General features: G+C 69.1%; 57 protein-coding genes and 1 riboswitch (2 of these 58 running past the window's edge). Of the genes, 33 read left to right on the forward strand and 24 right to left on the reverse strand.

Going from position 1 to position 54,465, the window contains the following annotated elements; translation table 11 throughout:
* The 7 genes from ACFYXF_RS07705 to ACFYXF_RS07735 form a co-directional block, all read left to right on the forward strand.
* Nucleotides 1-58: the final stretch of a roadblock/LC7 domain-containing protein gene (locus ACFYXF_RS07705; RefSeq protein WP_389348662.1), read on the forward strand. The gene continues 365 nt to the left of window position 1, outside the view; only the last 58 of its 423 coding nucleotides appear in the window; the start codon falls outside the window, past its left edge; its stop codon occupies nt 56-58.
* A gap of 180 nt (nt 59-238) precedes the next feature.
* Nucleotides 239-1,624: an HD-GYP domain-containing protein gene (locus ACFYXF_RS07710; RefSeq protein WP_389348663.1), complete on the forward strand. Its 1,386-nt coding sequence runs from the start codon at nt 239-241 to the stop codon at nt 1,622-1,624.
* Nucleotides 1,621-2,847 (forward strand): HD-GYP domain-containing protein, encoded by a 1,227-nt coding sequence (locus ACFYXF_RS07715; RefSeq protein WP_389348664.1) that lies wholly within the window; start codon nt 1,621-1,623, stop codon nt 2,845-2,847. Before ACFYXF_RS07710 ends, ACFYXF_RS07715 begins: the two co-directional genes overlap by 4 nt.
* A gap of 157 nt (nt 2,848-3,004) precedes the next feature.
* Nucleotides 3,005-3,985 (forward strand): tetratricopeptide repeat protein, encoded by a 981-nt coding sequence (locus ACFYXF_RS07720; RefSeq protein ID WP_389348665.1) that lies wholly within the window; start codon nt 3,005-3,007, stop codon nt 3,983-3,985.
* A 151-nt stretch (nt 3,986-4,136) separates the two neighbouring features.
* Nucleotides 4,137-4,787, forward strand: a complete 651-nt coding sequence (gene def / locus ACFYXF_RS07725; RefSeq protein WP_389348666.1) for a peptide deformylase — start codon at nt 4,137-4,139, stop codon at nt 4,785-4,787.
* 302 nt (nt 4,788-5,089) lie between these two features.
* Nucleotides 5,090-6,175: an epi-isozizaene synthase gene (gene cyc1, locus ACFYXF_RS07730; RefSeq protein ID WP_389349003.1), complete on the forward strand. Its 1,086-nt coding sequence runs from the start codon at nt 5,090-5,092 to the stop codon at nt 6,173-6,175.
* Nucleotides 6,172-7,533 (forward strand): cytochrome P450, encoded by a 1,362-nt coding sequence (locus tag ACFYXF_RS07735; RefSeq protein WP_389348667.1) that lies wholly within the window; start codon nt 6,172-6,174, stop codon nt 7,531-7,533. Before cyc1 ends, ACFYXF_RS07735 begins: the two co-directional genes overlap by 4 nt.
* 30 nt (nt 7,534-7,563) lie before the next feature.
* Here ACFYXF_RS07735 and ACFYXF_RS07740 read toward each other — a convergent pair whose 3' ends face one another.
* Entirely contained in the window at nt 7,564-8,526 is a 963-nt protein-coding gene (locus ACFYXF_RS07740) for a GlxA family transcriptional regulator (protein WP_389348668.1), read from the reverse strand.
* Between the two features lie 93 nt (nt 8,527-8,619).
* On the opposite strand from ACFYXF_RS07740, the gene ACFYXF_RS07745 reads away from it, so the two are divergent.
* Complete coding sequence (locus ACFYXF_RS07745) at nt 8,620-8,820, forward strand: hypothetical protein (RefSeq protein WP_389348669.1); 201 nt, start codon at nt 8,620-8,622, stop codon at nt 8,818-8,820.
* 19 nt (nt 8,821-8,839) lie between these two features.
* Here ACFYXF_RS07745 and ACFYXF_RS07750 read toward each other — a convergent pair whose 3' ends face one another.
* The 7 genes from ACFYXF_RS07750 to ACFYXF_RS07780 all read right to left on the reverse strand — a co-directional run bounded on the left by ACFYXF_RS07750 (nt 8,840) and on the right by ACFYXF_RS07780 (nt 17,870).
* Entirely contained in the window at nt 8,840-9,853 is a 1,014-nt protein-coding gene (locus ACFYXF_RS07750) for a ribonucleotide-diphosphate reductase subunit beta (protein ID WP_235474946.1), read from the reverse strand.
* Nucleotides 9,853-12,225 carry a ribonucleoside-diphosphate reductase subunit alpha gene (locus ACFYXF_RS07755; RefSeq protein ID WP_389348670.1) on the reverse strand — a complete coding sequence of 791 codons (2,373 nt, stop codon included), beginning with the start codon at nt 12,223-12,225 and terminating at the stop codon, nt 9,853-9,855. Before ACFYXF_RS07755 ends, ACFYXF_RS07750 begins: the two co-directional genes overlap by 1 nt.
* Before the next feature lie 147 nt (nt 12,226-12,372).
* Nucleotides 12,373-12,448, reverse strand: a riboswitch (cobalamin riboswitch).
* Between the two features lie 197 nt (nt 12,449-12,645).
* A complete protein-coding gene (gene mctP, locus ACFYXF_RS07760; RefSeq protein ID WP_389348671.1) occupies nt 12,646-14,274 on the reverse strand; it encodes a monocarboxylate uptake permease MctP in 1,629 nt (542 codons plus the stop codon).
* Entirely contained in the window at nt 14,271-14,522 is a 252-nt protein-coding gene (locus ACFYXF_RS07765) for a DUF3311 domain-containing protein (RefSeq protein ID WP_389348672.1), read from the reverse strand. The genes mctP and ACFYXF_RS07765 overlap by 4 nt, the downstream gene beginning before the upstream one ends.
* Before the next feature lie 118 nt (nt 14,523-14,640).
* Entirely contained in the window at nt 14,641-14,838 is a 198-nt protein-coding gene (locus ACFYXF_RS07770; protein ID WP_389348673.1) for a YbdD/YjiX family protein, read from the reverse strand.
* Nucleotides 14,813-16,948, reverse strand: coding sequence for a carbon starvation CstA family protein (locus ACFYXF_RS07775; protein WP_389348674.1), 2,136 nt, complete (start codon nt 16,946-16,948; stop codon nt 14,813-14,815). The genes ACFYXF_RS07770 and ACFYXF_RS07775 overlap by 26 nt, the downstream gene beginning before the upstream one ends.
* 157 nt (nt 16,949-17,105) lie before the next feature.
* Nucleotides 17,106-17,870 carry a GntR family transcriptional regulator gene (locus ACFYXF_RS07780; RefSeq protein WP_369035883.1) on the reverse strand — a complete coding sequence of 255 codons (765 nt, stop codon included), beginning with the start codon at nt 17,868-17,870 and terminating at the stop codon, nt 17,106-17,108.
* Between the two features lie 400 nt (nt 17,871-18,270).
* Here ACFYXF_RS07780 and ACFYXF_RS07785 point away from each other — a divergent pair, with 400 nt between their 5' ends.
* From ACFYXF_RS07785 to ACFYXF_RS07800, 4 genes are all read left to right on the forward strand, one after another.
* Nucleotides 18,271-19,554, forward strand: a complete 1,284-nt coding sequence (locus ACFYXF_RS07785; RefSeq protein ID WP_389348675.1) for an extracellular solute-binding protein — start codon at nt 18,271-18,273, stop codon at nt 19,552-19,554.
* A gap of 159 nt (nt 19,555-19,713) precedes the next feature.
* A complete protein-coding gene (locus ACFYXF_RS07790; protein WP_389348676.1) occupies nt 19,714-20,712 on the forward strand; it encodes a carbohydrate ABC transporter permease in 999 nt (332 codons plus the stop codon).
* Nucleotides 20,709-21,587, forward strand: coding sequence for a carbohydrate ABC transporter permease (locus ACFYXF_RS07795; RefSeq protein ID WP_389348677.1), 879 nt, complete (start codon nt 20,709-20,711; stop codon nt 21,585-21,587). Before ACFYXF_RS07790 ends, ACFYXF_RS07795 begins: the two co-directional genes overlap by 4 nt.
* 9 nt (nt 21,588-21,596) lie before the next feature.
* Nucleotides 21,597-23,078: a glycoside hydrolase family 3 protein gene (locus tag ACFYXF_RS07800; protein ID WP_389348678.1), complete on the forward strand. Its 1,482-nt coding sequence runs from the start codon at nt 21,597-21,599 to the stop codon at nt 23,076-23,078.
* A gap of 132 nt (nt 23,079-23,210) precedes the next feature.
* Here the strand turns inward: ACFYXF_RS07800 and nagB are convergent, their stop codons facing one another.
* Together nagB and ACFYXF_RS07810 are read right to left on the reverse strand one after the other, a co-directional pair.
* Entirely contained in the window at nt 23,211-23,996 is a 786-nt protein-coding gene (nagB, locus tag ACFYXF_RS07805; protein ID WP_389348679.1) for a glucosamine-6-phosphate deaminase, read from the reverse strand.
* 153 nt (nt 23,997-24,149) lie between these two features.
* Nucleotides 24,150-24,902 (reverse strand): SDR family oxidoreductase, encoded by a 753-nt coding sequence (locus tag ACFYXF_RS07810; protein ID WP_389348680.1) that lies wholly within the window; start codon nt 24,900-24,902, stop codon nt 24,150-24,152.
* Nucleotides 24,903-24,991: 89 nt separating this feature from the next.
* On the opposite strand from ACFYXF_RS07810, the gene ACFYXF_RS07815 reads away from it, so the two are divergent.
* The gene (locus ACFYXF_RS07815) at nt 24,992-25,684 is read left to right on the forward strand and encodes a TetR/AcrR family transcriptional regulator (protein WP_389349004.1); all 693 of its coding nucleotides are present in this window, start codon (nt 24,992-24,994) and stop codon (nt 25,682-25,684) included.
* 453 nt (nt 25,685-26,137) lie between these two features.
* On the forward strand, nt 26,138-27,613 hold the full coding sequence (locus tag ACFYXF_RS07820; protein ID WP_389348681.1) for a sensor histidine kinase: 1,476 nt from the start codon (nt 26,138-26,140) through the stop codon (nt 27,611-27,613).
* A 171-nt stretch (nt 27,614-27,784) separates the two neighbouring features.
* On the opposite strand, the gene ACFYXF_RS07825 is transcribed toward ACFYXF_RS07820, so the two are convergent.
* Both ACFYXF_RS07825 and ACFYXF_RS07830 read right to left on the reverse strand, forming a co-directional pair.
* Entirely contained in the window at nt 27,785-28,042 is a 258-nt protein-coding gene (locus tag ACFYXF_RS07825) for a WhiB family transcriptional regulator (protein WP_006380970.1), read from the reverse strand.
* 319 nt (nt 28,043-28,361) lie between these two features.
* A complete protein-coding gene (locus ACFYXF_RS07830) occupies nt 28,362-29,330 on the reverse strand; it encodes a diacylglycerol/lipid kinase family protein (RefSeq protein ID WP_389348682.1) in 969 nt (322 codons plus the stop codon).
* Between the two features lie 184 nt (nt 29,331-29,514).
* On the opposite strand from ACFYXF_RS07830, the gene ACFYXF_RS07835 reads away from it, so the two are divergent.
* Nucleotides 29,515-29,955: a hypothetical protein gene (locus ACFYXF_RS07835; protein WP_389348683.1), complete on the forward strand. Its 441-nt coding sequence runs from the start codon at nt 29,515-29,517 to the stop codon at nt 29,953-29,955.
* 10 nt (nt 29,956-29,965) lie between these two features.
* On the opposite strand, the gene ACFYXF_RS07840 is transcribed toward ACFYXF_RS07835, so the two are convergent.
* From ACFYXF_RS07840 to ACFYXF_RS07850, 3 genes are all read right to left on the reverse strand, one after another.
* The gene (locus ACFYXF_RS07840) at nt 29,966-31,069 is read right to left on the reverse strand and encodes an RNA polymerase sigma factor SigF (protein ID WP_389348684.1); all 1,104 of its coding nucleotides are present in this window, start codon (nt 31,067-31,069) and stop codon (nt 29,966-29,968) included.
* 17 nt (nt 31,070-31,086) lie between these two features.
* The gene (locus ACFYXF_RS07845) at nt 31,087-31,500 is read right to left on the reverse strand and encodes an anti-sigma regulatory factor (RefSeq protein WP_053744517.1); all 414 of its coding nucleotides are present in this window, start codon (nt 31,498-31,500) and stop codon (nt 31,087-31,089) included.
* A 337-nt stretch (nt 31,501-31,837) separates the two neighbouring features.
* Nucleotides 31,838-32,098: a UBP-type zinc finger domain-containing protein gene (locus tag ACFYXF_RS07850; protein ID WP_389348685.1), complete on the reverse strand. Its 261-nt coding sequence runs from the start codon at nt 32,096-32,098 to the stop codon at nt 31,838-31,840.
* Between the two features lie 90 nt (nt 32,099-32,188).
* On the opposite strand from ACFYXF_RS07850, the gene ACFYXF_RS07855 reads away from it, so the two are divergent.
* A complete protein-coding gene (locus ACFYXF_RS07855) occupies nt 32,189-33,784 on the forward strand; it encodes a Na+/H+ antiporter (protein WP_389348686.1) in 1,596 nt (531 codons plus the stop codon).
* A 12-nt stretch (nt 33,785-33,796) separates the two neighbouring features.
* Here ACFYXF_RS07855 and ACFYXF_RS07860 read toward each other — a convergent pair whose 3' ends face one another.
* The 3 genes from ACFYXF_RS07860 to ACFYXF_RS07870 all read right to left on the reverse strand — a co-directional run bounded on the left by ACFYXF_RS07860 (nt 33,797) and on the right by ACFYXF_RS07870 (nt 35,813).
* Complete coding sequence (locus ACFYXF_RS07860) at nt 33,797-34,705, reverse strand: 1-aminocyclopropane-1-carboxylate deaminase/D-cysteine desulfhydrase (RefSeq protein ID WP_389348687.1); 909 nt, start codon at nt 34,703-34,705, stop codon at nt 33,797-33,799.
* A 166-nt stretch (nt 34,706-34,871) separates the two neighbouring features.
* Entirely contained in the window at nt 34,872-35,462 is a 591-nt protein-coding gene (locus ACFYXF_RS07865) for an N-acetylmuramoyl-L-alanine amidase (protein WP_389348688.1), read from the reverse strand.
* A 117-nt stretch (nt 35,463-35,579) separates the two neighbouring features.
* Nucleotides 35,580-35,813: a hypothetical protein gene (locus ACFYXF_RS07870; protein ID WP_235474924.1), complete on the reverse strand. Its 234-nt coding sequence runs from the start codon at nt 35,811-35,813 to the stop codon at nt 35,580-35,582.
* A 295-nt stretch (nt 35,814-36,108) separates the two neighbouring features.
* Between ACFYXF_RS07870 and ACFYXF_RS07875 the strand changes: the two genes are divergently transcribed.
* From ACFYXF_RS07875 to ACFYXF_RS07905, 7 genes are all read left to right on the forward strand, one after another.
* Nucleotides 36,109-37,515 carry a family 2B encapsulin nanocompartment shell protein gene (locus ACFYXF_RS07875; protein WP_389348689.1) on the forward strand — a complete coding sequence of 469 codons (1,407 nt, stop codon included), beginning with the start codon at nt 36,109-36,111 and terminating at the stop codon, nt 37,513-37,515.
* A 137-nt stretch (nt 37,516-37,652) separates the two neighbouring features.
* Nucleotides 37,653-38,789: a family 2 encapsulin nanocompartment cargo protein polyprenyl transferase gene (locus ACFYXF_RS07880; protein WP_389348690.1), complete on the forward strand. Its 1,137-nt coding sequence runs from the start codon at nt 37,653-37,655 to the stop codon at nt 38,787-38,789.
* A 175-nt stretch (nt 38,790-38,964) separates the two neighbouring features.
* A complete protein-coding gene (locus ACFYXF_RS07885; RefSeq protein WP_389348691.1) occupies nt 38,965-39,585 on the forward strand; it encodes a GNAT family N-acetyltransferase in 621 nt (206 codons plus the stop codon).
* A 15-nt stretch (nt 39,586-39,600) separates the two neighbouring features.
* Nucleotides 39,601-40,185 carry a dihydrofolate reductase family protein gene (locus ACFYXF_RS07890; protein ID WP_389348692.1) on the forward strand — a complete coding sequence of 195 codons (585 nt, stop codon included), beginning with the start codon at nt 39,601-39,603 and terminating at the stop codon, nt 40,183-40,185.
* A gap of 44 nt (nt 40,186-40,229) precedes the next feature.
* Nucleotides 40,230-40,445 carry a hypothetical protein gene (locus tag ACFYXF_RS07895; RefSeq protein ID WP_389348693.1) on the forward strand — a complete coding sequence of 72 codons (216 nt, stop codon included), beginning with the start codon at nt 40,230-40,232 and terminating at the stop codon, nt 40,443-40,445.
* Entirely contained in the window at nt 40,442-40,855 is a 414-nt protein-coding gene (locus ACFYXF_RS07900) for a YciI family protein (RefSeq protein WP_389348694.1), read from the forward strand. The genes ACFYXF_RS07895 and ACFYXF_RS07900 overlap by 4 nt, the downstream gene beginning before the upstream one ends.
* Before the next feature lie 44 nt (nt 40,856-40,899).
* The gene (locus ACFYXF_RS07905; RefSeq protein ID WP_389348695.1) at nt 40,900-41,232 is read left to right on the forward strand and encodes a DUF952 domain-containing protein; all 333 of its coding nucleotides are present in this window, start codon (nt 40,900-40,902) and stop codon (nt 41,230-41,232) included.
* Here ACFYXF_RS07905 and ACFYXF_RS07910 read toward each other — a convergent pair.
* Nucleotides 41,181-41,963: a VOC family protein gene (locus ACFYXF_RS07910; RefSeq protein ID WP_389349005.1), complete on the reverse strand. Its 783-nt coding sequence runs from the start codon at nt 41,961-41,963 to the stop codon at nt 41,181-41,183. The two genes, ACFYXF_RS07905 and ACFYXF_RS07910, sit on opposite strands and share 52 nt — an antisense overlap.
* A gap of 119 nt (nt 41,964-42,082) precedes the next feature.
* On the opposite strand from ACFYXF_RS07910, the gene ACFYXF_RS07915 reads away from it, so the two are divergent.
* The 4 genes from ACFYXF_RS07915 to ACFYXF_RS07930 are packed head-to-tail and all read left to right on the forward strand — an operon-like array spanning nt 42,083 to nt 45,235.
* The gene (locus ACFYXF_RS07915) at nt 42,083-43,237 is read left to right on the forward strand and encodes an anion permease (RefSeq protein WP_389348696.1); all 1,155 of its coding nucleotides are present in this window, start codon (nt 42,083-42,085) and stop codon (nt 43,235-43,237) included.
* A 16-nt stretch (nt 43,238-43,253) separates the two neighbouring features.
* Nucleotides 43,254-43,487 (forward strand): hypothetical protein, encoded by a 234-nt coding sequence (locus ACFYXF_RS07920; RefSeq protein WP_235474915.1) that lies wholly within the window; start codon nt 43,254-43,256, stop codon nt 43,485-43,487.
* A 32-nt stretch (nt 43,488-43,519) separates the two neighbouring features.
* Nucleotides 43,520-44,404: a polyphosphate kinase 2 gene (gene ppk2 / locus ACFYXF_RS07925; protein WP_389348697.1), complete on the forward strand. Its 885-nt coding sequence runs from the start codon at nt 43,520-43,522 to the stop codon at nt 44,402-44,404.
* Nucleotides 44,405-44,431: 27 nt separating this feature from the next.
* A complete protein-coding gene (locus tag ACFYXF_RS07930) occupies nt 44,432-45,235 on the forward strand; it encodes a class I SAM-dependent methyltransferase (RefSeq protein ID WP_389348698.1) in 804 nt (267 codons plus the stop codon).
* A gap of 74 nt (nt 45,236-45,309) precedes the next feature.
* On the opposite strand, the gene sodN is transcribed toward ACFYXF_RS07930, so the two are convergent.
* Nucleotides 45,310-45,705: a superoxide dismutase, Ni gene (gene sodN, locus ACFYXF_RS07935; RefSeq protein ID WP_164409275.1), complete on the reverse strand. Its 396-nt coding sequence runs from the start codon at nt 45,703-45,705 to the stop codon at nt 45,310-45,312.
* A gap of 144 nt (nt 45,706-45,849) precedes the next feature.
* On the opposite strand from sodN, the gene sodX reads away from it, so the two are divergent.
* Complete coding sequence (sodX, locus tag ACFYXF_RS07940; RefSeq protein WP_389348699.1) at nt 45,850-46,308, forward strand: nickel-type superoxide dismutase maturation protease; 459 nt, start codon at nt 45,850-45,852, stop codon at nt 46,306-46,308.
* On the opposite strand, the gene ACFYXF_RS07945 is transcribed toward sodX, so the two are convergent.
* Entirely contained in the window at nt 46,212-46,841 is a 630-nt protein-coding gene (locus ACFYXF_RS07945; RefSeq protein ID WP_389348700.1) for a CGNR zinc finger domain-containing protein, read from the reverse strand. The two genes, sodX and ACFYXF_RS07945, sit on opposite strands and share 97 nt — an antisense overlap.
* Before the next feature lie 115 nt (nt 46,842-46,956).
* On the opposite strand from ACFYXF_RS07945, the gene ACFYXF_RS07950 reads away from it, so the two are divergent.
* Nucleotides 46,957-47,736 (forward strand): class I SAM-dependent methyltransferase, encoded by a 780-nt coding sequence (locus ACFYXF_RS07950; RefSeq protein ID WP_389348701.1) that lies wholly within the window; start codon nt 46,957-46,959, stop codon nt 47,734-47,736.
* A gap of 85 nt (nt 47,737-47,821) precedes the next feature.
* Here the strand turns inward: ACFYXF_RS07950 and ACFYXF_RS07955 are convergent, their stop codons facing one another.
* Genes ACFYXF_RS07955 through ACFYXF_RS07965 form a run of 3 tightly spaced genes read right to left on the reverse strand, consistent with a single transcriptional unit; the run spans nt 47,822 to nt 50,540 of the window.
* On the reverse strand, nt 47,822-48,613 hold the full coding sequence (locus tag ACFYXF_RS07955; protein ID WP_389348702.1) for an amino acid ABC transporter ATP-binding protein: 792 nt from the start codon (nt 48,611-48,613) through the stop codon (nt 47,822-47,824).
* Between the two features lie 2 nt (nt 48,614-48,615).
* Nucleotides 48,616-49,545 (reverse strand): amino acid ABC transporter permease, encoded by a 930-nt coding sequence (locus tag ACFYXF_RS07960; RefSeq protein ID WP_389348703.1) that lies wholly within the window; start codon nt 49,543-49,545, stop codon nt 48,616-48,618.
* 41 nt (nt 49,546-49,586) lie between these two features.
* Entirely contained in the window at nt 49,587-50,540 is a 954-nt protein-coding gene (locus ACFYXF_RS07965) for an ABC transporter substrate-binding protein (protein WP_389348704.1), read from the reverse strand.
* A 650-nt stretch (nt 50,541-51,190) separates the two neighbouring features.
* Here ACFYXF_RS07965 and ACFYXF_RS07970 point away from each other — a divergent pair.
* The 4 genes from ACFYXF_RS07970 to ACFYXF_RS07985 all read left to right on the forward strand — a co-directional run.
* Nucleotides 51,191-52,405, forward strand: a complete 1,215-nt coding sequence (locus ACFYXF_RS07970; RefSeq protein ID WP_389348705.1) for an NADP-dependent malic enzyme — start codon at nt 51,191-51,193, stop codon at nt 52,403-52,405.
* A 445-nt stretch (nt 52,406-52,850) separates the two neighbouring features.
* Nucleotides 52,851-53,816, forward strand: coding sequence for a zinc-binding dehydrogenase (locus ACFYXF_RS07975; protein ID WP_389348706.1), 966 nt, complete (start codon nt 52,851-52,853; stop codon nt 53,814-53,816).
* A 71-nt stretch (nt 53,817-53,887) separates the two neighbouring features.
* A complete protein-coding gene (locus ACFYXF_RS07980) occupies nt 53,888-54,097 on the forward strand; it encodes a helix-turn-helix domain-containing protein (RefSeq protein WP_389348707.1) in 210 nt (69 codons plus the stop codon).
* Nucleotides 54,097-54,465, forward strand: the 5' portion of a protein-coding gene (locus tag ACFYXF_RS07985; protein WP_389348708.1) for a Clp protease N-terminal domain-containing protein. Its footprint extends 201 nt past the window's final position; only the first 369 of its 570 coding nucleotides appear in the window; the start codon lies at nt 54,097-54,099; its stop codon lies beyond the right edge, outside the window. The genes ACFYXF_RS07980 and ACFYXF_RS07985 overlap by 1 nt, the downstream gene beginning before the upstream one ends.

A 54,465-nucleotide genomic window follows, 5' to 3' on the forward strand; every position in this document is an offset into this window, starting at 1 on the left:
ATCCCCGGCCACGGTCGAGGAGTTGACCAAGGTGCTGGCTGCGGATGTGGCGTACTGACACTGACGCTCACGGTTCCCTCTAACGGGCTAATCTGCGGCTCCTGAGGCCTGGGATTCGCCCAATGCCCCGGTATGGTCGCCGCCGGCCGCCCTATCCTCCATGTCCCGGAGCCTGAACAGGCTTGTGCCGAACGCCAGCCCGGCCGGCCCCGGTCCGGGACACGGGGGAGGGAGCGCCATGCGGTCGATCACACCGTGGGCGCGTGTCTACGTCGTCGCTGTCGCCCTGGGGGCCGTCCTCTGCGCGGCGCCCGTCGGGTCCACGCACGCCCCCTGGGGCGCCGTGGCGCTGTTCGCCGCGCTGTGCGCCGCGTGCGAGCAGCTCGCGGTCGGCCGGTTCGGCGGGGGCCGGGGGTACGAGGGCGCGGGCGCCGCCGGTTCCGGGGGTGCCGGTCCGCCCCGGTGGCACACGCCCGTCCTGCTCGCCGGAGCCTTCCTGCTGCCGCCCGCCGCGGCCGCGCTCGTGCCGCTGCCGGGCGCGCTGCTGGTCAGGGGCTCCGAACGCACGCCCTGGCCGCGCCGGCTCTGGCGGGCCGGACAGCTCGGGATCGGCACCTGGACGGCCTCGCGGGTGCACTGGTCGCTCGGCGGCCCTGACGCGGTCGACTCCTCCGGGTTCCCGTACGCGCTGTTCGGCGCCGGGGTGGCCGTGGTCGCGTTCTGCCTGGTCCTGGCCCTGCTCGACGGAGGCATCCTCGCGCTCGCCGAACGGGTGCCGGTGCGGCTGGCCTGGCGGGGACTGTTCGTACGGTCCCTGGTGCCGGTCGGGGTGCACGGCCTCGCCGGGCTGATGATGGCCGTCCTGTGGCGTGGCCCGTACGGACCCGTCGCCGCGCTGCTCGTGCTGCTGCCGATGTGGGTGTCGTGGTGGGTGTTCGCCCAGTACCACCGGGAGCGGGCGGCGCACCAGGCGACGATCCGGGCGCTCGTGCAGGCCGTCGACATCAAGGACGGCTACACGCGCGGGCACAGCGAGCGGGTCGGACAGGCGTCGATGATGATCGCGCGGGAACTGGGCATGGACGACGAGCGGGTGGAAGTCCTGCGGTTCGCCGGAATCCTGCACGACGTGGGCAAGCTGGGCGTTCCCACGCGGCTGCTGCGCAAGGACGGGCCGCTCACCCCGGAGGAGCGCCGGGTGATCGAACTGCACCCGGAGTACGGGCACGAGATCGTCCGGGGGATCGGCTTCCTCGGGGAGGCCAGGTCGGCGATCCTGCACCATCACGAGCGGCTGGACGGGAGCGGATACCCGTACGGGCTCGTCGGGAGCCAGATCCCGGAGTTCGCGCGGGTCGTGGCCGTCGCGGACGCGTTCGACGCGATGACGTCGACACGGTCGTACAGCCGGGCCCGGCCGGTGCCGGTGGCCCTGGCAGAGCTGGAGCGGTGTGCGGGGACGCAGTTCGACCCGGTGATGGTCCGGGCGCTGGTGCGGGCGCTCGGCCGCGGGGGTGGCTGGCATCCGGCGGTCACGGCCGACTCGGCGCACTCCGACGCCGACCGCACGCCGGCCCCCGGGATCCCGGCCCCGCTGGGGTCCACCGCGGGGACGGTGAGATGAGAACACTGGTTCATCTCACCGCCGCTCTCCTGACCCTGCTCTCCCTCGCCCACACCCTCTGGTACGGCCTTGACGAGCGTGCCGTCGCGCTCTGCTTCGGACTGCTCGTGGTCCTCGGGGAGCTGACCCGCTGGAGCGGGCCCGAGTCGCGGGAGATCGCGCCGCTCGCCGCCGCCGGGACGCTGTCGTACGCGCTGCTCGGGGAGGACGCCGGGCGGGCCACGCACCACGGCGCCCTCCAGGTCGTCGCCGTCGTCTTCGCGGCCACCCTCGTCGGCTGTGTGCCGCACGTGGCACGCGGACAGGGGCCGACCGCCGACCACCTGGCCCGGCGTGTCCTCACCGCCGGATTCGCCGCCGTCTGCTTCCAACCCCTCTACAACCAGGGCGTGTTCAAGGCCTGGGGCGGCCCCGCGTACGTCCTGCTGCTCGTCGCGCTGCTCGGGCTCACCGCGCTCTGCGACGCCGTGCTCGCCGCCGCGCTGGCCCACGCGCGCACCGGCTGGCCCTTCGGTCCGCTGCTGCGGGACGAGCTGCGGGCCACGCTGGGCATCGGGACCGCCGTGTGCGCGACCGGGGTGGTCATGGCGCTGGCCGTCGCCGTCGTCGGCCTCTGGGCGCTGCCCGTCTTCTCGCTGCCGCTGCTGCTCACCCAGCTCTCCTTCCGGCGGTACGCGGCCGTGCGGGCCACCTATCGGCAGACCATCGCCTCACTGGCCCGCGCCACCGAGATCGCCGGGTACACCCCGGCCGGGCACGCCCGGCGGGTCGCGGTGCTGAGCACGGCGGTCGGGCGGGAGCTGGGGCTGTCCGAGCCGGAGCTGACCGTGCTGGAGTACGCGGCCCTGATGCACGACATCGGGCAGCTCAGCCTCGTCGACCCGGTCCCGGCCGGCGCCACGGCCGTACTCCCCGTGGCGGAACAGCGCCGGATCGCGCTGCTCGGCGGGGCCGTCGTACGGCAGACGGGGGTGGCCGCCGCGGTCGCCGTGGTCGTGGAACGGCAGGCCGATCCGTACCGGGAGCAGCCGGTCTCCGCGCGGATCGTGCGGGCCGTCAACGCATACGAGGAGAAAGTCCGGGAAGCCGGAGCGGACGGGCCGCTGCGCGCGCTCGAAGAGCTGCGGCTGGGGACCGGCCGGGACTACCAACCCGAGGTCGTGGAATCACTCGCCCGGGTGCTCGCCAGAAATGGCGGCGCCGTCCACGAGCGCATCGGCTGAAGGTGGTGGTGGGAGAGGGGTGGACGGTCTTACGCTGCCCTCGGTTGGGTAACCCATGGGTAATGAGCGCCCCTCCAGCGGTCCGTGGTTGGATGCGAGGGAGAGGCTGTACGGGGGCAGAAGCCGGCCCACTCCACGGCACTGGCAGGCGGGAATCGTGAGGATCTTCGGCAAGGGACGGCACCGGCCCTCCGCCTCATGGCGGCAGGCCACCGACCGCGCGTTCACGCTGATCGGCGACGGGCGGTACGAGGACGCGGGGGCGCTGCTGACACGTGCCGCCGATCTTGAACCGTGGCTGTCCGAGTCCTGGTTCAACCTCGCTCTGCTGCACAAGTTCCGGCACGACTGGGAGCAGGCGCGGGCGGCCGGTCTGCGGGCCGTCGCGCTGCTCGACCGGGAGACCGGGGCCCCCGATTGGTGGAACGTGGGCATCGCCGCCACCGCCCTCCAGGACTGGCCGCTGGCCCGCCGGGCCTGGCAGGCGTACGGGCTGCGGGTGCCCGGGGGCGTCACGGCCGCCGGTGAGCCCGTCGGCATGGACCTGGGCAGCGCGGCCGTACGGCTGTCGCCCGAGGGCGAGGCCGAGGTCGTGTGGGGGCGGCGGCTGGATCCCGCCCGGATCGAGGTGCTGTCGATCCCGCTGCCGTCGTCCGGGCGGCGCTGGGGCGAGGTCGTGCTGCACGACGGGGTGCCGCACGGTGAGCGGACGACTGCCGCCGGGCATTCCTACCCCGTCTTCGACGAGATCGAGCTGTGGGCGCCCTCGCCGGTGCCGACGTGGGTGGTTCTGCTGGAGGCCGCCGCCGAGGAGGACCGGGACGCGTTGGAGAGGCTGGCGTCCGACGCGGGATTCGCCGCCGAGGACTGGTCGTCGTCCGTTCGGTTGCTGTGCCGGATGTGCTCGGAGTCGCGGATGCCGTCCGATGAGGGGGACGGGGAGCATCTCGATCCGCACGATCACAGTGAGCCCGGTCATCCTGGGCCGTTGGGGCATCGTACGGACGGGCAGTTCTGGGCGCCTGAGCGGGAATGTGGCATCGCTGCTCCGGCCTCGCTTGTTCGGGGGTTGCTGGACGGGTGGGTCGCCGACAGTCCTGAGACTCGGGACTGGCGGGATCTCGAAGAGGTTTGTTAGGGCTCGTTGCCGGGTGCTGGTCCGGTGGGGGCTGGTCGCGCAGTTCCCCGCGCCCCTAAGGGTGCCCCTGCGGGGCGGCCCTTAGGGGCGCGTCCCCGTACCCTGTATCCGCAACTCTCTCCCTGTTTGTTTGAGGAAGGCATCGTCGGTCATGGCGCAGCAGGACACCGATCAGCAGCACGCGGGCGTGCTTCCCGTGGACGACGAGGGCTTCGTCATCGACACCGAGGACGGGGAGGAGCGCGAGGCCGCCTGGCGGGAGCGTGGGACCTCGCGGCCCATCACGGTCGTCGGCAACCCGGTGCTGCACAAGGAGTGCCAGGACGTCACCGAGTTCGGCGCGGAGCTCGAGCAGCTGGTCGCGGACATGTTCGCCAGCCAGCGCACCGCCGAGGGCGTGGGCCTGGCCGCCAACCAGATCGGTGTCGATCTGAAGGTCTTCATCTACGACTGCCCCGACGACGAGGGCGCCCGGCACACCGGGGTCATCTGCAACCCCAGGCTCGTCGAGCTGCCCGCCGACCGGCGCCGGCTGGACGACAGCAACGAGGGCTGCCTCTCCGTGCCGACCGCGTACGCGCCGCTCGCCCGGCCCGACTACGCCGAGGTGACCGGACAGGACGAGAAGGGCAACCCGATCAAGGTGCGCGGCACCGGCTACTTCGCACGCTGTTTGCAGCACGAGACCGATCACCTCTACGGGTACCTGTACATCGACCGGCTCTCCAAGCGTGAGCGCAAGGACGCACTGCGTCAGATGGCCGAGAACGAGCCCCGCTACCCCGTGGTCGCGAACGACTGACAACCTCTGAGGCACACGCGCACTCACCCGCACACGAACGGCCCCTGACCAGGGGCCGTTCGTGTTTCGGTCAGGCGTCCGTCGTACATTCGATCGAGAATCGGACTCAAGTGTGCTTGTAGTGATCCAGAATCAGTCAGACCAGCGGCGAATCTCGGCAGCTTGGGGTAGTGAAGGAAGCAAATCCGTTCCCAGAACGGTCAGTTGTGGTGCTGAATGGGAAGTGCGGGGATACGCAACGGCGCACGCCCGGCACAGCGGGAGGGGTGTTGCGCCAACTGGCGGCTGAGAGGGGTTTGTTCGTGCCTGCTTTCCCACACAGCACCTCACCGGCGACAACAGCGGTAGCGATCCCACCATCACTGGCCTTACCGGTGATCGAGGCGGCGTTTCCCCGGCAACTGCATCCGTATTGGCCCCGACTTCAGGAGAACACCAGGGGCTGGCTGCTGGAAAAACGCCTCATGCCGGCGGACAAGGTCGCAGAATATGCCGACGGCCTTTGCTATACCGACCTCATGGCCGGGTACTACCTGGGCGCCCCGGACGACGTACTCCAGGCGATAGCGGACTTCAGTGCCTGGTTCTTCGTCTGGGACGACCGCCACGACCGTGACATCGTGCACGGCCGGCCCGCCGCCTGGCGGAAACTCAGGAGCCGGCTCCATGCCGCGCTGGACGCACCCGGGCTGTATCTGTACCACCGGGATCCGCTGGTCGCGGGGTTCGCGGACAGTGTGCTGCGTCTGTTCTCGTTCCTGGGCAGGAAGTGGAACGCACGCTTCGCGCGGCATTTCCACGCGGTGATCGACGCGTACGACCGTGAGTTCCGCAACCGTACAAACGGAACCGTGCCGAAAGTCGACGAATACCTCGAACTGCGGCGACTCACCTTCGCGCACTGGATCTGGACCGATCTCCTGGAACCGGGCGCGGGCTGCGAACTCCCCACGGTGGTGCGGAAACAGTCCGCATTCCATCGGGCGGCGCTGCTGAGCCAGGAATTCGCCGCCTGGTACAACGACCTCTGCTCACTTCCGAAGGAAATCGCGGGAGACGAGGTCCACAATCTCGGAATCAGTCTCATTCGGCATGAGGGGATGACTCTCGAAGAGGCCATCGTGGAAGTCAGGAGGCGGGTCGAGGACTCCATTCTGGATTTCCTCGCGGCGGAACAGGAGGCGCGTCGGTTCGCCGAGTCGCTCGACGACGGCAGCACCCGGGGAAAGGAAATGAGCAGCGCCGTGAACGCCTGTCTCGACAATATGCGGAACTGGTTCAGTTCTGTCTACTGGTTCCACCACGAGTCCGGCCGCTACATGGTCGACAACTGGGACGACCGCTCCACACCCCCGTACGTCAACAACGAAGCGGCAGGTGAGAAATGACCGTCGAATCCGTGCGGCCCGCGTCTCCCCCCATGAGCGAACCGCCCCTCGCCGGCGGCGGTGTCCCGCTCCTCGGCCACGGCTGGCAGCTGGTCCGCGACCCGCTCGGCTGGTTCGCCCGGCTCCGCGACCACGGCGACGTCGTACGGCTGAAGCTCGGCCCCAAGACGGTGTACGCGGCCACCTCGCCGGAACTCGTCGGGGAACTCGCGCTCAACCCGGCCTACATCATCGGCGGCCCGCTGTGGGAGTCCCTGGAAGGGCTGCTCGGCAAGGAGGGTGTGGCCACCGCCAACGGGCCCACCCACCGGCGCCAACGGCGCACCATCCAGCCCGCGTTCCGGCTGGACGTCCTGCCCGAGTACGGGCCGATCCTGGAGGAGGAGGCGCACGCCTTCGCCCGGCGCCTGCGGCCGGGCGGGATCGTCGACTGCACCGCGGAGTCCTTCCGGGTCGCCGTGCGCATCGCGGCCCGCTGTCTGCTGCGCGGCGACTACATGGACGAGCGGGCCGACCGGCTGTGCGCCGCGCTCGCCACGGTGTTCCTGGGGATGTACCGGCGCATGGTGATCCCCGCGGGACCGCTCTACCGGCTCCCGCTGCCGGGCAACCGCAAATTCAACCGGGCCCTGGCCGATATGCATCTCGTCGTCGACGAGATCGTGGCCGAGCGCCGGGCATCCGGTCAAAATCCGGACGATTTGCTGACGGCGTTGCTGTCGGCCAAGGACGGGAATGGCGACCCCATAGGCGAACAGGAGATCCACGATCAGGTCGTCGCGATTGTCACCCCGGGCGCCGAAACCGTCGCCTCCACGATCATGTCGTTGCTCCAGGTCCTCGCCGAACAGCCGGACCACGCCGACAAGGTGGCCGAGGAGGCCGAATCGGTCGGGGGCGACCGCGCGGTCGCATTCGCGGACGTCCGCAAGCTGACGCACACGAACAATGTCCTCGTCGAGACGATGCGTTTGCAGCCGCCCGTATGGATATTGACGCGGCGGGCGGTGGCCGAGACCGAGCTGGGCGGCTATCGGATTCCGGCCGGTGCCGATCTCGTGTACAGCCCGTACGCGATCCAGCGCGATCCGCGTTCGTACGAGCGGAACACCGAGTTCGACCCCGACCGCTGGCTTCCGGAACGCACCAGGAGTCTGCCCAAGTACGCGATGACCCCGTTCGGCGTGGGCAACCGCAAGTGTCCGAGCGACCACTTCTCGATGGCCATGCTCACCATTCTCACGGCCGAGCTGGCGAGGAAGTGGCGCTTCGAACGGGTGCCAGGATCACGCGACGCGGTCCGCGTGGGCATCACCCTGCACCCGGACCGGCTGCTGCTGCGGGCGATACCCCGCTGAAGGCGCCCGGGCGGTCGAACCGGCGTACGGTCAGGCGGCCTCCGGGCCCTTGAACGTACGCCGGTACGCCTGCGGGGTGGTCCCCAGTGACCGTACGAACTGGTGGCGCAGTGCCGCCGCGTTGCCGAAGCCGGTGCGCCAGGCGATCGCGTCCATCGTCTCGTCCGTCGCCTCCAGCAACTGCTGGGCCAGCAGGACGCGTTGCCGCAGGATCCAGCGGTAGGGCGTGGTGCCGGTCTCCTGCTGGAAGCGGCGGGCGAAGGTGCGCGGCGACATGTGGGCGCGCTCGGCGAGCTGCTCGACGGTCACCTCCTCGTCGAGATGGCGCTCCATCCAGACCAGCACCGACCCCACGGTGTCGCACCGCGACCGGGGCAGCGGCCGCTCGATGTACTGGGCCTGTCCGCCGTCCCGGTGCGGCGGTACGACCATCCGGCGGGCGATGGAGTTGGCGACCTCGGGTCCGTGCTCCTCGCGCACGATGTGCAGACAGGCATCGATCCCGGCGGCCGTTCCGGCGGAGGTGATCACCGGCCCCGCGTCGACGTACAGCACGTCCGGCTCGACCTGGATCAGCGGATAGCGCCGGGCCAGCTCGTCCGCGTGCCGCCAGTGCACCGCGCACCGCCGGCCGTCCAGCAGGCCCGCGGCGGCGAGCACGAAGACCCCGGAGCAGACGCTGAGCACCCGGGCCCCACGCTCCACGGCCCGCCGCAGCGCGTCGAGCAGCTCCGGCGGATACTCCCGGGCGGCATAGGTCTGCCCGGCCGGTACGGCGATCAGATCGGCGCTCTCCAGCCGCTCAAGGCCGTGTTCAAGCTGTACCGCGAAGCCCGCGTGGGTGCTCAGCGTCGGGCCCTCGGCCGAGGCGACCGCGAAGTCGTACACCGGCAGGCCCTCGTCGCTGCGGTCGAGGCCGAAGACCTCGCACACGACACCGAGTTCGAAGGGATGCACTCCGTCGAGCAGCACTACGGCCACGTTTTCCAGCATGCTGCCAGTGTGCCTCGGCATTGGCAGGAAATCGAGGGTGTGCGGCAGTCCTGCCACTGACGGTCAGGAGTGTTCGGCGCCAGACTGATGTACATGAACACAGCAGCGGACAACATCGTCGGAATACTCGTCGTCGTCGCGATCTTCGCGGCCCTCGCCCTCCCGTCCCTGATCGGCCTCGCGCACGACCGGCGCATCGACCGTCAGCTCCGGAAGGCCCAGCAGGACCGGCAGGCCCAGGACACCTCGGCCCGCCGGGCCATCACCGCCCAGGACGTGATCCGGGCGGCGTGACCTCAACCGGCAGTCGGTGTCAGAACTCGTCGTCGAACGACACCGAGCCCTCCACCGCCACCTGGTACGCCGACGGGCGGCGCTCGAAGAAGTTGGTCAGCTCCTGGACCCCTTGCAGCTCCATGAAGGAGAAGGGGTTCTCGGAGCCGTACACCGGGGCGAAGCCCAGCCGGGCCAGACGCTGGTCGGCGACACACTCCAGGTACTGGCGCATGGACTCGGTGTTCATGCCCGGCAGGCCCTCACCGCACAGATCGCGGCCGAACTGCAGCTCCGCCTCGACCGCCTCGCGGATCATGTCGGTGACCTGCTGCTGGAGCTGGTCGTCGAACAGCTCCGGCTCCTCCTTGCGGACCGTGTCGACGACCTCGAACGCGAAGCTCATGTGCATGGTCTCGTCACGGAACACCCAGTTGGTGCCGGTGGCCAGGCCGTGCAGCAGACCCCGGCTGCGGAACCAGTAGACGTACGCGAAGGCCCCGTAGAAGAACAGGCCTTCGATGCACGCGGCGAAGCAGATCAGGTTGAGCAGGAAGCGGCGGCGGTCGGCCTGGGTCTGCAGGCTCTCCAGCTTCTCGACCTCGTTGATCCACTTGAAGCAGAACTCGGCCTTCTCGCGGATGGACGGGATGTTCTCCACCGCGTCGAAGGCGGCGGCCCGGTCCTCCGGGTCGGGGAGATAGGTGTCGAGCAGCGTCAGATAGAACTGGACGTGCACGGCCTCCTCGAAGAGTTGCCTGGAGAGATACAGGCGCGCCTCGGGGGAGTTGATGTGCTTGTACAGCGTCAGCACGAGGTTGTTCGCCACGATCGAGTCGCCCGTCGCGAAGAACGCGACCAGCCGGCCGATCATGTGCTGCTCGCCCTCGGACAGCTTCGCCAGGTCGGCGACGTCCGAGTGGAGGTCGACCTCCTCGACGGTCCAGGTGTTCTTGATCGCGTCCCGGTAGCGCTCGTAGAAGTCCGGGTAGCGCATGGGGCGCAGGGTGAGCTCGAAGCCCGGGTCGAGAAGGTTCTTGGCTTCGGTGGTCATTACTGGCAGGCCTCGCAGGACTCGGGGTTCTCAAGGGAGCAGGCGACGGCGTCTTCGTCAGCCGTGGCCTGCACGGGGATCGGGGTCTGGGCCTGCGCGGCGCGGGCGATCCTCGTCGCCGGGCGTGAGCGCAGGTAGTACGTCGTCTTCAGGCCCGACTTCCAGGCGTACGCGTACATCGAGGAGAGCTTGCCGATGGTCGGCGTCTCCAGGAACAGGTTCAGGGACTGGGCCTGGTCCAGGAACGGGGTCCGGGCGGCGGCCATGTCGATGAGCCCGCGCTGCGGGATCTCCCACGCCGTGCGGTACAACGCCCGTACGTCGGCCGGGATCCAGGCGAACTCCTGCACAGAGCCGTTCGACTCGCGCAGCGCCTCACGGGTGCGGGCGTCCCAGACGCCGAGGTCCTTCAGCTCCTGGACCAGGTAGGAGTTGACCTGGAGGAACTCGCCGGACAGCGTCTCGCGCTTGAACAGGTTGGAGACCTGCGGCTCGATGCACTCGTACACACCGGCGATCGACGCGATGGTCGCGGTGGGCGCGATCGCGAGGAGCAGGGAGTTGCGCATCCCGGTCGTGGCGATACGTTCCCGCAGGGCCGCCCAGCGCTCGGGCCAGTTCAGCTCGACGTCGTAGTGGTCGGGGTGCAGCACACCACGGGCCGTACGGGTCTTCTCCCAGGCCGGGAGCGGGCCGTTGCGCTCGGCGAGGGCGGCGGAGGCCTCGTACGCGGCGAGCATGACGCGCTCGGCGATCCGCGTGGAGAGGGCCTTGGCCTCGGGCGAGTCGAAGGGGACGCGCAGCTTGAAGAAGACGTCCTGGAGGCCCATCGCGCCCAGGCCGACGGGGCGCCAGCGGGCGTTGGAGCGGCCCGCCTGCTCGGTCGGGTAGAAGTTGATGTCGACGACCCGGTCGAGGAAGGTGACGGCGGTACGGACCGTCTCGTCCAGCCGCTCCCAGTCGAGGTCGCCGGTCCGCTGGTCGACGAACGCGCCCAGGTTCACGGACCCCAGGTTGCAGACCGCCGTCTCCCCGTCGTCCGTAACCTCCAGGATCTCGGTGCACAGGTTCGAGGAGTGGACCACGTGGCCCGGCTCGGCGGTCTGGTTGGCGGTGCGGTTGGCCGCGTCCTTGAAGGTCATCCAGCCGTTGCCGGTCTGCGCGAGGGTACGCATCATGCGGCCGTACAGATCACGGGCCGGGATGGTCTTGCGGGCGAGCCCGTCGGCCTCCGCCTTGCGGTAGGCGGCGTCGAACTCGTCGCCCCACAGGTCGACCAGTTCGGGCACGTCGGCGGGGGAGAAGAGCGACCAGAGCGCGTCCGTGTTCACCCGGCGCATGAACTCGTCGGGGATCCAGTGCGCGAGGTTCAGGTTGTGCGTACGGCGGGCGTCCTCACCGGTGTTGTCGCGCAGCTCCAGGAACTCCTCGATGTCGGAGTGCCAGGTCTCCAGGTACACCGCGGCGGCACCCTTGCGCCGGCCGCCCTGGTTCACGGCGGCGACGGAGGCGTCCAGCGTCTTCAGGAACGGCACGATGCCGTTGGAGTGCCCGTTGGTGCCGCGGATGAGGGACCCGCGCGAGCGAATCCGGCTGTACGACAGTCCGATGCCGCCGGCGTGCTTGGAGAGGCGGGCGACCTGGTGGTAGCGGTCGTAGATGGAGTCCAGCTCGTCGATCGGGGAGTCGAGAAGGTAGCAGGACGACATCTGGGGGTGCCGGGTACCGGAGTTGAAGAGGGTGGGGGAGGAGGGGAGGTAGTCGAGGCGGCTCATCAGCCGGTAGAGCGAGGCGACTTCGTCGAAGGCGCGGACGGTGTCGTCCTCCGCCAAACCGCTCGCGACGCGCAGCATGAAGTGCTGGGGCGTCTCGATGACCCGGCGCGTGATCGGGTGGCGCAGGAGGTACCGGCTGTGGAGGGTCCGCAGCCCGAAGTACCCGAACCGGTCGTCGCCGTCGACGTCGATCAGGGTGTTGAGCCGGTCCGTGTGCACCCGTACGAACTCGGCGGTGCGGTCGGCGATCAGGCCCTCCCGGTGCCCGACCGCGACCGACTCCGAGAAGGTCGTGACGCCCTGCGAGGCGGCCTCGGCGGCGATGCTGACGGTCAGCAGCCTGGCGGCCAGGCGGGAGTAGGCGGGGTCCTCGGAGATGAGGCCGGCCGCCGCCTCGGTGGCCAGCTCGCGCAACTCCGACTCGTCGGCCCGCGAGGACCGGCCGCGCAACGCGGCGGCGGCGACCCGGCCGGGGTCGGCGTCGGGGAGGTCGGCGGTCAGCTCGGTCAGGATCCGCAGCAGCGCGGTTCCAGGACCGTCCGTCTCCACTGGGGCCGCTGCAGTCGCTGAAGCCGGTTCGGCTGGCGCGATGGTCACGGTGGGGCTCTCCCTCGCTCGGCACGGGGCCTGGCGGAGGGCAGCGGGGCACACGAACGCCTTACGGGTACGCGCGCGTCCACCGGCCCACTCCACGAGGCCCGGACGTCAGACGCCCGAGCCGGTCGGCCGGGCGCACTGTCGACAGGTCCTCGGACTCAACACGCGCAAAAATACGCGTGTACACCGTTGCGGGACAGTTCCGGATTCACACCGGATTCCCCTGCGGCGACAGCGAGCACGAGCATACATCTTGTGCCGGGCTGTGCAGTCACCCCCACATGTTGTGTCGCAGAGGAGAGTTGAGCGGGCCGCCGTAAAAGTCGGCGGCCCGCTGGAGCGCCCCTTAAGGGGCGCGGGGAACTGCGCGACAAGCCCCCACCGGCCCGCAGACAAAGAACCGCGCACCCGGCGGAGCCATCAGCGCACGGCCCCCGCAGTGGCCGGCGGCAACTCCACCACGACCCCCGGATCCCCCGCATCAGCCGTGTAGTCCGACGCCACCGTCTCGTCCGCACCCTCAGGCGCCTTCAGCGCCTTCAACACGAACGTAAGCACCACCGTCACGACCACATTCAGCACGAACGCCGTCAGCCCGATGTACCCGATCTCCCCGATCCCCGGAATCTCCTTCGCGCTCCCCCCGAAGTGCTTCTGCGTAGGAGACGCGACCCCGTACGCCGCCAGCGTCCCGTACAGCATGCCGAACGCCCACCCGGCCAGCAGCGCCCACCGGTGGAACCAGCGCGTGAACAGCCCTCCGACCAGCGCCGGGAACGTCTGCAGGATCCAAATACCGCCCAGCAGCTGGAAGTTGATCGCGACCGTCTTGTCCATGGTCAGGACGAAGACCAGCGCGCCCACCTTCACCAGCAGCGAGACCAGCTTGGAGACCTTGGTCTCCTGCTCCGGAGTCGCGTCGGGCTTCAGGAAGTCCTTGTAGATGTTCCGCGTGAACAGGTTCGCCGCCGCAATCGACATGATCGCCGCCGGAACGAGCGCCCCGATGCCGATCGCCGCGAACGCGACACCCGCGAACCAGGCCGGGAACATGCTCTCGAAGAGCTGAGGGATCGCCAACTGCCCGTTGGTGACCTTGATCCCGGCCGCGATCGCCATGAAGCCCAGCAGCCCGAGCAGCCCCAGCATCAGCGAATACAGCGGCAGGATCGTGGAGTTGCGCCGGATCACGTCCCGGCTGCGGCTGGACAGCACCGCCGTCACGCTGTGCGGGTACATGAACAGCGCGAGCGCCGAGCCGAGCGCCAGCGTGGCGTACGTCCACTGCGAGGCCTCGCCGGGAGCGAGCGCGCCGCGCGGGTTGCCGGTCGCCGGGTTGGTCTGGGAGAAGGCGTCGCCCGCGGCCTTGAAGATCTCGTCGAAGCCGCCCAGCTTGATCGGGATGTAGATGATCGCGACCGCGATGACGAGGTAGATCAGCGCGTCCTTCACGAACGCGATCAGCGCGGGCGCCCGCAGACCCGACGAGTACGTGTACGCGGCGAGCACACCGAAGGCGATCAGCAGCGGCAGGTCCTTGACGAACCAGTTGGTGTCCTCGCCGCCGCCGACGCCCATGACGTCGAGCACGGCCTGGATGCCGACCAGTTGGAGCGCGATGTACGGCATCGTCGCCAGGATCCCGGTGACCGCGACCGCCAGCGACAGCCCCTTCGAGCCGAACCGGCCACGCACGAAGTCCGAGGTGGTGACGTACCCGTGCTTGTGCGAGACCGACCACAGACGGGGCAGGAACACGAACATCAGCGGGTAGATGAGGATCGTGTACGGCACCGCGAAGAAGCCGGCCGCGCCCGCCGCGTAGATCGCCGCCGGTACGGCCACGAAGGTGTAGGCCGTATACAGGTCGCCGCCGAGCAGGAACCAGGTGACCCAGGTGCCGAACGACCGCCCGCCCAGGCCCCATTCGTCGAGGCTGTTCGCGTTCTCGGCCTTGCGCCAGCGCGCGGCCATGAACCCGATGACCGTGACGGCCAGGAAGAAGATGATGAAGACGGCGAGCGCCACGCCGTTCACGCCGTCGTTCACTCGGCACCCCCGTTGCGGGCCCGCTGGTCACGCTGCCACAGCCGGTACGCGATCATGGTCAGCGCGGTGGATATCAGCACCCACAGCATCTGGTACCAGTAGAAGAAGGGGATGCCGATGAACGTGGGGTCCACCTTGCTGTAGGAGCCGACCCACAGCATCGCCACGAACGGGGCGACTAGGCAGAGGGCGATGACCGCACGCACCGGTGTCACCACCGGTGGTCTCACTTCAGGCCCTTGTGACATTCCGCGACTCCGTCCCCTCGGTGATCATCTGTGTAACGCGCAGGCAATCTAGGCGAGGGCGTTGCGATGCGAAAGGCCGCGTCCGCATATCGGTATGTCGATTCTGTGAAGCATTCGCTCAGCAGCACCGGAAACCCTGTCGTGGGTCCCTTTCCTGACGTTCCGTCCGCATCCGCTCGAACGCCCTCCGCGTCGGCACCGGCGCCTGCGGCTGCTCCTTGCGCAGGTGCGCGACATGGCGGTCGTACGCCGACTCGTCGGTGAGTTCCCGCAGATACCAGCGCACGGCCCTAAACACCCGTCGGAGCGACCGCATCGCGCGCCTCCTCCTTCTCCTCCCTGGTCGGGATCAGCCCGGCCGGAGCGACGATCTTCGACTCGACGTAGGCCGCCTCGCTCAGCGTGGACAGCGCAGGCCGGCGCACATGCCGGACACAGACCCGGGCCGCGTCCACGATCACGACGACGATCAGGATCGCGAGTACGGCGGCCAGGACGCCGTCCACCGTCGAGTTGGTGACGACGGTGTGCATGTCGTCCATGCTCTTGGCCGGTGCCAGGACCTCGCCCCGGTCGATGCCGTCCTGGTAGACGGACCGCTGCTTGAAGAAGCCGACGCGCGGGTCGCTGGAGAACACCTTCTGCCAGCTGGCGGTCAAGGTCACCGTCGCGTCCCAGGCGAGCGGAATCCCGGTGATCCAGGCCCACTTGAGGCGTCCGGACTTCACCAGCAGTGTCGTGCAGACCGCCAGCGCGACCGCCGCGAGCAGCTGGTTGGAGATGCCGAAGATCGGGAAGAGCTGGTTGATCCCGCCGAGCGGTTCGTGCACGCCGACCCAGAGGAAGTAGCCCCACAGCGCGCACACGATCGCGCTGGTGATGACGAGCCCGGGCTTCCAACTCACGTTCTTGAAGGGCTTGTAGAGGTTGCCCAGCATGTCCTGGAGCATGAACCGGCCGACGCGGGTGCCCGCGTCCAGCGCGGTCAGGATGAACAGCGCCTCGAACATGATCGCGAAGTGATACCAGAACGCGCGCAGTCCGTCCCCGGTCACCTTGGAGAAGATCTCCGAGACCCCGACCGCGAGGGTCGGCGCCCCGCCCGTACGCGACAACAGGCTTGCCTCCTCGACCTGTTCGGCCGCCTTGGCCAGTGCGTCCGGCGAGATCGTGTACCCGAGGTTCGCGACCGCCTCCGACGCCGACTGCACGCTGGTGCCGATGACCCCGGCGGGCGCGTTCATCGCGAAGTACAGCCCCGGGTCGATGACGGAGGCGGCGATCAGCGCCATCACGGCGACGGACGACTCCATCAGCATGGAGCCGTACCCGATCATCCGGACCTGCGTCTCCTTCTGGATCATCTTCGGCGTAGTACCGGAGGAGATGAGCGAATGGAAGCCGGACAGGGCCCCGCAGGCGATGGTGATGAACACGAACGGGAAGAGCGAACCCGCGAAGACGGGCCCGTCGCCGCGCGAGGCGAAGTCGGTGACCGGGTCCATCCTGAGTGTGGGGAGCGTGACGATGACACCGATCGCCAGCAGCCCGATCGTGCCGATCTTCATGAACGTGGAGAGGTAGTCGCGCGGGGCCAGCAGCATCCACACGGGCAGGATCGACGCGATGAACCCGTACGCCACCAGCCAGACGACCAGTGTCGAGGGCGCCAGGGTGAAGGTGTCGGCCCACGACGACTCGGCGACCCAGCGCCCGGCGACCAGCGCGAGCAGCAGCAGCGCCACGCCGATCAGCGAGACCTCGGTGACCCGCCCCGGCCGCAGGACGCGCAGGTAGAAGCCCATCAGCAGGGCGATCGGGATGGTCATGCCGATGGAGAAGGTGCCCCACGGCGAGGCGGCCAGCGCGTTCACGACGACCAGGGCCAGCACACCCAGCAGGATGATCATGATGGCGAACGCGGCGACCAGCGCCGCCGCCCCGCCGAACGGCCCGATCTCCTCCCGGGCCATCTGCCCGAGCGAACGTCCGTCGCGCCGAGTCGAGAAGAACAGCACGACCATGTCCTGGACGGCGCCCGCGAAGATGACGCCCACGATGATCCAGATCGTGCCGGGCAAGTACCCCATCTGCGCTGCGAGTACGGGCCCGACCAGCGGACCGGCGCCCGCGATGGCGGCGAAGTGGTGACCGAGCAGCACACGCCGGTCGGTCGGATGGAAGTCGATGCCGTTGTCGAGACGTTCGGCGGGGGTGGCCCGGGTCCTGTCGACCTTGAGCACCTTGTACGCGATGAACTTCGAGTAGAAGCGATAGGCGATGGCGTACGAGCCGAGGGCCGCCGCGACCATCCACGCGGCCGAGACCTCCTCGCCGCGCGCCAGCGCGAGTACGGACCACCCGGTCGCGCCCACCAGCGCGACGAGGGTCCAGATGACGATGGTTCGAGTGTTCGCAGTGCGCACCGGGTCGTCCTCCCGTCCATGCGATGACGCAAGGACGGTAGTGCGACAAGAGGACCAGCGCTACACCGCGTACGTACTAGCGGGAGGGCTTTTAGGGGCGCGGGGAACGGCGCGAGCAACCACAACGCACCCGCACCCGCTCACGGACATCAAGCCCCTACTCAATAGGCCGCTTGAGCCGAGCAACGAACTTGTACCGATCCCCCCGATAAACAGACCGCACCCACTCCACCGGCAACCCGTCCTTGTCCAGCGAGTGCCGAGACAGCATCAGCATCGGCAACCCCACATCCGTACCGAGCAACCCCGCCTCACGCGGAGTGGCCAGCGAGGTCTCGATGGTCTCCTCGGCCTCCGCGAGGTGCACGTCGTACACCTCGGCAAGAGCCGTGTACAGGGACGTGTACTTCACCAGCGACCGGCGCAACGCCGGAAACCGCTTCGCCGACAGATGGGTGGTCTCTATGGCCATCGGCTCGCCGTTGGCCATCCGCAGCCGCTCGATGCGCAGCACCCGCCCACCCGCCGTGATGTCGAGCAGCTCGGCAAGCGTGTCGTCGGCGGTGATGTACCCGATGTCCAGAAGCTGCGAGGTGGGTTCGAGACCCTGCGCGCGCATGTCCTCGGTGTACGAGGTGAGTTGCAGCGCCTGCGAGACCTTCGGCTTCGCGACGAACGTGCCCTTGCCCTGGATGCGTTCGAGCCGGCCCTCGACGACCAGTTCCTGAAGGGCCTGGCGGACGGTCGTACGGGAGGTGTCGAACTCCGCCGCCAGCGTGCGCTCGGGCGGGACCGGCGTGCCGGGTGCCTGGGTCTCCGTCATATCGAGCAGATGCTTCTTCAGACGGTAGTACTTGGGCACGCGCGCGGTACGGACGGTAGCCCCACCCTCGTTCTCCGCACTGCTCACGTCGGTGCTCATGCTCCGCCTTCCCGGCTCCTGGTGCCGCTACGGCCGGCGTCCCGCCGGTCCACGCCCACATCGTGACACGGCTCACGCGGCGATTGACCTGTGAATGGTCTCTACGAGCCCTCGCGCGCTCCGTGATCCCCTCTGTATACCTTCACGCCCCTCCTTGGTCTAGTCCACCGTTCGGAAACCCGCACGCACCCCGCGCCCCACTGTTCCCTCGGAGTGGTCTACCTCGAACCGGACGCGTGTGCAGGGTATTTCCGCCACCTTCTTACTTAAAGGTCCCTGCATATGTAGGTCGCATAACGGCTGGTCAGAGATGTTCACGGACTCTTGACACGCAGTTTGGTCTGAGCCAAGCTCCGCCTACTGGTCTACACCATTGGTCCAGGTCCCTGAGGAGGGTGGCGTGAAGCGCAAGCTGATAGCCGCGATCGGTATCGCGGGCATGATGGTCTCCATCGCGGCATGCGGGGACAGTGACAGCGGAAGCTCGGACAACACCGGCGCGGACGCCAAGGAACTGACTGTCTGGCTGACCGTGGACGCGCAGAACAACTGGCCCGAGCTGGTGAAGGCCGCCGACGCCGCGCTGGTGAAGAAGCACCCCGGCATCAAGATCAACCACGAGTACTACGGCTGGCCCGACAAGAACGCCAAGCTCGACGCCGTTCTCGCCACCGACAAGGCGCCCGACGTGGTCGAGATGGGCAACACCGAGATGCTCAGCTACATGGTCAAGGGTGCCTTCGCCCCCGTCGACCCGGCGAAGTTCGAGAACTCCGCCGCCTGGCTCGACGGCCTCAAGGCCTCCGTCACCTACGACGGCAAGACGTACGGCGTCCCCTACTACGCCGGTGGCCGTGTCGCCAACTGGCGCAAGGACGTGGCCGCTTCGGTCGGCGTCAAGTCGGTGCCGACGACCTACGCCGAACTCACCTCCGCCCTGGACAAGATCCAGAGGAAGGAGGGCGACAAGTACAACGCCTGGTACCAGCCCACCCGCGACTGGTACGCCGCCATGTCCTTCGTCTACGACGCCGGCGGCTCGATCGCCGAGGAGTCGGGCGGCGAATGGAAGGCCAACCTCTCCTCGCCGGAGTCCGTCAAGGGCCTCACGGAGTTCAAGAACGTCATCGACAAGTACATGCACGGTGACAAGACCAAGGACGAGTCCGACCGTTACATCGTCTACGGCCAGGGCAAGACCAGCATGATCTTCGCCGCCGCCTGGGAGGGCGCGACCGCCGAGGCGCCGGAGAACGACAAGACCGGCAAGCTCAAGGGCAACCTGGAGAACTTCGTCATGCCCGGCCCGTCCGGCAAGAACATGCCGGTGTTCCTGGGCGGTTCGGACCTCGCCATCCCGGTGAAGTCGGACGCGCAGACGGTCGCCGCCGAGTGGATCAACGCCTACACCGGCGCCAGCGGCCAGAAGGGCCTGATGGCCAAGGGCAACCTGCCCAACAACAAGACCGACCTCGCCACGCTGAAGAGCGACCCGGCGACGGCGGTCCCGGCCACGGCGGCCGAGTCCAACTGGTTCGTGCCGATGGCACCGGGCTGGGGCCAGGTCGAGAAGGCCCAGATCCTCCAGACGATGCTGCAGAGCATCGGCACCGGCAAGAAGACGGTCGAGGAGGCCGCGAAGGAAGCGGACGCGGCGATCGACAAGGTCATCAACGTCAAGTAGCGGACCGAGGCGGGGCCCTGTCACGGGGAGGGCCCCGCTCGCTCGCCACAGGCAGGACCTGCTCGCCACACACAGGTCCTGCTCGACACACGCAGGACCTGGACGACTGCCACGACCGCAACGACCGTACGACCAGAGGGACCGCTGAGGAGCGCGCGGATGACTGCCGCTGATACGACCACCCCCGCCAAGCTGCCGCCGTCGACACGGCACGCGCCGCCATCACCGCCGACCGGCCCGGACACCCCACGGAGAAAGCGGACGGCCATGGGCGCCGCCGCGATTCCGTGGGCCCTGCTGGCCCCCTGTCTGCTGATCCTCGTGCTGGTCCTCGGCTATCCCCTCGTCCGTCTGGTCACCCTGTCCTTCCAGAAGTTCGGGCAGTCCCAGCTGTGGGGCTTCCAGCCGGCCGAGTCGGTGGGCTTCGCCAACTTCACCAATGTGCTCGGCGACAGCGAGTTCTGGGACGTCGTCGTCCGCACGATCGTCTTCGCCGTCGGCTGTGTCGTCTTCACGATGGTCATCGGCATGCTGATCGCCCTGCTGCTCCAGCGGGTCAGCGGCTGGATGAAGACGCTCATCAACATTGTCCTGGTGGCCAGTTGGGGCATGCCCATCATCGTGGCGACCACCGTCTTCAAGTGGCTGTTCGACTCCGACTACGGAATCATCAACGCGCTGCTGAGCAAGCTGCCCGGCGTCGAGATGATCGGTCACAACTGGTTCGCGAGCGGACCGCAGGGCCTGGCCGTGATCATGCTCCTCGTGGTCTGGGGCGCGGTGCCGTTCGTCGTCATCACGCTCGGCGCGGGGCTGACCCAGGTCCCGAAGGAACTGGAGGAGGCGGCCCGGCTCGACGGCGCGGGCGCCTGGGGTGTCTTCCGTTATGTCACCCTCCCCATCCTCAAGCCGATCATCGTGATGCTCACGACCCTGTCCGTGATCTGGGACATGGGTGTGTTCCCCCAGGTGTTCGTGATGCGCAACGGCCACCCCGAGGCCGAGTTCCAGCTCCTGACCACCTACTCCTACGACCGTGCCTTCGCCGTCAACGACTACGCCCAGGGCTCGGCGATCGCCCTGCTCACCGTGGTGCTGCTGCTCGGCGTCGTCGCCGTCTACATGCGCCAGATGCTGAAGATCGGAGAGGTCGAATGAGCGGCCTGAGCGCGACAGCCCCCTCCGTGCCCCGGAAGGCCGAAAGGACCACGGGGCCCCGGAAGTCGAAGGCAGGCTGGAACCTGCTGGGCCTGTTCGTCTTCCTGACGGCCGGTTTCCCGGTCTACTGGATGCTGAACACGGCGTTCAAACCGGCGAAGGACGCGATCGACCCCGACCCGAGCCTGCTGCCGACGGGATTCACCCTCGACAACTTCCGCCGCGCGCTGAACATCGCCGACTTCTGGGGCCCGGTCGGCCGCAGCCTCATCGTGTCCCTGACGGTCGTCGTGATCGGCATCGTCGTCGGCATGCTGGCGGCCCTCGCCATCTCGCGCTTCGCCTTCCGCGGCCGGAAGATCGTCATCGTCGGCATTTTGGCCGTGCAGATGGTCCCCCTGGTCGCGATGATCATCCCCGTGTTCCTGCTTCTCAACGACCTCGGCCAGTACGACCGGCTGACCGGCCTGATCATCACCTATCTCACCTTCATCCTTCCGTTCACGGTGTGGACCCTGCGCGGTTTCATCGTCAACATCCCGAAGGAGCTGGAGGAGGCCGCGATGGTCGACGGCTGCTCCCGCACCACCGCCTTCATCCGCGTGGTCTTCCCCCTCCTGGCCCCCGGTCTGGTCGCCACCTCGGTCTACGGCTTCATCCAGGCCTGGAACGAGTACCTCTACGCCCTGATGCTGATGAGCCAGAAGAACCAGACCGCCACTGTCTGGCTCGGCAACTTCACCACCAAGCACGGCACCGAGTACGCCCCGATGATGGCCGGCTCCACGATGATGGCCGTGCCGATCGTCGTCCTCTTCCTCCTCGTCCAGCGCAAGATGGCCGCGGGCCTGACCGCGGGCGCCGTGAAGGGATAACCCCACCCGATGACGACACTCGCCCGCCGCCCCGACACGCTGACCCGCGACGCGCTCACCGTCCTTCAGCCCGGCTTCCCCGGCACCACCGCCCCCGACTGGCTGCTGCGCCGCCTGGGGGAAGGCCTCGCCTCAGTAGGCCTGTTCGGCCGCAACATCGCATCCCCCACCCAACTCACGGCCCTGACCGCCCAGTTGCGCGCCGAACGCGACGACGTCCTGGTCGCGATCGACGAGGAGGGCGGCGACGTCACCCGCCTGGAGGTCCGCACCGGCTCCTCCTTCCCCGGCAACCACGCCCTCGGCGCGATCGACGACGTCCAGCTGACGCGCGAGGTGGCGCACGAACTCGGCCACCGCCTCCGCGTCTGCGGGGTCAATCTCAACTGGGCCCCCTCCGCCGACGTCAACTCCAACCCCGCCAACCCCGTCATCGGCGTCCGCTCCTTCGGCGCCGACCCGGAGCTGGTCGCCCGGCACACGGCCGCCTACGTCACCGGTCTCCAGACGGCGGGCGTCGCTGCCTGCACGAAGCACTTCCCGGGCCACGGCGACACCTCGGTCGACTCCCACCACGCCCTCCCACGCATCGACGCGAGCCGCTCGGTAGTGGTCGACCGCGAACTCGCCCCCTTCCGTGCCGCGATCGAGGCCGGCACCAGGGCGATCATGAGCGCTCACATCCTGATCCCCTCCCTCGACCCCGACCGCCCGGCCACCCTCTCCCACCCCGTCCTCACCGACCTCCTCCGCGGCGAACTCGGCTACACCGGCCTGATCGTCACCGACGGCATGGAGATGCAGGCCATCGCGGGCACCTACGGCATCGAACGCGGCAGCGTCCTCGCCATCGCCGCCGGCGCCGACGCCATCTGCGTGGGCGGCGGCCTCGCGGACGACGAGACGGTACGCAGCCTGCGCGACGCCCTGGTCAACGCCGTCCGCACCGGCGAACTCCCGGAAGAACGCCTGGCGGACGCGGCCGAACGAGTCCGCGCCCTGTCCCGCTGGACGGCCTCGACACCGCAGCCCTCCGACACGGCCCCCACGGACGTAGGCCTCACAGCGGCCCGCCGAGCCCTGAAGGCAACGCACCCCGAGCCCTATGAACCCCTCCGGGAACCCCCGTACGTGGCCGCCTTCACCCCCGTGGCGAACTTCGCCGTCGGCAACGAGACCCCATGGGGTGTGGCAGCGGAGCTGGCACGCCTCCTCCCCGGCACCCGCACCGGCACCTTCACCGGCGAGAACGCGGGCCACGCGGCCCTGACCGAGGCGGGCCCGAGCCGCGTCGTCGCCGTGGTCCGAGACGAACACCGCCACCCCTGGATGTCGGCCGCCCTCGACACAGTCCTGTCCGCCCGCCCCGACACGATCGTCGTGGAGATGGGCGTCCCCCAGGCTCCTCGACGAGGCGCCCTACACCTGGCAACCCACGGCGCGGCCAGAGTCTGCGGCGTGGCGGCGGCGGAGTTCATCGCGGGGGAGTAGCCGTACGACGACACAGGCGCCGGTCCCTCTCCACGGGGGCCCGGCGCCGCTTTTGTCTTTTAGGGGCGCGGGGAACTGCGCGACAAGCCACAGCGGACCCGCAGCCACCCGAGAACCGAACCCGGCAGACGCTTAGATCCCTTGCCAGTCAGGCTTGTTGACAAAGGTGTGCCGAAAATAATCCGCCAGCTTCAACTTGGAAGCGGCCCCCTCATCGACCACCACAGTCGCATGCGGATGCAACTGCAGCGCCGACGCAGGACACACCGCAGCAACAGGCCCCTCCACAGTCGCCGCGACGGCATCAGCCTTACCCTCGCCCGTCGCGAGCAGCACCAAGTGCCGAGCCTCCAGAATCGTCCCGATCCCCTGCGTGATCACATGGTGCGGCACCTGCCCGATGTCCCCGTCGAAGAACCGCGCGTTGTCGATCCGGGTCTGCTCGGTCAACGTCTTGATCCGGGTCCGCGAGGCGAGCGAGGAACACGGCTCGTTGAACCCGATGTGCCCGTCGGTCCCGATCCCCAGCAACTGGAGGTCGACCCCGCCGGCCTCGGCCAGCGCCCTGTCGTACGCCTCGCACGCCCCCCGCACGTCCTCGGCGGTCCCGTCGGGCCCCATGAACGCGTCCATCCCGATCCCGAGCGGCTCCAGCACCTCGCGCCGCAGCACCGAACGGTAGGACTCCGGATGCTTGGCCGGCAGCCCCACGTACTCGTCGAGCTGGGCTATTCGCGCCCGGGACACGTCCACGGCACCGGAACTCACCTGTGCCGCGAGCGCCTGGTAGATGGGCAGCGGGGTCGAGCCGGTGGCCACGCCGAGCAGGGCGGTCGGCTTGTGCCGGAGCAGCTGTGCCATGGCCCCGGCGATCAGCTCGCCACCCGCCTTGGCGTCCGGAACGATGACAACTTCCACGCTGGGCCTGCCGATCTGGAGTGACGACGTACGTCTTCAGTAGAGGTCTCGGTAGCAGTCTCAGTAGAGGACTCGACCGAGACCTGGAGGGAGACATAGGGGAACGATGTGGTTTAGACCAATCTAACAGAACGGGGTTCCCCGGCCCAGGTCCTATGTCAGTGAACCTCCCGTCACATCCACCCAGCTCCCGGTCACCCACCGACCGCCGTCCGACGCGAGGAACGCGACCACGTCCGCCACATCCGCCGGCGCCCCCACTCGCCCCAGCGCCGATATCGCCGCCGCCTCCGCCCACCCGTCCTCGGTCGAGTGCAGCAGCTCGGCCGTGTTGTCCGTGTCGATGATTCCCGGGGCGACCGAGTTCACCGTGATCCCCCTGCCGCCCAGCAGCTTGGACAGGTCCCGGCTGAGGACGTCCAGCGCACCCTTGGTCATGGAGTACGCCATGAGGTTCGGCATCCCGGCGGAGCGGGCCAGGCCCGAGGAGATGTTGATGACCCGCCCGCCGTCCCGCAGTCGGTCGAGGCCGTGCTTGGCGATGAAGTACGGCGCCTTCACATTCACCGCGAAGACCCTGTCGTACTCCTCCTCGTCGATCTCCTCGATCGGCGCCGACGTCCCGATCCCGGCGTTGTTGACCAGGATGTCCAGCCCCTCCGCCCGCTGGTCGAACGCCTCCCACACCGCCTCGGCGTCTCCCGGCCGCCCCAGCTCGACCCCGATGGTGAACGCCGAACCGCCCGCCGCCTCGATCGTGGCGACCGTCTCCTTCGCGGCGGCCTCGTCCCGTCCGTAGTGCACCGCGACCCGAGCTCCGTCCCGCCCCAACCGCTCGGCGATCCCCCGCCCGATCCCCCTGCTCGCGCCCGTGACCAGCGCAGTCCTGCCCGTGAGCACACCCATGACCGACGTCCCCCTCGCATTTACCTAGTGGCCGCTACAGAAAAAACCGTACAACACGGCTCGGACATTTAGCTAGTGCCCGCTATAGAATCCACTCCATGGTGAACGAGAAGCCCCGGACCAGGGCGAAGTCCGCATCCGCAGCGGTATCCGCGGCGGCATCCGGGGCCGCATCCGCATCCGCACCCGTGGCCAAGCCGCGTGGCCGCCCCCGCTCCTTCGACCGCGAAACCGCGCTGGAGCAGGCGGTCCTCGCCTTCTGGGAGCGCGGGTACGAGGCGACCTCCGTCTCCGACCTCACCCGAGTCATGGGCATCGGCGCCCCGAGCCTGTACGCGGCGTTCGGCGACAAGCAGTCCCTCTTCGCCGAGGTCGTGCAGGCGTACGGGGTGAAGCACGGAGCCTTCGGTGACCGCGCCCTCGCCGAGGAGCCCACCGCCCGGGCCGCCATCGGGCGGATGCTCAAGGAAGCCGCCGCCGAGTACACGGACCCCGGCCATCCGCACGGCTGTCTGGTCATCCACGCGGCCACCAACTGCACGACCCCCGAGGTCGAGGCGTCCCTGCGTGAGCGGCGCAACGCGAACATCGCCGCCTTCGAGAGTCGTATGGAAGAGGATGTCGCGGCGGGGGAGCTGCCCGCCGGAACCGATGCCGCCGCGCTCGCCCGGTACGCCGGGGCGGTTCTCCAGGGAATGTCGCAACAGGCCCGCGACGGCGCGAGCCGGGAAGAGCTGGAGGCGGTCGCCGAAATTGCCATGGCGATCTGGCCCCGCACATGAACCAACAGGGCTAGGCTGCATGGTGGATCCTGGGACGTCCGACTAGTTCCAACGGGCGGCCTTGAGGCATCCGAAGTGCTCGCGAAGACACAGCAACAAACACTCTTCAACGCATGGACACGGCTTGTGGTCTAGTCCACAATGCGTAGAGAAACGTACGATCGATCAGCTGTAGATACGACCAGCTGCATGTACGACCAGAGCCTCCGTCTTCCCCGCACAGGAAGGCGGATCGAGGAACCGGGGCTCTCTGCCCTGACTGCGCCGGCTCCTCATCCATCGGCCGACTGGGACCGCACACCCCACGGCCGTTGCTGCTCCGGGCTGCGGTGCCGGGAGGGTTGAGGGTCCCTCTCAGGCGCCGCGGCCCGCGGGTGTTTCCGGGCCTCTTTCGAACCTTCCCGTCAGCCACGGTTTCAGGCCATGTCCGAACCGCCGGGTACGCTCGCACACGTGCCCTCCATGAACGAACTCGTACGCCAGCACACCGCGCTCAGCGACTCCGACCTGGAGTGGCTGCACCTGCTGGTGTCGGAGTGGCAACTGCTCTCCGACCTCTCCTTCGCCGACCTCGTCCTGTGGGTCCCCACGCGTGACGGCACCCGCTATGTCTCGGTCGCCCAGATGCGGCCCAACACCGGCCCGACCTCGTACCAGGACGACATGGTCGGCCACCTCGTCCCCCGTGGCCGCCGCCCGCTGCTGGACGCGGCCCTGGACGAGGGCCGGATCGTGCGCGAGGGCGACCCGGAATGGCGTGAAGAGGTCCCTGTCCGCGTCGAGTCGATCCCCGTCCGCCGGGAAGGGCGCGTCCTCGGGGTCATCGCCCGCAACACCAACCTCCTCACCGTCCGCACCCCGAGCCGCCTGGAACTGACGTATCTCCAGAGCGCCTCCGACCTGGCCCAGATGATCGCCGCCGGATCGTTCCCCTTCTCGAACCAGGTCGTCGACATGGACGCCTCGCCGCGCGTCGGCGACGGACTGATCCGCCTCGACGCCGATGGCGTCGTCCAGTACGCCTCGCCGAACGCGCTGTCCGCGTACCACCGCCTCGGCCTGGCCTCCGACCTCGTCGGCCATCATCTGGGCATGACCACCGCGGAACTCGCCCCGACCCGGGGGCCGGTGGACGAGGCGCTCGCCAAGGTCGCCAGCGGGTGGGCGCCGCGCGAGTTCGAGATCGAGTCCGGCGACGGGGTCATCCAGTTCCGGGCGATCCCCCTCAAGCCCAAGGGCACCCGCATCGGTTCGCTCGTCCTGCTCCGGGACGTCACCGAACTGCGCCGCCGCGAGCGCGAGTTGATCACCAAGGACGCGACCATCCGGGAGATCCACCACCGGGTCAAGAACAACCTCCAGACAGTGGCCGCCCTGTTGCGCCTCCAGGCCCGGCGCATCGACTCCGAGCGCGGGCGCGAGGCCCTGGAGGAGGCCGTACGGCGGGTCGGATCCATCGCGATCGTGCACGAGACGCTCTCCCAGAACCTGGACGAACGCGTGGAGTTCGACGAGATCGCCGACCGCGTACTCGCGATGGTCGCCGAGATCTCGCCGGGCACGGTCACCGCCCGGCGCAGCGGGCGCTTCGGCATCCTGGACGCGGAGGTCGCCACGCCGCTCTCCATGGTGCTGACCGAGATCCTGCAGAACGCCCTGGAACACGGCTTCGGGCCGGGCGAGACCGGCACGGTCGAGGTCTCGGCGGTCCGCGGCGGCACGAGCAAGGAGGCCCGCCTCCTCGTCACCGTCCAGGACGACGGCGTCGGCCTCCCCGAGGGCTTCGACCCGCACCGCTCGGGCAACCTCGGTCTGCAGATCGTACGGACGCTGGTGGAGGGGGAGTTGGGCGGCACGTTCGACATGGTGCCGGCGCCCGAGCGGGGCACGCAGGTGATCCTCGACGTCCCGGTGCGTGCCACCAAGTAGGCACGGCGAATCCCGTACAAGGCACAACAATGAGCCCCGGACCATGGGATGGTCCGGGGCTCATATGCTCGTTGCTATGCGCATCGGGGGCACTGCGCGCTGCGGCTCGGGGGCGGGAGATGCGTACTCGCTGTACGCGCCGCCAAGCTCAGGCTGTTACGGGGTGGGTTGTCAGGCGGTGGCCTGACGGGCCCGGTTGCGGGCGGCGCGGCGCTTCATGGCGCGGCGCTCGTCCTCGCTGAGACCACCCCAGACGCCGGAGTCCTGGCCGGACTCAAGCGCCCACTGCAGGCACTGCTCCATGACGGGGCAGCGGCGGCAGACGGCCTTGGCTTCCTCGATCTGCAGCAGCGCAGGACCGGTGTTGCCGATGGGGAAGAAGAGCTCGGGGTCTTCCTCGCGGCAAACGGCGTTGTGACGCCAGTCCATGGCTGCTACCTCTCCTTGGTATTACATGCACGTTGCTTGTGAATGTGAACGCTTTCACGAATCCCTCAACAAGTGAAGGGCCGATCATCAGACGGACTGATGTGGTCCTGTGAAGTGAGGAGGGGTTCTGGCTCTCTGTGGTGGCCGGTGTTGCGGGCCGTCCCGAGCGCCACGTAGAGACTCGCAAACCTCAGCGGCGGATACAACCCCTACCGGAAAGTTTTTTTTGATTCCTCGGTGTCGGCTCGGTCACAGCCGTACTTCCATGGGGTGGACCCTGGCCTAAACGTTCGAGTGGAAGGACTTTAGCCCGTTCCGCTCACACAATCACACGCAGTGCACGGCGTACGCCTGTGAACGTCACGCTCGTTCGCAGTCCAAGGTGGTCGCCGTCCATCTGGAGGGGTAGAGGCGCCTTCGAATGCAAGGTGAAGTCGGTCAGGTCGTGCAGGGACGTTGCATGCCTGCCATGGGGTCCCCGTTCGGGGGACGAAGTGAGCAACTGCATGCCATACCGGGCAACCGCGGCTGTCGACATCCGGCTGAGACCGAGTACGTCGAGCCCTGTATCGAACGAGGCCTTAGGTGACGCGTACACCGGGCGATTGCCCAGAAACGTCCAAGGGGACGTGTTGCAGACTATGGACAGCACAAGATCGGTAACGGGGTCCTCGCCCGGTTGTTCCAGTGTGATCGTGCCGTGCCGGCGATTGGCCTCTCCCAGGAATTGGCGCGCGGCCTGGCGCAGGTAAAGGGAGTGTGTGGATTTCCTGCCGCGTTCGCGCTGCTGTTCCACCCGCCCGATCACACCGGCGTCGAATCCCAGACCGGCGCAGAACGTGAACCAGCGCTCCGGCACGGACTCGTCCTCGGTGCCCGGTGTCCCCTTCGCCATCCCGAGGCCCACCGTGCGCTCCCGTTCCTCGCGCAGGGCGTCCAGCAGGACGCCGGTGGCCTCCACGGCGTCGTTGGGCAGGCCGAGGGCGCGGGCGAAGACGTTCGTGGAGCCGCCGGGGACCACGGCGAGGCGGGGCAGCCGGTCCGGGTCGGGGCCGTTGTGCAGGAGCCCGTTCACGACCTCGTTGACCGTTCCGTCGCCGCCGAGGGCGACGACCAGGTCGATGTCCTTGCTGTCCGCCGCCTGCCGGCCGAGGTCACGCGCGTGGCCCCGGTACTCGGTGGTGACCGCCTCGAGTTTCATCTCGCTCGCGAGAGCATGGGTCAGCACATCGCGCGTACGTGCGCTTGTGGTGGTAGCCGCCGGATTGACCACGAGAAGTGCACGCATGCGAAGCAGGGTACCTACCCGGTGGTACTCGGCCCAGGGCAGGTTAGGGATCAGTAAGAGTTGGGAGGCGTGAACAGGGGCGCTGTGTTTTGGTCGCGGGTGCGTTGTGGCTGGTCGCGCAGTTCCCCGCGCCCCTATGGGGCGCGGGCTGAGCGCCGTCGTTGTCCAGGGCTACCCTTCTGGGGTGAGTGCTGAGCAGACCCCCATCCCCGAAACCGCCGAAGAGCCCAGGCCTCTGCGGCTGACCGCCGCCGCCGTGCTCGCCGGGCTGGAGGGGCTTGCCCTGGTCGTCGGGGGAGTTCTCATCCTCGTACTGGGGATCACTGGTGACGCGGACGACCGGCAGCAGGCCGTCACCGGGGGTGTCACGTTGATCGTGCTCGCGCTGCTGCCGTTGCTCGCCGCGCGTGGGCTGCTGGGGCGGCGGAGCTGGAGCCGGGGGCCGGCCGTGATCACGCAGATCATGGCGCTGCCCGTGGCCTACAACCTGCTCCGGGCCGACAGCATGGCCATTCCGGGCGGGATCGTGCTGGGTGTCGTGGCGGTCACCGCGCTGGTGCTGCTGGTGAACCAGGAGACGACCCGGGCCCTCGGGATCCGGGGGCCCGGCAGGGCGTCGGAATAGCGGCTGAGGCCTACTCCTCGACGAGCAGCTTCTCGCGCAGCTGGGCCAGGGTCCGGGCCAGCAGCCTGGAGACGTGCATCTGGGAGATGCCGACCTCCTGCGCGATCTGCGACTGCGTCATGTTGCCGAAGAAGCGCAGCAGCAGGATCCGCTTCTCGCGCGGCGGGAGGTCCTCAAGGAGCGGCTTGAGCGACTCGCGGTACTCGACGCCCTCCAGGGCCTCGTCGTACGCGCCCAGTGTGTCCGCGACCGCCGGGGACTCGTCGTCCGTGTCGGGGACGTCCAGGGACAGCGTGGAGTAGGCGTTGGCCGACTCCAGGCCCTCCAGGACCTCCTCCTCCGAGATGCCGAGCTTCTCGGCCAGCTCGTGGACGGTGGGGGAGCGGCCGTGCCGCTGCGACAGCTCCGCCGTCGCCGTGGTGAGCGAGAGACGCAGCTCCTGGAGCCTGCGCGGGACGCGGACCGCCCAGCCCTTGTCCCGGAAGTGCCGCTTGATCTCGCCGACGACCGTCGGGGTCGCGTAGGTCGAGAACTCGACCCCGCGGTCCGGGTCGAAGCGGTCGACCGACTTGATCAGGCCGATGGTCGCGACCTGGGTGAGGTCGTCCAGCGGCTCGCCGCGGTTGCGGAAGCGGCGCGCGAGGTGCTCGACGAGCGGGAGGTGCATACGGACCAGCCGGTTGCGGAGCTCCGCGTACGCGGCACTGCCGTCCTCCAGCTCACGCAGCTCGACGAACAGGGCACGCGCTCCGCTGCGGTCCGTCGGGGAGTGCTGTGTGGCCTGCGCCGTCTGTGCGCCCTGCGCGTCGTCTCGTTCGTGCTCGCTCATCGTCCCGCCCGTCGACCTTCCCCGAATTCGCGCATCAGCTCGAACAGGGGAGACCTCGCTTGGCCCTTCCAGGGGCGCACTCTGCACGGCACCTTCCCGATCCAGCTGCCCGTCGTCCATGAAGCCGGCCTCCGAGGGGTCGTCCTCCGGGTGCGGCCGGGCCTGCTCGGGGATGCCGGAGACGCCGGCGATGCCGGAAATGGCGTCCGCCGTGTCCCGCGGCCCGTCGGGGCCGCCGCTGCCCGCCGCGGGCAGCTCCCGTGTGCCGCGCTCTTCGTCCCGCACCGGCCCGTCCCCGTTCCTCACGCCGGCCCGGGTCCCGCGCCGCGCTTCTTGTAGAGACTGATCGACACGGTCTTGTCCTCGGCGACGGTGGAGTCGACCTGGCCCGCGAGGGCGGACAGGACGGTCCAGGCGAAGGTGTCACGCGCGGGGGCGTGACCGTCCGTGGTCGGCGCCGAGACCGTGACCTCCAGGGAGTCGTCGATCAGCCGGAACACACAGCTGAGTACGGAGCCGGGCACGGCCTGCTGAAGCAGGATCGCGCAGGCCTCGTCCACTGCGATGCGCAGGTCCTCGATCTCGTCGAGGGTGAAGTCCAAACGGGCCGCGAGACCGGCCGTGGCCGTACGCAGCACCGACAGGTAGGCACCCGCGGCCGGCAGCCGGACTTCCACGAAGTCCTGGGTCGCGGGCTCGCCTGCGAACTGGGACACCCTCACCTCCAAGGTGGTACAAGCTCTTTCGGGGGCCGAGGGTCGCCCCCCGGGGTAACGCGATACGTGGTTCAGCGGTGACGCTACCGCGCTCTCGACTTTCCTGTCCCCGGGACCCCAGCCCCTTGCTGTCACTCATAGTAAACATACGGATACGCACAGTGGCTAGGGGTTCTGCGGGCCCAATTGGGAACAACGAGCGCCGGGTTGACGTACCCAGACGTCAGACGGTCGAACCGTCCGGATCCAGGGTCACACGAGTACGCCTCCGGTCACCAATGCCCCTGCTCACACGCGTGCGAGGTCGGGTGGACGACGATACGCGGCTTCCGCGCGGTCATACGAGGACATGGTCCACGAAGCACCAGCGCCAGCTCTCGCCGGGTTCGAAGGTGCGCATCACCGGATGCCCGGTCTCCTTGTGGTGTTCTGTCGCGTGGCGCATGGGCGAGGAGTCACAGCAGCCGACGTGGCCGCAGTCCAGGCACAGGCGCAACTGCACCGGATGGGTACCGGCCGCCAGGCACTCCGGACAGGTCTCGCTCTTGGGCTTTGGTTCCGGGAGCGGCAGCGCGTCGGCATGCGTGCACTGTTTCATGATTGCCAGGTTACGACGGGTGCGCGGAAAGCCGCGCGGAAACCAGATGGGGTGCCGGATGGGGCGGGAAACGAGAGTGGGCCGAGACCGATGCAAGTGATGCCACTGCTCATGCTGGTCGCGGGCAGCGCCGCCATCGCCGCCGCGGCCCGCCGCACGCCTGTCCCGCCGCCGCTGCTGCTGGTCGCGGCCGGCCTGGTGTTCGCGTACGTCCCCGGGGTGCCCGACTACGCCCTCGACCCGCATGTCGTCCTGCCGCTGATGCTGCCCCCGCTGCTGTACACGGCGGCCGTCGACAGCTCGTACCTCGATCTGCGTGCGCAACTGCGGCCCGTGGCGCTGCTGTCGGTGGGGTACGTGCTCTTCGCGACCCTCGTCGTCGGCTGGGCCGCTTATCAGATCGTGCCCGGGCTGCCGCTGACCGCCGCGCTGGTGCTCGGCGCGGTCGTGGCACCGCCGGACGCCGTCGCCGCGACGGCGATCGCACGCCGGGTCGGGTTGCCGTCGCGGGTCACCACGATCCTCCAGGGCGAGTCCCTGGTGAACGACGCCACCGCGATCACCGCGTACCGCGTCGCCCTCGCGGCGGCCATCGGAGAGGGCGCGACCTGGGCGGGCGGGATCGGCGAGTTCCTGCTCGCGGCGGTCGGCGGCATCGGGATCGGACTGATCCTGATGATGCCGATCCATTGGCTGCGCACGCACCTGAAGGAAGCGCTGCTCCAGAACACCCTCTCTCTGCTGATCCCCTTCGCGGCGTACGCGGTGGCCGAAGAAGTGCACGCCTCCGGGGTTCTCGCGGTGGTGGTTGTTGCGCTTTATCTCGGACATCGCGCGTGGGAGGTCGATTTCGCGACCCGTCTCCAGGAGGAGGCGGTCTGGAAAATGGTTGCCTTCGTTCTCGAATCGGCCGTCTTCGCCCTGATCGGCCTGCAACTGCCGGTCGTCATGGAGGGACTTGGGGCGTACGAGGGTGTCGACGCCGCCTGGTACGCGATCGCCGTCTTCCTCGTGGTCGTAGTCACCCGGTTCGCCTGGGTGTACCCCGGGACGTTCGTGCCCCGGCTGCTGTCGGCGCGGATCCGGGACCGGGAACCGAACCCGACCTGGAAGGGCGCGTTCGTGATCTCCTGGGCCGGGATGCGGGGAGTCGTGTCCCTGGCCATCGCCTTCTCGATCCCGCTCACGATGGAGGGCGGCGAGGATTTCCCGGAACGGAACCTGGTGCTCTTCCTGACCTTCACGACGGTCATCGGCACGCTGGTCGTCCAGGGGCTGACGCTGCCCCCGCTGATCCGTCTGCTGAAGCTGCCAGGGCGTGACGTGCAGGCCGAGACGCTTGCGGAGGCGAACGCCCAGGCGCAGGCGTCCAGGGTGGCGCAGCAGCGCCTGGAGGGCCTGCTGGAGGACGAGCGCAACGCCCTGCCGCCCCCACTGGCCGACCGGCTCCGTAGCGTCCTGGAACGCCGCCAGAACGCCGTCTGGGAACGGCTGGGCTCGGTCAACCCCGTGACCGGCGAGACGGTGGACGACACGTACCGGCGGCTGTCCCGGGAGATGATCAGCGCGGAACGGGAGATGTTCGTGCGGCTGAGGGACGGGCGCTACATCGACGACGAGATGCTGCGGACGCTGCTGCGACGGCTGGACCTGGAGGAGGCGGCGGCGTTCCGGGAGGCGGAGTGAGGGCGACGTCCGTCACGGGAACGGACGGCCGGTGATCACCGCCGCGACGGTGGTCCCGCGCGCGAACGCGCCTTCCTCCGCCAGGGCGACAAGTCCGTACAGCATCTTGGCGACATAGAGACGTTCCACGGGTACGTCGTGACGGGCCTCGAAGTCGTCGGCGAAGGCGTGCAGTTCGGGGGTCGTGCGGGCATAGCCGCCGAAGTGGAAACGGTGGTCGAGGGTCCAGGAGCCGCGGGGGCCGCCGAAGGCGAGGTCCTGGAGGGCCCGTATCTCCGCGTCCAGGAAGCCGCCCTTGAGGACCGGGATGCCGAGGGCGTGCTGGTCGGGGGCGAGGCCTGCGGCCAGGCCGGCGAGGGTGCCGCCGGTGCCGCAGGCGACCGTGACGACGTCGGCGTGGCCGCGCAGCTCCTCGCCGAGGGCGCGGCAGCCGCGTACGGCGAGGGCGTTGCTGCCGCCCTCCGGTACGACGTAGGCGTCGTCAGCGTCGGCCTCCTTGCGGATGGCGGCGAGGACGGCGGGGTCGGTCTTGCGCCGGTACGTCGATCTGTCGACGAAGTGCAGGCGCATGCCGTTCGCCGTGCAGTGGGCGAGGGAGGGGTTGAGAGGGCGGTCGGCGAGTTCCTGGCCGCGGACGACCCCGACGGTGGGCAGGCCCAGGAGGCGGCCGGCGGTGGCTGTGGCGCGCAGGTGGTTGGAGTAGGCGCCGCCGAAGGTGAGGATCGGGCGTCCGGCGGTGGCGTCCAGGTTGGGGACCAGCTTGCGCCACTTGTTGCCGATGAGGTCCGGGTGGATGAGGTCGTCGCGCTTGAGGAGCAGGCGGAGGTGGTGGCGGGTGAGGCGGGGGTCGGTGAGTTCTTGGAGGGGGGCGGGGAGGGGCACAGCGCCATTTTCGCCCCTGCCGCCCCTACCCGTTCCCATCCCTGGGGGCTGCCGCCCCCAGACCCCCGCTGTCGGCCTGAACGGCCTCGTCCTCAAACGCCGGACGGGCTAAAAGATCAAGCCCCGGCCGGGGTTGGTATTTCAGCCCGTCCGACGTTTGAGGACAAAGGGGGGTCTGGGGCGCAGCCCCCAGGGATGGGAACCCCTACTTCAAGCGGTCCCGTACCCGTTCCCTCAGCCACTGCATGCTGAAGCCCCGTGGGTCGATCTTGCCCGGTTGCCATTCGAGGTGGCCGATGACCGACCGTTCCGTCCAGCCGTGGTGGCGGCACAGGGCCGCGGCGACCTTCTCGATCGCGTCGAGCTGGGCCGGAGGCCAGGGGTCCTCGCCGTCGCCGAGGTTCTCGCACTCGAAGCCGTAGAAGTGCCGATTGCCGTCCGTGTTCGCCTCGTTGTCCGGCGGAAGGAGCTTCTCGGCGATCACCGCCCGCAGCACGTCGTCGTCGCCCAGCCCCGCGTGGTTGGCCCTGCCGTAGCCGACGAGGTGGACGCAGCCGTCCTTGGTGATGACGCCGTGGCACAAGGGGCCGGGCAGCTCGGCGTAGCCCTCGCGGCAGAGTTCCACCGTGCGCTCGCTGCCCTGGGTCACCGTGTGATGGATCATCACGCCGTGGACCGGGCCCCAGGGACCCTTGTGGTTGCGGTTGTGGTGGGTCCAGTCGCCGACCTCTACGACGGTGACGCCTTCGTCCCTGAGCCGGTCCAGGAATGTGGCCGCGGACATGGGTGGGGCCATGACCGTCTCCTTACGCGCTGCGCGACGGTCACCGGTCGTGACCGCCTCGTACCGCAGCTTGTACCGGAATCCAACGGTCAGGGGCGAATTGTTCGGACGGTGTGCGAGCCGATCCGGTCACTGGCGCAGGAACGCGTCCCCGTTCACCGCGATGTGACTCTCCAGGGCCTGAAGGGCCCGCTGGGTCGCGTCGGGGGAACCGCTGCCGCGCCGCTCCGCGTAGTACGCCGCGCCCAGTTTCTTGAGCAGGTCGCTGCCGGCCCGCTGGGTCTGCACCTCGTCGAGCTTCTGCTTGCCCTGCGTCAGGCCGCGCTGTGCCTGTTCCTTGGCGCGGTCCAGGAAGCCTGCCATCAATGTCTCCTCGTTCGTAGTCCGTCAAAGGCTCGAACGGTCGGTGCGATCTTGAAGTTCCCGAAACGGAGAGAAGGAGACGGTAAAAGAGGTCTTTTCCGTTCGTGCGGTCGAACGAGTTGGCGAAGAACCCCTTTGTGCCCACTCCGGGGATGATCCATTCCCGCTCATTCGTGTAATAGCACTGGCACGTTCGGTGCGGAAGGCTGGTGCGCGCAGGCGTCCGATGCGAAGCGAACCCGAGAGGGATCGGTGCATCGGCGCATTTAAGAGTTGACCGGGAGGGCAGTTCCTTATGTCGGTAGGCGAAGAGATCCGCACGGAGCAGGACAAGCCGCAGCAGAGTCTCGGCACATCGGCCGCGCGGAATCTGGCCACGACCACCAAGTCCGTCCCCCAGATGCAGGAGATCAGCTCGCGCTGGCTGCTGCGCATGCTCCCCTGGGTGAATGTGCAGGGTGGTACATACCGTGTGAACCGGCGGCTCACCTACTCCGTGGGAGACGGCCGTCTGACGTTCGTGAAGACCGGTGACCGCGTGGAAGTGGTCCCCGCCGAACTGTCCGAGTTGCCGGCCCTGCGGTCCTACGAGGACGAGGAAGTGCTCACCGAGCTGGCCCGGCGCTGCCAGCAGCGGGAGTTCACACCTGGTTCGGAGATCGCCTCGTTCGGCAGCCCGAACGACGAGGTGTTCCTGCTGGTGCACGGCAAGGTCGAGAAGATCGGCACGGGTCCGTACGGGGACGACGCCGAACTCGGCATGCTGGCCGACGGCGCGTACTTCGGCGACCAGGCACTGCTCGACCCCGACGCCCTCTGGGAGTACACGGCCCGCGCGGTCACCACGGTCACCGTGCTGACACTCTCCCGTCAGCACTTCGAGCAGGTCACCGAGCGTTCCGACTCGCTGCGCGACCACCTCCAGGCCCTGCGGGCGATCCCGGAGCAGGCCGCCAACAGGTACGGCGAGAAGGAGATCGACCTCGCGGCCGGTCACGTCGGCGAGGCTGACATCCCGCGCACCTTCGTCGACTACGAGGCCAGGCCCCGCGAGTACGAACTGAGCATCGCCCAGACCGTGCTGCGCATCCACTCCCGCGTGGCCGACCTCTACAACCAGCCGATGAACCAGACGGAACAGCAGCTCCGGCTCACGGTCGAGGCCCTCAAGGAGCGCCAGGAGCACGAACTCATCAACAACCGGGAGTTCGGACTGCTCAGCAACTGCGAGTACGACCAGCGGCTCCAGCCGCACGACGGCGTGCCCAGCCCCGACGACCTGGACGAGCTGCTCAGCAGGCGGCGCGGGACCAAGTTCCTGCTCGCCCACCCGCGCGCGATCTCCGCGATCGGCCGCGAGCTGAACAAGCGCGGACTCGTCCCCGAGACGATCGACATGAGCGGCAACCGCATCCCCACCTGGCGCGGTGTGCCGATCTTCCCGTGCAACAAGATCCCGGTCACCGAGGCCCGTACGACCTCGATCATCGCCATGCGTACCGGCGAGGCCGAGCAGGGGGTCATCGGGCTCCAGCAGGCCGGTATCCCGGACGAGATCGAGCCCAGTCTGTCCGTGCGGTTCATGGGCATCAACGAACAGGCCGTCATCAACTACCTGGTGACGGCCTACTACTCGGCGGCCGTCCTGGTCCCGGACGCCCTCGGCGTGCTGGAGAACGTCGAGATCGGCCGCTGGCGATGACTCCGTCCCACGGCCCGGCCGAGACCATCGAGACCCTGGATCCGGAAAGGCGGAGCCCCATCGGCAGTCCGGTCGGCAGTCCGGCGGAGAGGCCTTCGGCGAGTTCGCCGGAGTCCGGGGCAGGGGAGCGGCCGGCCGTGGGCGCAAGTCAGGCGAACCAGTCGGGCCTGCCGAGGCCGCCGAGGCGGGCGGAGTCCCCCGTACGAGCACGGGGGACGGGGGAGGAGCGGAGGGCGTCCGGCGGGGCGGACGGGCAGGACGCCGCCCTCATCCTGGAGCAGGCCCGGGCCGTGGTCGATCCCGCGCTGCGCGGGGCGATCGACTCGTTGCCCGGGTCCATGCGCCGGGTCGCGCTCTACCACTTCGGGTGGGAGCACGCGGACGGCACCCCGGCGGCGGGCAACGCGGGCAAGGCGATCCGCCCCGCGCTCGTGCTGACCGCCGTGGCGGCGCTCGGCGGACGGCGGGAGACAGCCGTACGGGCCGCCGCGGCGGTGGAGCTGGTCCACAACTTCACCCTGCTGCACGACGACGTCATGGACCGGGACACCACCCGCAGACACCGGCCCACCGCGTGGACCGTGTTCGGCGACGCCGACGCGATCCTCGCCGGGGACGCCCTGCACGCCCTGGCGCTGCGACTGCTCGCCGAGGACCCGCATCCGGCGTCCGCCACCGCCGCCGCCCGGCTCGCGTCCTGCGTCGTCGAGCTGTGCGAGGGGCAGCACGCGGACACGGCCATGGAGAAGCGGGGCCCCGACGAGGTCACCCTCGCCGAGTGCCTCGCCATGTCCGAGGCCAAGACGGGCGCGCTGCTCGGCTGCGCCTGTGCCCTCGGAGCGCTGTACGCGGGCGGGTCGGCCGCGGACGTCGAGGCGATGGACGCGTTCGGCCGGGAGGCCGGGCTCGCCTTCCAGCTCATCGACGACGTGATCGGGATATGGGGGGACCCGAGCCGCACCGGCAAGCCGGCCGGGGCGGATCTGGTCGCCCGCAAGAAGTCCCTGCCCGTGGTCGCCGCACTGGCCTCCGGCACACCGGCGGCCACCGAACTCGCCGAGTTGTACGGGGTTCCGTACGACAAGGGGCAGGAAGGGGCGCTGGAGCGGACGGTGCTCGCCGTCGAACGGGCGGGCGGCCGGGACTGGGCGCAGCTCCAGGCGGCCGACCGGATGGCCCGCGCGATACACGAACTGTCCCGCGCGGTCCCCGACCCGGAGGCTGCGGGCGGCCTGCTGTCCCTGGCCGAGTTCGTCACCCGCCGCACCACCTGAGGCCCCGGGGCCGTCCGGGGAGGGGTGTACGGCCCTGACTCCGTACGCCTCGCACCGGCGGCTCCGGCCGGCGGGTCCCGCACATCCCCACGGTGTGCGGGCCCCGTCACAACTCCCTCACCCATTAGGCTCAACCGCCATACGATCAACGGCGGTTGGGACAAAGGGGCGGGCCATGGGCGTGGCGATACGTACGGCGGACGAGAGAGACCGGGAGCTGGTCGTGCGGCTGCTGGACGATGCCTTCCAGGACGACCCGGTGAGCAGCTGGGTCTTCCCGGACCCGGCACACCGCCGCGCGACGCATCCCCGCCTGATGGCGGCCTTCCTCGACATCGTGCTCGCCGAGGGCCGCGTCGACCTCGCCGAGGACGGTTCGGCGTGCGCCCTGTGGCTGTCCGTCCCCACCGACGCCCACCCGGAGGGCGACGAAGGGGACGCACAAGGGGACGAGGGCGACGACGCCGCCCAGATGCGCGAGGCCGTCGATCCCGACAACGAGCGCGTCGAACTGATCGCGCGGCTGACGGCCGGGATCCATCCCTCCGGGCGCGCCCACGAATACCTCTGGATGATCGCCGTCGCACCGGGCAGCCAGGGCCAGGGCCTGGGCACGGCCCTCGTCCAGAGCGTCCTCGACCGCTGCGACCGCGAGGGAACGGCCGCCTACCTGGAGGCGAGCAGCGCCCGCAGCCGCACGCTGTACGAACGCCTCGGCTTCGATCACCTCGACCGCCCCCTCGACCTCCCGGACGGCCCCCGCATGTGGCCCATGTGGCGCGAGCCCCAGAACTGACCGAAGGAGAACGGCTTGCGAAGGCTCAGCTACTTCGTCGCCTGCTCGATCGACGGCTTCATCGGGGACGAGGGCGGCGACGCCTCCTTCATGTACCCGTTCGTCGACGAGCAGTTCCTGGAGTTCCTGAAGACCGAGTACCCCGAGACGATCTCCACCGGCGGTCGCCGCGCCCTCGGCCTCGACGACCTCCCCAACCGCCGTTTCGATACGGTCGTCCAGGGCCGGGCCAGTTACGAGGTCGCCCTGAAGGAGGGCATCACCAGCCCGTACGCCCATCTGCGTGAGTACGTCGCCTCGCGCACCCTGGGGGAGTCGCCGGACCCGCACGTCGAGATCATCGCCGCCGATCTGGTCGCCAGGGTCCGGGAACTCAAGGCGGAGGAGGGCGAGCTGGGCATCTATCTGTGCGGCGGTTCGCGGCTCGCGGGTGAGCTGATCGACGAGATCGACGAGCTGGTCGTCAAGACGTACCCGATCGTCCTCGGCACCGGCATGCCGATGTTCGGCTCCGGTTTCGAGGTGTCGGAGTTCGCGCTCGACGAGGTGCGCCCGTTCAGGAACGGGGTGCTGGTGCGGACGTACGGCAGAAAGAGCTGAACCGGCGGGGAGCGCCCCGGCGGCTCCCGCAATACCCTGGGGGTATGGGCAGCGAAGAGCACGACTGTCCCGTCTGCGGGCAGCATGTGGCCACGGTGATACGGCGGCACAAGACCCTGGGCGCATGGGTACCGAAGTGGGTCGCCGGGCCGTGCCGGAATCCCGAGTGCGAGGCGTACGCCGATCCGGCGGCCGAGGTCGAGGCCGGCCCTCTGCGGGCGGCCGGGTCGGGGCGGTCCGAGCCGAAGGAGCGGTCATGAAGTACCTGGTGATGGTGCGCGGCACGCAGGCGGACTACGACGCCCAGAACGGCAAGGCGGCCGAGGGCGGTCCCGCCTGGACCGACGACGACATCCAGGCCATGTACGCGTACATGGGCGCGATCAACGCCGACCTCGCCAGGACGGGCGAGTTCCTCGACGGGAACGGCCTGGCCGAACCCGCGCGGATCCGGCACGTCACCGCAGGCAAGGACGGCGGCACGGTGATCACCGACGATCCGTACGGCGAGAGCGAGGAGCTGATGGCCGGCTACTGGCTCCTGGAGTGCGCGAGCCTGGAGCGGGTCACCGAGATCGCCGCCCGCGTCACCCGCTGCCCGGTCCCGGACGGCGTACCGGAGCACCCCGTGGAGATCCGGCCCGTCCTGGACGATCCCAGGGAGCAATGAACGGCCCGTACCGCGGTCGGGGCACGGACCCTTAGGTTGGGTTCATGTCAGAGCTGCCGTACATAGTCCACCTCACCGAACGCGCCCTCTGGGAGGCGGCCCGCGCGCGGGGCACGTACGAGATGTCGACGCGTGGGCGCACCCTCCAGGAAGAGGGCTTCATCCATTTGTCGACACGCGCCCAGCTCCCGGCCGTGGCCGCCTTCCTGTACGGCTCCTACGACGGCCCCGACGACCTGGTGGTGCTGGTCGTGGACCCCGCGCGGCTCGACGCACCCCTGAGGTACGAGGCCGCGAAGCCGGGCGGCGAGGAGTTCCCGCACGTCTACGGGCCGATCCCGGTGGGTGCCGTGGTGGACGTCGAGATGTGGGAGTGATCCGGCAGGCCGCCCGTTTCGGGGTCGCGGCCGGTCAGGCAGTACGTGCCGCCCGCCGGGTCGCGCATGACCGTCCAGTGGGAGAAGGGGGCGACGGTCGTGGCCCCCAGTTCCTCGTGGCGGGCCCGGGTCGCCGCGATGTCGGCGCAGGCCAGGTCCAGGTGGGCGGAGGCGCCGGGCCGGTCGGTGTCGAGGCGCTGGAGGAGGACGCGGACCGGGAGGCCGGCCGGGGGCCTGAGGACGTGGAACTCCGGGAGTGAGCCCGTGAGGGAATCCCAGGCGGTGAGGCGCTCCCAGAAGGCGACCTCCGTGTCGAACGCGGTCGGCGGGACGTCCACGCACACCTGGTCGAGTCGGCTGCCGTCGACCACGGGCGGCCGTACCGACTCGCCGTGCCAAGGCACCGCGCAGAACAGTTGACCGGCGGGCGAGCGCAGCACGGCCCATCCGGTGTGGGCGCCGACGACCGTCGCCCCGAGCGCCGTCGCCGATCCGACGAAGGCGTCGACGTCCTCGACGGCGAAGTCGAGATGGGCGCCGCCGTCCCCGGAATCCACCCCCTGGACCTTGACGCAGGCGTCGCCCGTGCCCGGCAGCAGGGTCGTGAACTCGCCCTGGTCGCCCCGGGGTTCGGAGAGGCGGGTGTCCGTGACGGCGGTCCAGAACGACTGGGCGGGGCCGAGGAGTCCGGCGGGCCGGTCGATGAAGGCGTAGGTCCAGCGGATGCCCATACCAGTGCTCATGGGGTGATCGTAAGGTGGCGGTCGTCCACGTCACCTGCGTTTTTTCCAGGAACAGCCTTTGCCCGCAGTTCGTCGCGAATACGCCTGCGCTTGCTTCCATCGAACGCATGGACCACATCACGTTCCTGGTGGCGGTCGTCATCGTGACGGCCCTGGCCTTCGACTTCACCAATGGATTCCATGACACGGCGAACGCGATGGCCACGTCCATCGCCACCGGCGCCCTGAAACCGAAGACAGCGGTCCTGATCGCCGGAGTCCTCAACATCGTCGGCGCGTTCCTGTCCACCGAGGTCGCCAAGACGATCTCGGGCGGCATCGTCGACGACACGCTCGTCAGCCCTGGGATGATCTTCGCCGGGCTGGTCGGGGCGATCCTCTGGAACCTGATGACCTGGCTGGTGGGGCTGCCGTCGAGTTCCTCGCACGCCCTGTTCGGCGGGCTGATCGGCGCGGTGTGGGTGGGTGCGGGCGCCGACGGTGTGCACTTCACCAAGGTCGTCGAGAAGGTGCTGATCCCGGCGCTGGCCTCACCTCTGGTGGCCGGCATCGCGGCCCTGATCGCCACGTACCTCGCCTACAAGCTCACGGCCCGCGCCCGCAAGGACACGGTGACCAAGGGGTTCCGGGCCGGTCAGATCGCCTCCGCCTCCCTCGTCTCCCTCGCGCACGGCACGAACGACGCGCAGAAGACCATGGGCATCATCACCCTGACCCTGATCTCCGCGGGCGCGCTCGGCCATGACGCCGGTCCGCCGGTGTGGGTGATCGCGTCGGCGGGGCTCGCCATCGGCCTCGGCACCTATCTGGGCGGCTGGCGGATCATCCGGACCATGGGCAAGGGCCTGACCGAGATCCAGTCCCCGCAGGGCTTCGCCGCCGAGACGGCGTCCACGGCCGTCATCCTCACCTCCGCCCACCTCGGCTTCGCCCTCTCGACCACCCAGGTCGCCTCGGGCAGCATCCTGGGCGCGGGCCTGGGCCGGCGGCTGGCGGAGGTGCGCTGGGGTGTCGCGGGCCGCATGGTCATGGCGTGGCTGATCACCCTGCCCGCCGCCGCGCTGGTCGGCGGGGTCTCCGCGGGCGCCGTCAGGTACGGCGGCACCTTCGGCACCGTGGTCGTCGCGCTGGTCGCCGTCGCGGTCGCCGGGGGCATCGTGCTGGCCGCGCGCCGCAACCCGGTGCACGCGAACAACGTCAACGAGACCCACGAGGTCAGCATCAAGGCGTCGGAGCCGACGCGCGTCGGCACGGCCGCGTGAGCGAGGGAGAAGCGAAATGAATCTGGACTGGAGCGCACTGGGGCAGGTCGCCGCGGTGAGCCTCGGGGCCACCGTCGCCGTGGTCGTCGTCTTCGCGGTCGGCGTCCTAGGACTCGCCCGGGTCGAGGGCGCGCGTGAGAATGACGGTGGTACGCACGCGCTCGGGCTCGCCCAGGCCGGACTGTGCTTCGTGGCGTGCGCGGCCGTGGTCGCGTACGGCATCTATCTGATCGTGCCGCAGTTCCACTGACCGCTGACGTCGATGCACGGGAGGCCGACAGAATGACACCGTTGATGTCCGGGCTGAAGGTCGACTACAGCGACCACGACGAGCCCGTCCTCATCCGGCCGGACGGCACTCCGGTCGAGACCTGGCGGGAGAACTACCCCTACGCCGAGCGCATGGAGCGCAAGGAGTACGAGTGGCACAAGCGGCTCCAGCAGATCGAACTGCTGAAGCTGCAGAGCTGGATCAAGCAGACCGGCCGCCGCCTGGTCGTCGTCTTCGAGGGCCGGGACGCGGCCGGCAAGGGCGGCACGATCAAGCGCTTCACGGAGCACCTGAACCCGCGCGGCGCCCGGGTCGTGGCCCTGGAGAAGCCCACCGAACGCGAACGCGGCCAGTGGTACTTCCAGCGGTACGTCGAACACCTGCCGACCGCCGGCGAGATAGTCCTGTTCGACCGCTCCTGGTACAACCGGGCCGGTGTGGAACGGGTCATGGGTTTCTGCACGGACGACGAGTACCGGCGCTTCACCCGCCAGGCCCCGCTGTTCGAACGGATGCTCGTCGACGACGGCGTCGACCTGATCAAGTTCTGGTTCTCGGTCTCCCAGGGCGAACAGCGCACCCGTTTCACGATCCGTCAGGTCGACCCCGTACGGCAGTGGAAGCTCAGCCCCATGGACCTCGCCTCCCTGGACCGCTGGGACGACTACACGGCGGCCAAGGTCGCCATGTTCCGCGAGACGGACACCGAACAGGCGCCCTGGACGGTGGTGAAGAGCAACGACAAGAAGCGGGCGCGGGTCGAGGCGATGCGCAGCGTGCTGGCCCGCTTCGACTACACGGGCAAGGACGAGGAGGTCGTCGGCAGCCCGGACCCGAGCATCGTGGGCGCGGCGGCGAACCTGCTGGAGGCGGGCGAGGACGACGACGGCATGTGAACCGGCCGAGGCGGGGATGCCTCAGACGTGACCGAACCCTCCACCGCCACCGACCGAACCCGCCTCGCCGAGAGCGCCTACGGCAGCGACCGCCACCTGGCCGCCCGCCAGGCGCTCTACCGGTGGCAGACACCCCGTCACGACCTGCCCGGCATCGCTGCCGGGCAGCTTCGTGCTGTACGCGGACACGTGGTCGACGTCGGCTGCGGCAACGGCAGGTTCGTCCGGCGACTGCGCGAGGACCGGCCCGCACAGACCGTGCTGGGCCTGGACATCGCGCCCGGCATCCTCGCCGGAGTCCCCGCCCCGGTCGCCGTGGCGGATGTCACACGCCTGCCACTGGCTTCGGGGAGCGTGGGCGCGGTCCTGGCGATGCACATGCTGTACCACGTGCCCGACATCCCGCAGGCGGTACGGGAGTTGGCCCGCGTCGTCGCCCCCGACGGGCTGGTGATCGCCTCCACCAACGGCGACCGGGACAAGGCCGAGCTCGACGACCTGTGGCAGCAGGCCGCGAGCGACGTGCTCGGCACCGGGCAGGAACCGGTCCGGTTCTCGATCGGCGCCCGCTTCTCCCTGGAGAACGCCCCGGGCTTCCTCGGGGCGGAGTTCGGGCGGGTGGAGACGATCGAACTCCCCAGCACCGTCACCGTCCACGACCCCGAGCCCGTCGTCGCCTACCTGGCGTCCTACCGGGCCTGGGCGGACCAGTACGACGTGCCCTTCGACGCGACGGTCGAGCGGGCCCGCGCCATCGTCACCGAACGGATCGCCCGGCAGGGGGCGTTCGAGGTCGGCTGCCGGGCGGGGATCCTCGTGTGCCGGCGTTGAGGGGGCTCACACGGTCGCAGGGCAGCGAAAAGGGCCGGCCTGTATTGACCGGCCCTTTTCGGCGAAAGCCCGCATCAGGCCTTCTTGGTCTCCCAGAAGATCTTGTCGATCTGGGCGATGTAGTCCAGGGCCTTCTGACCCGTCGCCGGGTCGGTCGACGCCTTGGCGGCCGAGAGGGCCTTCAGGGTGTCGTTGACCAGCTGGTGCAGCTCCGGGTACTTCTCGAAGTGCGGCGGCTTGAAGTAGTCGCTCCACAGGACCGACACGTGGTGCTTGGCGAGCTCTGCGCGCTGCTCCTTGATGACGGTGGCACGCGCCTGGAAGTGCGGGTCGTCGTTGGCGGCAATCTTGTCCTGCACGGCCTTCACCGACTCCGCCTCGATGCGGGCCTGGGCGGGGTCGTACACACCGCAGGGCAGGTCGCAGTGGGCGCTGACCTTGACCTTGGGGGCAAACAGGCGGGAAAGCATGGAGCGTTCCTTCCTCGTGATCGTCTTCTCAGGTTGGACATTACTCCCTGAGAGAGGGGTTTTCGCGAGTGCCCCCATGGGCTTAGGACAAAAGTAGGGGGTCAGACTGGGACTGGTGGAGGATGGAACCGGGGAGGTGCCGGGATGCCGGAGCTGTCGCAGGAGAGCGCGCACGGGAGCGAGCGCGGGAGTGAGCACGGAGGGGCCGCGAAGCTCTTCGGATGGGTCGAGGTGACCGGGCCGTCGATGGTGCCCACGCTGTATCACGGCGATTTTCTCGTGGTGCGCTACGGGGGCCGGGTCAGGGCCGGGGAGATCGTCGTCCTGCGCCATCCGTTCCAGCAGGACCTGCTGGTCGTCAAACGGGCCGTGGAGCGCCGTGAGGGCGGTTGGTGGGTGCTCGGGGACAACTCCTTCGCCGGCGGCGACAGCACCGACTACGGGACCGTGCCGCACGATCTGATCCTGGGCCGGGTCAGGTTCCGCTACCGGCCGCTCAAGCCGGGTCAGCGCTCGCCGCTGGCGCTGCTGCGCTGGGCGCTCTCGGCCGCGAGGCCCGTCTTCTCGGACCGGTCGGCCTCCAGGCGTTTGCGGGCGCGGTAGGCGGCCACGTTGGCCCGGGTCGCGCAGCGGTCGGAGCAGTAGCGGCGGGAACGGTTCGTCGAGGTGTCCAGGTAGGCGTTGCGGCAGGGCGGCGCCTCGCACAGGCCCAGGCGGTCCACGCCGTACTCGGTGAGGTGGAAGGCCAGGCCCATCGCGGCGATGGCCGCGTAGCCCGCGGTCGCGTTCGACGGGTGGTCGGCGAGATGCATGTGCCACAGCGGGCGGCCGTCGTCGTCCCGGAAGTCGTGCCCGGAGATCTGCGGGCTCACCGGGAACTCCAGCAGGAGTGAGTTCAGCAGGTCCACCGAGAGCGTCTCGTCGCCCGTGTCCGCCGCCTCGAAGACCGCGCGCAGCCGGGCCCGTACGGAGCGGAACCGGGTCACGTCGGCGTCGGTGGCGCGGCGGGCGGCCTGCTGGTTGGCGCCGAAGAGGTCGCGGACGGCGTCGATCGAGGTCAGCGAGTCCTTTCCGCGCGCCGGTTCCTCGGTGTTGACGAGACGCACGGCGTAGTCCGAGTAATAGGCCAGTTCCACTTGTAGTCCTTACGGGCGCGTTCTATGGTCGTCGGTGTGGGCGGAAGTAACGGCTGACATTGCTTCCAGGGTATTACGCATGCGCTCAACGTGTGCGGCCGACCGAGGGGGTTCGATGACGATCAGCACTGGCAGCACTGGTACAAACGCCGGAACCGACTGGAATGCCTGGCAGGAGAGCTGGGACCGCCAGCAGGAGTGGTACCTGCCGGACCGTGAGGAACGGTTCCGGGTCATGCTCGACATGGTCGAGGCCCTCGTCGGCCCCGCCCCGCGCGTGCTCGACCTCGCCTGCGGCACGGGAAGTATCACGGCCCGGCTCCTCGCCCGGTTCCCCGGGGCCACCAGCACCGGCGTCGACCTCGACCCCGCGCTCCTCGCCATCGCCGAGGGCACCTTCGCGGGCGACGACCGCGTCACCCTCGTCACGGCCGACCTCAAGGACCCGCGGTGGACGAGCGGGCTGCCGTACGACTCGTACGACGCCGTCCTGACCGCCACCGCCCTGCACTGGCTGCACAGCGACCCCCTCGCGGACCTCTACGGCCGGATCGCGGAGGTCGTCCGCGACGGCGGTCTGTTCATGAACGCGGACCACATGATCGACGACAGCACGCCCCGGATCAACGCGGCGGAGCGCGCACTGCGCCACGCACGTATGGATCAGGCCAAACAGGACGGTGTCGTCGACTGGGCGCAATGGTGGCAGCTCGCCGCCCAGGATCCCGTCCTCGCCGGGCCGACCGCCCGCCGCTTCGAGATCTACGGCGAGCACGCGGAAGGCGACACGCCCTCCGCCGAGTGGCACGCGCGCGTGCTGCGCGAGAAGGGCTTCGCCGAGGTGCGTCCCGTGTGGTGCTCACCCTCGGACACCCTGCTGCTCGCCCTCAAGTGACCCGGGCGGCGCGTGCGGAAGGGGCGGTACGGGAAATCCCGTACCGCCCCTTCCGTCTCTGTGTGTCAGGTGTTGGCGGGCGTCGTCAGAGGACCTTGGACAGGAACGACTGGGTGCGCTCGTGCTGAGGGTTCGTCAGGACGTCGCGCGGGTTGCCCGATTCGACGACCACGCCGCCGTCCATGAAGACCAGGCTGTCGCCCACCTCGCGGGCGAAGCCCATCTCGTGGGTGACGACGATCATCGTCATCCCGGACTCGGCCAGGTCGCGCATGACGTCGAGGACGTCACCGACCAGCTCCGGGTCCAGGGCCGAGGTCGGCTCGTCGAACAGCATCAGCTTCGGGTCCATGGCCAGGGCCCGGGCGATGGCGACGCGCTGCTGCTGGCCGCCGGAGAGCTGCGTGGGGTAGCTGCCGGCCTTGTCGGCCAGGCCCACGCGCTCCAGGAGCTGGCCCGCGCGCTCACGGGCCTGCGCCTTGCTCACGCCCTTGACCTGGACCGGCGCCTCCATGACGTTCTCCAGCGCCGTCATGTGCGGGAACAGGTTGAAGCGCTGGAAGACCATGCCGATGTCCCGGCGCTTCAGCGCGACCTCGCTGTCCTTCAGCTCGTACAGCTTGTCGCCCTTCTGGCGGTAGCCGACCAGCTCCCCGTCGACGTACAGGCGCCCCGCGTTGACCTTCTCCAGGTGGTTGATGCACCGGAGGAACGTCGACTTGCCGGAGCCGGAAGGGCCGATGAGGCAGAACACCTCGCCCGACTTCACCTCCAGGTCTATGCCCTTGAGGACCTCGACGGGGCCGAAGGACTTGTGCACGCCCTCCGACTTGACCATCGCGACGGCTTCGGAGCCGGTGACCTTTTCCGTGCTCATGGTCAGCGCCTCCAGCTTCCGAGGGACAGCAAGTTCGCCTTGATCTTCTGCAACGGCGTGGCCGGAAGCGAACGGCTGGAACCGCGCGCGTAGTACCGCTCGATGTAGTACTGGCCGACGCTGAGGATCGAGGTGAGGATCAGGTACCAGGCCGCGGCGAGGAAGTACATCTCCACCGGGGCACCGGACGTCTGCCCGATGTCCTGGGCGTAGCGGAACAGTTCGGCGAACTGCACCACCGACACCAGCGAGGTCGTCTTGAGCATGTTGATGACCTCGTTGCCCGTGGGCGGCACGATCACGCGCATCGCCTGCGGGATCACGATCCGGCGCAGGGTCTTGGAGTGGCTCATGCCCAGGGCGTGCGAGGCCTCGGTCTGGCCCTCGTCGACCGACAGGAGGCCGGCGCGGCAGATCTCCGCCATGTAGGCGGCCTCGTTCAGGCCCAGGCCCAGGAGCGCCGTCAGCAGCGGCGTCATGAAGCTGGACCAGTAGTCCTTGTAGATCGGACCGAGGTTGATGTAAGTGAAGACCAGGCCCAGGTTGAACCAGACGACCAGCTGGACCAGGACCGGGGTGCCGCGGAAGAACCAGATGTAGAACCAGGCGATGGTCGAGGTCACCGGGTTCTTCGACAGCCGCATGACGGCGAGCAGGATGCCGCCGACGATGCCGATCAGCATCGACAGGACCGTCAGCAGCAGGGTCTTCCAGACGCCGGTGAGGATGCGGTCGTCGAAGAAGTAGTCCGGTACGGCGCCCCAGTTGATGTTGCCCTGGGCGAACGCGGAGATGATCGCGACGAAGAGCGCGATCGCGATCAGGGCCGAGACGTACCGCCCGTAGTGCCGGACCGGGATGGCCTTGATGGCCTCCGGTCCGGCCGGGGGAGTGTCCGCCGGTCCTGTCGTCTTGTCGGTGTCAACAGTCACGGGTGTTGCCTTTCAGTGCCCGTAGCTTCCGTGAGCCCGGGTCACTTGCCGCCGTTGACGGTGGCCGTCGTCACGGCGCCGTCCTCGACGCCCCACTTGGCGACGATCTTGGCGTACTCGCCGTTCTTGATGATCGCGTCCAGCGCGGCCTTCAGGGCGTCCCGCAGCTCCGTGTTCGTCTTGGCGACCGCGATGCCGTACGGGGCCGCCTCGACCTGCTCGCCGACGACCTGGAAGTCGTTGCCGCCGCCCGAGGTCTTCACCGCGTACGCCGTGACCGGGAAGTCGGAGGAGCCGGCGTCCGCGCCGCCCGCGCGGACTCGGGTCTGGGCCTGCTGGTCGTTGTCGTACGACTCGATGGTGATCTTCTTGCCACCCGTACACTTCGCCGTCTCGGCCTTGGCGAGGTCCTCGGAGACCGTGCCGCGCTGCACCGCGATCTTCTTGCCGCACAGGTCGGACCAGCTCTTGATGCCCTGGTCGTTGCCCTTCTTGGTGTAGATCGAGACACCGGCGGTGAAGTAGTCGACGAAGTCGACGCCCTCGCCGACCTTCTTGCCGTTCTCGGTGCCCTCCTGGCGGTCCTTGGTGTCGGTCATCGCGGACATGGCGATGTCGTACCGCTTGGAGCGCAGACCCGTGATCAGGGTGTCGAAGGTGCCGTTCTGGAACTCGAACTTCACGCCGAGCTGCTTGCCCATGGCGTCCGCGAGGTCCGGGTCGATGCCGACCGTCTTGCCCGAGTCGTCCTTGAACTCGACCGGCGCGTACGCGATGTCCGAGCCGACGGTGATGACGCCCTTGTCCCGGATCGCCTGGGGGAGCTTGTCGGCGAGCGGGGCCGAACTCGTCGAGGCGCTCTCCGAGCCACTGCCCTTGTCCTTGGTCTGGTCACCGCACCCGGTGAGCAGCAGGGCGCCCGCGACCGCGATCGCACCGACCGCTGCTAGCCGGTTCTGCGCGGCGGTCGTACGAAGGGTGGAGCTTGCGGTCATGGTGGGTTCCTCCGGCGGATGGATGGTGTGCCATTGGGGCCGCCGCCCGCCCGATTGGAGCGGGCGGAACCGGCGGGTCGACTTGTGCACGCATCTTTGAGTGTCGCGACCTTGTGTGATTACGGCATCTTGCCATTCGGACTGAGGCATTCAGACGACCGGCTATGTCAAAATCGGATAACGGGTCACCCCCGTTGAGCGTCAGGTCGGTGCATCAGAGCCGGACCTTCCCGGATCTTCTACGGGAATCATTCGTTCCGGCCGGAAGATCTTCGGTGTATCTCGCCAGGTGAGCGGCTGTTGCCATCCGCACGTACATCCGTATGGACGGCCGCCCGAGGACTCCGTCCGGCCCAAGACCCGACCCGACTCGCCTCTCGATTTGATCGATCATGTCCGGGTATGCAGCCGTGTGTGGTGATAAGCCATGTCACCCACGTGTGACCTTCGACTTATAGGGGTCGTCGTCGGTGTCCTCCGTCCGGTAAGAAGGTTCTTTACACCCCTCATCCGGGGCTCAGGACGCGTGTGCGGCGCGTCCGTCGCGCTTGTGCCCGTGCGCATCACTCACCGGGGCCTCGCGCGGTGCCCGCCCACCCCTCACCAGGAGTGGTCACCCTCAAACCTTGAAGACTTAAGGGGTACAAAAAGTGGCAGCGGAGATCGTCAATCCTCGCAGCGACATCAGCATCGGCACCGGCGGCGACGCCGGTGAGTTCGACCCGGCGTTCGCTCTCCACCGGGGCGGCAAGATGGCCGTGCAGGCCACCGTGCCCATCCGTGACAAGGACGACCTGTCCCTCGCGTACACACCCGGTGTGGCCCGGGTGTGCACCGCCATCGCCGAGCAGCCCGACCTCGTCAACGACTACACCTGGAAGTCGTCCGTCGTCGCGGTCGTGACGGACGGTACGGCGGTCCTCGGACTCGGGGACATCGGTCCCGAGGCCTCCCTTCCAGTGATGGAGGGCAAGGCGATCCTGTTCAAGCAGTTCGGCGGCGTGGACGCGGTCCCGATCGCGCTGGCCTGCACGGGCGTGGACGAGATCGTCGAGACCGTGGTCCGGCTGGCGCCGTCCTTCGGCGGGGTCAACCTGGAGGACATCTCGGCACCGCGGTGCTTCGAGATCGAGCGGAAGCTCCAGGAGCGGCTGGACATCCCCGTCTTCCACGACGACCAGCACGGCACGGCGGTCGTGACGCTGGCGGCGCTGCGCAATGCGGCGCGGCTCACCGGGCGTGAGCTGGGTGAGCTGCGGGGTGTGATCTCGGGCGCGGGTGCGGCGGGAGTCGCCATCGCGAAGTTCTTGCTGGAGGCGGGCCTCGGGGACGTGGCCGTCGCCGACCGCAAGGGCATCGTCTCGGTGGACCGGGACGACCTCACGCCGGTCAAGCGCGAGCTGGCCGAGCTGACGAACCGGGCGGGGCTGAGCGGGTCGCTCGAGTCCGCGCTCGCCGGCGCGGACGTCTTCATCGGGGTCTCCGGGGGTACGGTCCCCGAGGCGGCGGTGGCTTCCATGGCGGACGGCGCGTTCGTGTTCGCGATGGCCAACCCGGATCCCGAGGTGCACCCGGATGTGGCGCACAAGTACGCGGCGGTCGTCGCTACCGGGCGGTCGGACTTCCCGAACCAGATCAACAACGTGCTGGCGTTTCCGGGGATCTTCGCGGGGGCGTTGCAGGTTCGGGCGTCTCGGATCACCGAGGGGATGAAGATCGCGGCGGCGGATGCGTTGGCTGCGGTCGTGGGTGAGGATCTTGCCGCCGACTACGTGATCCCGTCGCCGTTCGACGAGCGGGTTGCTCCGGCGGTCACCGCGGCGGTTGCCGCGGCGGCGCGGGCGGAGGGGGTCGCTCGACGCTGAGCGCGAGCGACTTGGGTGTTGGGGGTGGTCCCGTCCGGCTTCGGCTGTGGCGGGGCCATTCTTTTTTCGCCCCCGCCGCCCCTACCCGTTCCCATCCCTGGGGGCTGCCGCCCCCAGACCCCCGCTCCGGCCCTGAAGGGGCCTTGTCCTCAAACGCCGGACGGGCTGAAATGCCTGGGCTGGGCTGAAAGATCAAGCCCCGACAGCCACCCCTTCGGCCTCAACGGCCACCCTCCGGCCCCGACGGCCACTCTCCAGCCTCGGTCGGCACCCTCCAGCCCGTCCGGCGTTTGAGGACGAGCGCGTTCAGCGCGAAAGGGGGGTCTGGGGGCGCAGCCCCCAGAAGGATGGGACGGGTAGGGGCGGCGGGGGCGAAATCAAGAGGGCGTGTGTCACAGGGGCGTGCCGTTCCCACCGGTGGCGCTCGGACCCTATCGTCAGCTTCATGTTCGCTGCCTATGCCGCCCGCATCGACCCCGACCACCCGCTCAACGGGCTGGAGTTGGGCGACCGCCCAGCCCCGGAGGCGCGCCCCGGCTGGGCGACCGTCGACGTCAGGGCCGCCTCGCTCAACCACCACGACCTGTGGTCCCTGCGCGGAGTCGGACTCCCGGAGGACCGCCTCCCGATGATCCTCGGCTGCGACGCCGCCGGCGTCGACGCGGACGGTAATGAAGTCGTCCTGCACTCCGTCATCGGGCAGACGGGGCACGGTGTAGGACCCAAAGAGCCCAGGTCCATTCTCACCGAGCGCTACCAGGGCACCTTCGCCGAGCAGGTCGCCGTACCCGCCTGGAACGTCCTGCCCAAGCCCAAGGAACTCTCCTTCGCCGAGGCCGCCTGTCTGCCTACCGCCTGGCTGACGGCCTACCGCATGCTCTTCACCAACGCGGGCGTACGCCCCGGCGACTCGGTCCTCGTACAGGGCGCCGGCGGCGGTGTCGCGACCGCCGCGATCGTGCTCGGCAAGGCGGCGGGCCTGCGTGTCTTCGCCACGAGCCGGGACGAGGCCAAGCGCAAGCGCGCGCTGGAGCTGGGCGCCGTCGAGGCCGTCGAGTCCGGGGCGCGGCTGCCGCAGCGCGTGGACGCCGTGATCGAGACGGTCGGGGCGGCCACCTGGTCGCACTCGGTCAAGTCGCTGCGGCCCGGCGGCACGCTCGTCATCTCGGGCGCCACCAGCGGCGACCGCCCCTCGCACGCCGAACTGACCCGCATCTTCTTCCTCGAACTCAAGGTCGTCGGCTCGACCATGGGCACCAAGGACGAGCTGGAGGACCTGCTTTCTTTCTGTGCCGCCACCGGCGTGCGTCCCGTCATCGACGAGGTGCTCCCCCTCGACCGGGCCCGTGAGGGCTTCGAACGCCTCGAATCCGGCGACCTGTTCGGCAAGATCGTCCTCACCACCTCCTGATCCTCATCCTCGTCCACCGAGTGTGTCAACGTGGGTTGACATTGCCTCGCGTGTCAACCTATGTTGACATCATGACCGAAGCAACAGATCTCGCCGAGCGCGCGGGTGACCGCGACCCGCGGGTCGGACTGCGGGCCGTCTCCGCGTTGCGGAGGCTGGTCGAGCAGTTGGAGGCCGTGCAGGTGCGCGGTGCGCGCAATCAGGGCTGGTCGTGGCAGGAGATCGCCGCGGAACTCGGTGTCAGCAGGCAGGCCGTGCACAAGAAGTACGGGAGGCAGTGATGTTCGAACGGTTCACGAACGATGCGCGCGCCGTGGTGCGGGGTGCCGTCGAGCACTCCGAGCGCGTCGGCAGCCGGTCCGTCGACGCCGAGCACCTGCTGCTCGCGCTGCTCGACCGCGAGGCGAGCCGGGCCTCCTTCGCGCTGGCCTCGCTCGGGCTCGCCGCCGACCGCAAGGAGCCGGTGAAGTCCGCCCTCGCCGACGCCCGTCGCCGTGCGGGACTGTCCCAGGCCGAGGCCGACGCCCTCGCCGGGCTCGGTATCGACGTGTCCGACCTCGTCTCCCGGGTCGAGGAGGTGCACGGCGTCGGCGCGATGTCCGGCGACCGCAAGGACACGGGCTGGTGGTCGGGGCGCCGCACCTTCAGC

The sequence above is a fragment of the Streptomyces sp. NPDC002680 genome, assembly GCF_042889145.1.
Taxonomy (GTDB): Bacteria; Actinomycetota; Actinomycetes; order Streptomycetales; family Streptomycetaceae; genus Streptomyces; species Streptomyces adonidis.

What these genes read in the sequence shown, in the direction of transcription:
- ACFYXF_RS07710 (WP_389348663.1), top strand. Translation starts at nt 239, where the DNA reads ATGCGGTCGATCACACCGTGGGCGCGTGTCTACGTCGTCGCTGTCGCC.
- ACFYXF_RS07715 (WP_389348664.1), top strand. Translation starts at nt 1,621, where the DNA reads ATGAGAACACTGGTTCATCTCACCGCCGCTCTCCTGACCCTGCTCTCC.
- def (WP_389348666.1), top strand. Translation starts at nt 4,137, where the DNA reads ATGGCGCAGCAGGACACCGATCAGCAGCACGCGGGCGTGCTTCCCGTG.
- ACFYXF_RS07735 (WP_389348667.1), top strand. Translation starts at nt 6,172, where the DNA reads ATGACCGTCGAATCCGTGCGGCCCGCGTCTCCCCCCATGAGCGAACCG.
- ACFYXF_RS07740 (WP_389348668.1), bottom strand. Translation starts at nt 8,526, where the DNA reads ATGCTGGAAAACGTGGCCGTAGTGCTGCTCGACGGAGTGCATCCCTTC.
- ACFYXF_RS07745 (WP_389348669.1), top strand. Translation starts at nt 8,620, where the DNA reads ATGAACACAGCAGCGGACAACATCGTCGGAATACTCGTCGTCGTCGCG.
- ACFYXF_RS07750 (WP_235474946.1), bottom strand. Translation starts at nt 9,853, where the DNA reads ATGACCACCGAAGCCAAGAACCTTCTCGACCCGGGCTTCGAGCTCACC.
- ACFYXF_RS07765 (WP_389348672.1), bottom strand. Translation starts at nt 14,522, where the DNA reads ATGTCACAAGGGCCTGAAGTGAGACCACCGGTGGTGACACCGGTGCGT.
- ACFYXF_RS07770 (WP_389348673.1), bottom strand. Translation starts at nt 14,838, where the DNA reads ATGCGGTCGCTCCGACGGGTGTTTAGGGCCGTGCGCTGGTATCTGCGG.
- ACFYXF_RS07780 (WP_369035883.1), bottom strand. Translation starts at nt 17,870, where the DNA reads ATGAGCACCGACGTGAGCAGTGCGGAGAACGAGGGTGGGGCTACCGTC.
- ACFYXF_RS07790 (WP_389348676.1), top strand. Translation starts at nt 19,714, where the DNA reads ATGACTGCCGCTGATACGACCACCCCCGCCAAGCTGCCGCCGTCGACA.
- ACFYXF_RS07795 (WP_389348677.1), top strand. Translation starts at nt 20,709, where the DNA reads ATGAGCGGCCTGAGCGCGACAGCCCCCTCCGTGCCCCGGAAGGCCGAA.
- ACFYXF_RS07800 (WP_389348678.1), top strand. Translation starts at nt 21,597, where the DNA reads ATGACGACACTCGCCCGCCGCCCCGACACGCTGACCCGCGACGCGCTC.
- ACFYXF_RS07810 (WP_389348680.1), bottom strand. Translation starts at nt 24,902, where the DNA reads ATGGGTGTGCTCACGGGCAGGACTGCGCTGGTCACGGGCGCGAGCAGG.
- ACFYXF_RS07825 (WP_006380970.1), bottom strand. Translation starts at nt 28,042, where the DNA reads ATGGACTGGCGTCACAACGCCGTTTGCCGCGAGGAAGACCCCGAGCTC.
- ACFYXF_RS07830 (WP_389348682.1), bottom strand. Translation starts at nt 29,330, where the DNA reads ATGCGTGCACTTCTCGTGGTCAATCCGGCGGCTACCACCACAAGCGCA.
- ACFYXF_RS07850 (WP_389348685.1), bottom strand. Translation starts at nt 32,098, where the DNA reads ATGAAACAGTGCACGCATGCCGACGCGCTGCCGCTCCCGGAACCAAAG.
- ACFYXF_RS07855 (WP_389348686.1), top strand. Translation starts at nt 32,189, where the DNA reads ATGCAAGTGATGCCACTGCTCATGCTGGTCGCGGGCAGCGCCGCCATC.
- ACFYXF_RS07860 (WP_389348687.1), bottom strand. Translation starts at nt 34,705, where the DNA reads ATGGGAACGGGTAGGGGCGGCAGGGGCGAAAATGGCGCTGTGCCCCTC.
- ACFYXF_RS07865 (WP_389348688.1), bottom strand. Translation starts at nt 35,462, where the DNA reads ATGGCCCCACCCATGTCCGCGGCCACATTCCTGGACCGGCTCAGGGAC.
- ACFYXF_RS07870 (WP_235474924.1), bottom strand. Translation starts at nt 35,813, where the DNA reads ATGGCAGGCTTCCTGGACCGCGCCAAGGAACAGGCACAGCGCGGCCTG.
- ACFYXF_RS07875 (WP_389348689.1), top strand. Translation starts at nt 36,109, where the DNA reads ATGTCGGTAGGCGAAGAGATCCGCACGGAGCAGGACAAGCCGCAGCAG.
- ACFYXF_RS07885 (WP_389348691.1), top strand. Translation starts at nt 38,965, where the DNA reads ATGGGCGTGGCGATACGTACGGCGGACGAGAGAGACCGGGAGCTGGTC.
- ACFYXF_RS07895 (WP_389348693.1), top strand. Translation starts at nt 40,230, where the DNA reads ATGGGCAGCGAAGAGCACGACTGTCCCGTCTGCGGGCAGCATGTGGCC.
- ACFYXF_RS07900 (WP_389348694.1), top strand. Translation starts at nt 40,442, where the DNA reads ATGAAGTACCTGGTGATGGTGCGCGGCACGCAGGCGGACTACGACGCC.
- ACFYXF_RS07905 (WP_389348695.1), top strand. Translation starts at nt 40,900, where the DNA reads ATGTCAGAGCTGCCGTACATAGTCCACCTCACCGAACGCGCCCTCTGG.
- ACFYXF_RS07910 (WP_389349005.1), bottom strand. Translation starts at nt 41,963, where the DNA reads ATGGGCATCCGCTGGACCTACGCCTTCATCGACCGGCCCGCCGGACTC.
- ACFYXF_RS07915 (WP_389348696.1), top strand. Translation starts at nt 42,083, where the DNA reads ATGGACCACATCACGTTCCTGGTGGCGGTCGTCATCGTGACGGCCCTG.
- ACFYXF_RS07920 (WP_235474915.1), top strand. Translation starts at nt 43,254, where the DNA reads ATGAATCTGGACTGGAGCGCACTGGGGCAGGTCGCCGCGGTGAGCCTC.
- ppk2 (WP_389348697.1), top strand. Translation starts at nt 43,520, where the DNA reads ATGACACCGTTGATGTCCGGGCTGAAGGTCGACTACAGCGACCACGAC.
- sodN (WP_164409275.1), bottom strand. Translation starts at nt 45,705, where the DNA reads ATGCTTTCCCGCCTGTTTGCCCCCAAGGTCAAGGTCAGCGCCCACTGC.
- sodX (WP_389348699.1), top strand. Translation starts at nt 45,850, where the DNA reads ATGCCGGAGCTGTCGCAGGAGAGCGCGCACGGGAGCGAGCGCGGGAGT.
- ACFYXF_RS07950 (WP_389348701.1), top strand. Translation starts at nt 46,957, where the DNA reads ATGACGATCAGCACTGGCAGCACTGGTACAAACGCCGGAACCGACTGG.
- ACFYXF_RS07955 (WP_389348702.1), bottom strand. Translation starts at nt 48,613, where the DNA reads ATGAGCACGGAAAAGGTCACCGGCTCCGAAGCCGTCGCGATGGTCAAG.
- ACFYXF_RS07965 (WP_389348704.1), bottom strand. Translation starts at nt 50,540, where the DNA reads ATGACCGCAAGCTCCACCCTTCGTACGACCGCCGCGCAGAACCGGCTA.
- ACFYXF_RS07975 (WP_389348706.1), top strand. Translation starts at nt 52,851, where the DNA reads ATGTTCGCTGCCTATGCCGCCCGCATCGACCCCGACCACCCGCTCAAC.
- ACFYXF_RS07980 (WP_389348707.1), top strand. Translation starts at nt 53,888, where the DNA reads ATGACCGAAGCAACAGATCTCGCCGAGCGCGCGGGTGACCGCGACCCG.